This is a genomic window from Serratia microhaemolytica (assembly GCF_004011885.1).
Taxonomy (GTDB): domain Bacteria; phylum Pseudomonadota; class Gammaproteobacteria; order Enterobacterales; family Enterobacteriaceae; genus Serratia_G; species Serratia_G microhaemolytica.
Genome location: NZ_SBEF01000004.1, coordinates 1 through 56,108, shown reverse-complemented (window position 1 = coordinate 56,108; position 56,108 = coordinate 1). Strand labels below are relative to the sequence as shown.

The 56,108-nt window shown below is 48.0% G+C and carries 57 protein-coding genes, 2 tRNA genes, 1 rRNA gene and 2 pseudogenes; 26 read left to right on the top strand and 36 right to left on the bottom strand.

Annotated features, from left to right (window positions below; genetic code table 11):
• Nucleotides 1-198: 198 nt before the first annotated feature.
• The 5 genes from EOJ37_RS04020 to EOJ37_RS04000 are packed head-to-tail and all read right to left on the bottom strand — an operon-like array spanning nucleotide 199 to nucleotide 2,870.
• Nucleotides 199-729, bottom strand: coding sequence for a DUF2514 family protein (locus EOJ37_RS04020; protein WP_127958063.1), 531 nt, complete (start codon nucleotides 727-729; stop codon nucleotides 199-201).
• Nucleotides 726-1,112, bottom strand: coding sequence for a M15 family metallopeptidase (locus tag EOJ37_RS04015; RefSeq protein ID WP_127958061.1), 387 nt, complete (start codon nucleotides 1,110-1,112; stop codon nucleotides 726-728). Before EOJ37_RS04015 ends, EOJ37_RS04020 begins: the two co-directional genes overlap by 4 nt.
• Nucleotide 1,113: 1 nt before the next feature.
• On the bottom strand, nucleotides 1,114-1,389 hold the full coding sequence (locus EOJ37_RS04010) for a phage holin family protein (RefSeq protein WP_127958059.1): 276 nt from the start codon (nucleotides 1,387-1,389) through the stop codon (nucleotides 1,114-1,116).
• Nucleotides 1,379-1,762 carry a putative holin gene (locus tag EOJ37_RS04005; RefSeq protein ID WP_127958057.1) on the bottom strand — a complete coding sequence of 128 codons (384 nt, stop codon included), beginning with the start codon at nucleotides 1,760-1,762 and terminating at the stop codon, nucleotides 1,379-1,381. The genes EOJ37_RS04010 and EOJ37_RS04005 overlap by 11 nt, the downstream gene beginning before the upstream one ends.
• A 31-nt stretch (nucleotides 1,763-1,793) precedes the next feature.
• Complete coding sequence (locus EOJ37_RS04000; protein ID WP_127958055.1) at nucleotides 1,794-2,870, bottom strand: DNA-methyltransferase; 1,077 nt, start codon at nucleotides 2,868-2,870, stop codon at nucleotides 1,794-1,796.
• A 409-nt stretch (nucleotides 2,871-3,279) separates the two neighbouring features.
• Here EOJ37_RS04000 and EOJ37_RS03995 point away from each other — a divergent pair, with 409 nt between their 5' ends.
• Nucleotides 3,280-4,293: a BstA C-terminal domain-containing protein gene (locus EOJ37_RS03995; RefSeq protein ID WP_240651662.1), complete on the top strand. Its 1,014-nt coding sequence runs from the start codon at nucleotides 3,280-3,282 to the stop codon at nucleotides 4,291-4,293.
• 153 nt (nucleotides 4,294-4,446) lie between these two features.
• On the opposite strand, the gene EOJ37_RS03990 is transcribed toward EOJ37_RS03995, so the two are convergent.
• From EOJ37_RS03990 to EOJ37_RS03950, 10 genes and pseudogenes are all read right to left on the bottom strand, one after another.
• Nucleotides 4,447-4,803, bottom strand: a complete 357-nt coding sequence (locus EOJ37_RS03990; RefSeq protein ID WP_127958053.1) for an antiterminator Q family protein — start codon at nucleotides 4,801-4,803, stop codon at nucleotides 4,447-4,449.
• 14 nt (nucleotides 4,804-4,817) lie between these two features.
• Nucleotides 4,818-5,807: a DUF968 domain-containing protein gene (locus EOJ37_RS03985; RefSeq protein WP_127958051.1), complete on the bottom strand. Its 990-nt coding sequence runs from the start codon at nucleotides 5,805-5,807 to the stop codon at nucleotides 4,818-4,820.
• Between the two features lie 22 nt (nucleotides 5,808-5,829).
• Nucleotides 5,830-6,555, bottom strand: a complete 726-nt coding sequence (locus EOJ37_RS03980; protein WP_127958049.1) for a replication protein P — start codon at nucleotides 6,553-6,555, stop codon at nucleotides 5,830-5,832.
• A gap of 2 nt (nucleotides 6,556-6,557) precedes the next feature.
• On the bottom strand, nucleotides 6,558-6,881 hold the full coding sequence (locus tag EOJ37_RS15025; RefSeq protein ID WP_420820614.1) for a conserved phage C-terminal domain-containing protein: 324 nt from the start codon (nucleotides 6,879-6,881) through the stop codon (nucleotides 6,558-6,560).
• A gap of 137 nt (nucleotides 6,882-7,018) precedes the next feature.
• Nucleotides 7,019-7,496, bottom strand: a pseudogene (locus tag EOJ37_RS15020) (conserved phage C-terminal domain-containing protein); the annotation flags it as partial.
• Complete coding sequence (locus tag EOJ37_RS03970) at nucleotides 7,493-8,320, bottom strand: Rha family phage regulatory protein (protein ID WP_127958045.1); 828 nt, start codon at nucleotides 8,318-8,320, stop codon at nucleotides 7,493-7,495. The gene EOJ37_RS03970 and the pseudogene EOJ37_RS15020, both read right to left, overlap by 4 nt.
• Nucleotides 8,317-8,496, bottom strand: coding sequence for a DUF4222 domain-containing protein (locus EOJ37_RS03965; RefSeq protein ID WP_127958043.1), 180 nt, complete (start codon nucleotides 8,494-8,496; stop codon nucleotides 8,317-8,319). Before EOJ37_RS03965 ends, EOJ37_RS03970 begins: the two co-directional genes overlap by 4 nt.
• On the bottom strand, nucleotides 8,496-9,320 hold the full coding sequence (locus EOJ37_RS03960; protein ID WP_127958041.1) for a hypothetical protein: 825 nt from the start codon (nucleotides 9,318-9,320) through the stop codon (nucleotides 8,496-8,498). The genes EOJ37_RS03965 and EOJ37_RS03960 overlap by 1 nt, the downstream gene beginning before the upstream one ends.
• A 250-nt stretch (nucleotides 9,321-9,570) precedes the next feature.
• Nucleotides 9,571-9,894, bottom strand: a complete 324-nt coding sequence (locus EOJ37_RS03955) for a CII family transcriptional regulator (protein WP_127958039.1) — start codon at nucleotides 9,892-9,894, stop codon at nucleotides 9,571-9,573.
• A gap of 37 nt (nucleotides 9,895-9,931) precedes the next feature.
• Nucleotides 9,932-10,156 carry a transcriptional regulator gene (locus EOJ37_RS03950; RefSeq protein ID WP_127958037.1) on the bottom strand — a complete coding sequence of 75 codons (225 nt, stop codon included), beginning with the start codon at nucleotides 10,154-10,156 and terminating at the stop codon, nucleotides 9,932-9,934.
• A gap of 138 nt (nucleotides 10,157-10,294) precedes the next feature.
• Here EOJ37_RS03950 and EOJ37_RS03945 point away from each other — a divergent pair, with 138 nt between their 5' ends.
• Nucleotides 10,295-10,975 (top strand): XRE family transcriptional regulator, encoded by a 681-nt coding sequence (locus EOJ37_RS03945; protein ID WP_127958035.1) that lies wholly within the window; start codon nucleotides 10,295-10,297, stop codon nucleotides 10,973-10,975.
• Here EOJ37_RS03945 and EOJ37_RS03940 read toward each other — a convergent pair.
• A complete protein-coding gene (locus EOJ37_RS03940) occupies nucleotides 10,967-11,845 on the bottom strand; it encodes a BRCT domain-containing protein (RefSeq protein WP_127958033.1) in 879 nt (292 codons plus the stop codon). The genes EOJ37_RS03945 and EOJ37_RS03940 overlap by 9 nt on opposite strands.
• 203 nt (nucleotides 11,846-12,048) lie before the next feature.
• Here EOJ37_RS03940 and EOJ37_RS03935 point away from each other — a divergent pair, with 203 nt between their 5' ends.
• The 8 genes and pseudogenes from EOJ37_RS03935 to EOJ37_RS03900 form a co-directional block, all read left to right on the top strand.
• Nucleotides 12,049-12,237, top strand: a complete 189-nt coding sequence (locus EOJ37_RS03935; RefSeq protein WP_127958031.1) for a hypothetical protein — start codon at nucleotides 12,049-12,051, stop codon at nucleotides 12,235-12,237.
• Between the two features lie 353 nt (nucleotides 12,238-12,590).
• Nucleotides 12,591-12,962, top strand: a complete 372-nt coding sequence (locus EOJ37_RS03930) for a hypothetical protein (protein ID WP_127958029.1) — start codon at nucleotides 12,591-12,593, stop codon at nucleotides 12,960-12,962.
• A gap of 40 nt (nucleotides 12,963-13,002) precedes the next feature.
• Complete coding sequence (locus EOJ37_RS03925; RefSeq protein ID WP_127958027.1) at nucleotides 13,003-13,830, top strand: YfdQ family protein; 828 nt, start codon at nucleotides 13,003-13,005, stop codon at nucleotides 13,828-13,830.
• An 80-nt stretch (nucleotides 13,831-13,910) separates the two neighbouring features.
• Nucleotides 13,911-14,444: an HD family hydrolase gene (locus EOJ37_RS03920; RefSeq protein WP_127958025.1), complete on the top strand. Its 534-nt coding sequence runs from the start codon at nucleotides 13,911-13,913 to the stop codon at nucleotides 14,442-14,444.
• A complete protein-coding gene (locus EOJ37_RS03915; RefSeq protein ID WP_127958022.1) occupies nucleotides 14,444-15,010 on the top strand; it encodes a 3'-5' exonuclease in 567 nt (188 codons plus the stop codon). Before EOJ37_RS03920 ends, EOJ37_RS03915 begins: the two co-directional genes overlap by 1 nt.
• 44 nt (nucleotides 15,011-15,054) lie before the next feature.
• Nucleotides 15,055-15,264 carry a hypothetical protein gene (locus EOJ37_RS03910; protein ID WP_127958020.1) on the top strand — a complete coding sequence of 70 codons (210 nt, stop codon included), beginning with the start codon at nucleotides 15,055-15,057 and terminating at the stop codon, nucleotides 15,262-15,264.
• The gene (locus EOJ37_RS03905) at nucleotides 15,264-16,442 is read left to right on the top strand and encodes a tyrosine-type recombinase/integrase (RefSeq protein ID WP_127958018.1); all 1,179 of its coding nucleotides are present in this window, start codon (nucleotides 15,264-15,266) and stop codon (nucleotides 16,440-16,442) included. Before EOJ37_RS03910 ends, EOJ37_RS03905 begins: the two co-directional genes overlap by 1 nt.
• 409 nt (nucleotides 16,443-16,851) lie before the next feature.
• Nucleotides 16,852-17,012: pseudogene (locus EOJ37_RS03900) on the top strand (IS1 family transposase); the annotation flags it as partial.
• 336 nt (nucleotides 17,013-17,348) lie between these two features.
• Here EOJ37_RS03900 and EOJ37_RS03895 read toward each other — a convergent pair.
• Nucleotides 17,349-17,912: an ISAs1 family transposase gene (locus EOJ37_RS03895; protein ID WP_127958017.1), complete on the bottom strand. Its 564-nt coding sequence runs from the start codon at nucleotides 17,910-17,912 to the stop codon at nucleotides 17,349-17,351.
• 398 nt (nucleotides 17,913-18,310) lie between these two features.
• On the opposite strand from EOJ37_RS03895, the gene EOJ37_RS03890 reads away from it, so the two are divergent.
• On the top strand, nucleotides 18,311-19,468 hold the full coding sequence (locus EOJ37_RS03890; protein ID WP_127958015.1) for a type I restriction endonuclease: 1,158 nt from the start codon (nucleotides 18,311-18,313) through the stop codon (nucleotides 19,466-19,468).
• A gap of 226 nt (nucleotides 19,469-19,694) precedes the next feature.
• Here EOJ37_RS03890 and EOJ37_RS03885 read toward each other — a convergent pair whose 3' ends face one another.
• Complete coding sequence (locus EOJ37_RS03885) at nucleotides 19,695-20,840, bottom strand: isochorismate synthase (RefSeq protein ID WP_240651665.1); 1,146 nt, start codon at nucleotides 20,838-20,840, stop codon at nucleotides 19,695-19,697.
• 435 nt (nucleotides 20,841-21,275) lie between these two features.
• Between EOJ37_RS03885 and hcp the strand changes: the two genes are divergently transcribed.
• Together hcp and ltaE are read left to right on the top strand one after the other, a co-directional pair.
• Entirely contained in the window at nucleotides 21,276-22,925 is a 1,650-nt protein-coding gene (gene hcp, locus EOJ37_RS03880; protein ID WP_127958011.1) for a hydroxylamine reductase, read from the top strand.
• Nucleotides 22,926-23,078: 153 nt separating this feature from the next.
• Complete coding sequence (gene ltaE / locus EOJ37_RS03875; RefSeq protein WP_127958010.1) at nucleotides 23,079-24,104, top strand: low-specificity L-threonine aldolase; 1,026 nt, start codon at nucleotides 23,079-23,081, stop codon at nucleotides 24,102-24,104.
• On the opposite strand, the gene EOJ37_RS03870 is transcribed toward ltaE, so the two are convergent.
• Nucleotides 24,101-24,913 (bottom strand): N-acetylmuramoyl-L-alanine amidase, encoded by an 813-nt coding sequence (locus tag EOJ37_RS03870; RefSeq protein WP_127958230.1) that lies wholly within the window; start codon nucleotides 24,911-24,913, stop codon nucleotides 24,101-24,103. The two genes, ltaE and EOJ37_RS03870, sit on opposite strands and share 4 nt — an antisense overlap.
• Nucleotides 24,914-25,279: 366 nt before the next feature.
• On the opposite strand from EOJ37_RS03870, the gene artP reads away from it, so the two are divergent.
• The 5 genes from artP to EOJ37_RS03845 all read left to right on the top strand — a co-directional run bounded on the left by artP (nucleotide 25,280) and on the right by EOJ37_RS03845 (nucleotide 29,217).
• Entirely contained in the window at nucleotides 25,280-26,008 is a 729-nt protein-coding gene (gene artP / locus EOJ37_RS03865; RefSeq protein WP_127958228.1) for an arginine ABC transporter ATP-binding protein ArtP, read from the top strand.
• 33 nt (nucleotides 26,009-26,041) lie between these two features.
• Nucleotides 26,042-26,770, top strand: a complete 729-nt coding sequence (gene artJ, locus EOJ37_RS03860) for an arginine ABC transporter substrate-binding protein (RefSeq protein WP_127958008.1) — start codon at nucleotides 26,042-26,044, stop codon at nucleotides 26,768-26,770.
• A 9-nt stretch (nucleotides 26,771-26,779) separates the two neighbouring features.
• The gene (gene artQ, locus EOJ37_RS03855; protein WP_127958006.1) at nucleotides 26,780-27,496 is read left to right on the top strand and encodes an arginine ABC transporter permease ArtQ; all 717 of its coding nucleotides are present in this window, start codon (nucleotides 26,780-26,782) and stop codon (nucleotides 27,494-27,496) included.
• Nucleotides 27,496-28,164, top strand: a complete 669-nt coding sequence (gene artM / locus EOJ37_RS03850; RefSeq protein ID WP_127958004.1) for an arginine ABC transporter permease ArtM — start codon at nucleotides 27,496-27,498, stop codon at nucleotides 28,162-28,164. Before artQ ends, artM begins: the two co-directional genes overlap by 1 nt.
• Nucleotides 28,165-28,482: 318 nt before the next feature.
• On the top strand, nucleotides 28,483-29,217 hold the full coding sequence (locus EOJ37_RS03845; protein ID WP_127958002.1) for an arginine ABC transporter substrate-binding protein: 735 nt from the start codon (nucleotides 28,483-28,485) through the stop codon (nucleotides 29,215-29,217).
• A 140-nt stretch (nucleotides 29,218-29,357) separates the two neighbouring features.
• On the opposite strand, the gene EOJ37_RS03840 is transcribed toward EOJ37_RS03845, so the two are convergent.
• From EOJ37_RS03840 to EOJ37_RS03830, 3 genes are all read right to left on the bottom strand, one after another.
• Entirely contained in the window at nucleotides 29,358-29,837 is a 480-nt protein-coding gene (locus EOJ37_RS03840; protein ID WP_127958000.1) for a YbjN domain-containing protein, read from the bottom strand.
• 164 nt (nucleotides 29,838-30,001) lie between these two features.
• Nucleotides 30,002-30,889 (bottom strand): 30S ribosomal protein S6--L-glutamate ligase, encoded by an 888-nt coding sequence (rimK, locus tag EOJ37_RS03835; RefSeq protein WP_127957998.1) that lies wholly within the window; start codon nucleotides 30,887-30,889, stop codon nucleotides 30,002-30,004.
• Between the two features lie 96 nt (nucleotides 30,890-30,985).
• The gene (locus EOJ37_RS03830; RefSeq protein ID WP_127957996.1) at nucleotides 30,986-31,285 is read right to left on the bottom strand and encodes a DUF1418 family protein; all 300 of its coding nucleotides are present in this window, start codon (nucleotides 31,283-31,285) and stop codon (nucleotides 30,986-30,988) included.
• Nucleotides 31,286-31,581: 296 nt separating this feature from the next.
• Between EOJ37_RS03830 and EOJ37_RS03825 the strand changes: the two genes are divergently transcribed.
• Both EOJ37_RS03825 and EOJ37_RS03820 read left to right on the top strand, forming a co-directional pair.
• Nucleotides 31,582-31,845, top strand: a complete 264-nt coding sequence (locus tag EOJ37_RS03825) for a GrxA family glutaredoxin (protein WP_127957994.1) — start codon at nucleotides 31,582-31,584, stop codon at nucleotides 31,843-31,845.
• Between the two features lie 48 nt (nucleotides 31,846-31,893).
• Nucleotides 31,894-32,145 carry a hypothetical protein gene (locus EOJ37_RS03820; RefSeq protein WP_127957991.1) on the top strand — a complete coding sequence of 84 codons (252 nt, stop codon included), beginning with the start codon at nucleotides 31,894-31,896 and terminating at the stop codon, nucleotides 32,143-32,145.
• Here the strand turns inward: EOJ37_RS03820 and EOJ37_RS03815 are convergent.
• Complete coding sequence (locus tag EOJ37_RS03815) at nucleotides 32,138-32,320, bottom strand: hypothetical protein (RefSeq protein WP_127957989.1); 183 nt, start codon at nucleotides 32,318-32,320, stop codon at nucleotides 32,138-32,140. The two genes, EOJ37_RS03820 and EOJ37_RS03815, sit on opposite strands and share 8 nt — an antisense overlap.
• Nucleotides 32,321-32,858: 538 nt before the next feature.
• Between EOJ37_RS03815 and eco the strand changes: the two genes are divergently transcribed.
• On the top strand, nucleotides 32,859-33,371 hold the full coding sequence (gene eco / locus EOJ37_RS03810) for a serine protease inhibitor ecotin (protein ID WP_127957987.1): 513 nt from the start codon (nucleotides 32,859-32,861) through the stop codon (nucleotides 33,369-33,371).
• Between the two features lie 136 nt (nucleotides 33,372-33,507).
• Here eco and mukB read toward each other — a convergent pair whose 3' ends face one another.
• The 8 genes from mukB to msbA form a co-directional block, all read right to left on the bottom strand.
• Entirely contained in the window at nucleotides 33,508-37,968 is a 4,461-nt protein-coding gene (gene mukB, locus EOJ37_RS03805; protein ID WP_127957985.1) for a chromosome partition protein MukB, read from the bottom strand.
• Entirely contained in the window at nucleotides 37,965-38,684 is a 720-nt protein-coding gene (gene mukE, locus EOJ37_RS03800) for a chromosome partition protein MukE (RefSeq protein WP_127957983.1), read from the bottom strand. Before mukE ends, mukB begins: the two co-directional genes overlap by 4 nt.
• A complete protein-coding gene (gene mukF, locus EOJ37_RS03795) occupies nucleotides 38,665-39,987 on the bottom strand; it encodes a chromosome partition protein MukF (protein ID WP_127957981.1) in 1,323 nt (440 codons plus the stop codon). The genes mukE and mukF overlap by 20 nt, the downstream gene beginning before the upstream one ends.
• Complete coding sequence (cmoM, locus tag EOJ37_RS03790; RefSeq protein ID WP_127958226.1) at nucleotides 39,984-40,769, bottom strand: tRNA uridine 5-oxyacetic acid(34) methyltransferase CmoM; 786 nt, start codon at nucleotides 40,767-40,769, stop codon at nucleotides 39,984-39,986. Before cmoM ends, mukF begins: the two co-directional genes overlap by 4 nt.
• A gap of 39 nt (nucleotides 40,770-40,808) precedes the next feature.
• Nucleotides 40,809-41,561 carry a 3-deoxy-manno-octulosonate cytidylyltransferase gene (kdsB, locus tag EOJ37_RS03785; protein ID WP_127957979.1) on the bottom strand — a complete coding sequence of 251 codons (753 nt, stop codon included), beginning with the start codon at nucleotides 41,559-41,561 and terminating at the stop codon, nucleotides 40,809-40,811.
• Nucleotides 41,558-41,740: a Trm112 family protein gene (locus tag EOJ37_RS03780; RefSeq protein ID WP_127957977.1), complete on the bottom strand. Its 183-nt coding sequence runs from the start codon at nucleotides 41,738-41,740 to the stop codon at nucleotides 41,558-41,560. The genes kdsB and EOJ37_RS03780 overlap by 4 nt, the downstream gene beginning before the upstream one ends.
• Before the next feature lie 107 nt (nucleotides 41,741-41,847).
• The gene (gene lpxK / locus EOJ37_RS03775) at nucleotides 41,848-42,825 is read right to left on the bottom strand and encodes a tetraacyldisaccharide 4'-kinase (protein WP_127957974.1); all 978 of its coding nucleotides are present in this window, start codon (nucleotides 42,823-42,825) and stop codon (nucleotides 41,848-41,850) included.
• Nucleotides 42,822-44,573, bottom strand: coding sequence for a lipid A ABC transporter ATP-binding protein/permease MsbA (gene msbA, locus EOJ37_RS03770; protein WP_127957972.1), 1,752 nt, complete (start codon nucleotides 44,571-44,573; stop codon nucleotides 42,822-42,824). Before msbA ends, lpxK begins: the two co-directional genes overlap by 4 nt.
• Before the next feature lie 270 nt (nucleotides 44,574-44,843).
• Here msbA and EOJ37_RS14380 point away from each other — a divergent pair, with 270 nt between their 5' ends.
• Together EOJ37_RS14380 and EOJ37_RS03765 are read left to right on the top strand one after the other, a co-directional pair.
• Complete coding sequence (locus tag EOJ37_RS14380; RefSeq protein ID WP_155522476.1) at nucleotides 44,844-45,020, top strand: hypothetical protein; 177 nt, start codon at nucleotides 44,844-44,846, stop codon at nucleotides 45,018-45,020.
• A gap of 210 nt (nucleotides 45,021-45,230) precedes the next feature.
• Entirely contained in the window at nucleotides 45,231-46,136 is a 906-nt protein-coding gene (locus EOJ37_RS03765) for a DUF7973 family transport facilitator (protein WP_127957970.1), read from the top strand.
• A gap of 744 nt (nucleotides 46,137-46,880) precedes the next feature.
• Here EOJ37_RS03765 and purL read toward each other — a convergent pair.
• Nucleotides 46,881-50,771, bottom strand: a complete 3,891-nt coding sequence (purL, locus tag EOJ37_RS03760; protein ID WP_127958223.1) for a phosphoribosylformylglycinamidine synthase — start codon at nucleotides 50,769-50,771, stop codon at nucleotides 46,881-46,883.
• Between the two features lie 275 nt (nucleotides 50,772-51,046).
• Here purL and mltF point away from each other — a divergent pair, with 275 nt between their 5' ends.
• Nucleotides 51,047-52,489: a membrane-bound lytic murein transglycosylase MltF gene (gene mltF / locus EOJ37_RS03755; RefSeq protein ID WP_127957968.1), complete on the top strand. Its 1,443-nt coding sequence runs from the start codon at nucleotides 51,047-51,049 to the stop codon at nucleotides 52,487-52,489.
• 31 nt (nucleotides 52,490-52,520) lie between these two features.
• Here the strand turns inward: mltF and tadA are convergent, their stop codons facing one another.
• Complete coding sequence (gene tadA / locus EOJ37_RS03750; RefSeq protein WP_127957966.1) at nucleotides 52,521-53,018, bottom strand: tRNA adenosine(34) deaminase TadA; 498 nt, start codon at nucleotides 53,016-53,018, stop codon at nucleotides 52,521-52,523.
• Nucleotides 53,019-53,213: 195 nt separating this feature from the next.
• On the opposite strand from tadA, the gene EOJ37_RS03745 reads away from it, so the two are divergent.
• Nucleotides 53,214-54,275, top strand: a complete 1,062-nt coding sequence (locus EOJ37_RS03745; protein ID WP_127958221.1) for a DUF2157 domain-containing protein — start codon at nucleotides 53,214-53,216, stop codon at nucleotides 54,273-54,275.
• Nucleotides 54,276-54,421: 146 nt separating this feature from the next.
• Nucleotides 54,422-55,573: an L-threonine dehydrogenase gene (yiaY, locus tag EOJ37_RS03740; protein WP_127957964.1), complete on the top strand. Its 1,152-nt coding sequence runs from the start codon at nucleotides 54,422-54,424 to the stop codon at nucleotides 55,571-55,573.
• A 157-nt stretch (nucleotides 55,574-55,730) separates the two neighbouring features.
• On the opposite strand, the gene EOJ37_RS03735 is transcribed toward yiaY, so the two are convergent.
• The 3 genes from EOJ37_RS03735 to rrf all read right to left on the bottom strand — a co-directional run bounded on the left by EOJ37_RS03735 (nucleotide 55,731) and on the right by rrf (nucleotide 56,100).
• Nucleotides 55,731-55,806 (bottom strand) — tRNA-Trp (locus EOJ37_RS03735).
• An 8-nt stretch (nucleotides 55,807-55,814) separates the two neighbouring features.
• Nucleotides 55,815-55,891: transfer RNA gene (locus EOJ37_RS03730), tRNA-Asp, on the bottom strand.
• A gap of 93 nt (nucleotides 55,892-55,984) precedes the next feature.
• Nucleotides 55,985-56,100: ribosomal RNA gene (gene rrf, locus EOJ37_RS03725) — 5S ribosomal RNA — on the bottom strand.
• Nucleotides 56,101-56,108: the final 8 nt, after the last annotated feature.

The window sequence follows — 56,108 nt, the reverse complement described above, 5'->3', positions numbered from 1 at the left end:
ACATTTGGATTTTCATGGTAATGCTTGCGTGATAAATGATCGCCACTTTGTTTATTTTTTTGAGAGCCGCCTCACTAATTTAATAAATCTCAGTAAGAACATGAATAACCATGCTGGTGGCGGTCCCGCCCTGTTTTGTGAATGGTCATTATCGATGGCGCTCATTGAGTGCCATCTGTAATGCCGACTTACCATGAACTACTTTTTTTCACCGGATTTGATAGCGTTGTAGGCTGCTTCACAAGCTAATCCTCGTGCTCGTGCTTCATCAGCTGTTCTTGCCAGCTCTCCCGCTCGTTCATCAGCGCGGCTAAACAGCTCGGCAAGCAGTATGCTGCCGCTTGGTTTTGCCGTGCCTCCGCTGGCAATGTGGGTATTGCAGGTGCGTTCACTTTCTGCCAGTCTTTCGGCAAGCTGAGCTGCCCGTTGGTGCAACCCACGAGCAGTAGCACGGGCACTATCAGCATCAGTTTGCACCGCTGCAATCTGTTGATTAACTTGTTGTCTGATGGCATCGATTTCACCTTGTCGCCGTTGTTCTTCTAGCCTGGTCTCCGCCAGTCGTTGCCCCAATGCAATAGCATCAGCCTCATCACGTTGCGACCATTTCAGTTGCCAAGCGGTTTCACGTTGTTTGGCTCCCATCAGGTAACCCGTGCCAAACAGTGCGCCAATCAACAGTGCTACTGCCAGGCTGCGCCAATGGCTTTTCAGTAATAGCAATATCATGCGGGATACTCAGCGTGCGGCAATTGGAAATGCGGCCCATCTTTCAGTGTTTGCCACTGGCCGCCCCACTCAATGGGGATCGCCAGTTCAGCACCAGCCTGTTTAAATGCTTTGGCAATCTGTTGGTAATATTTCCACTCCCAACTCACTTCTTTCCCTATATAGGCCACCACATCCAATGCATGGCCTGTGATATGGCGGCTATTCATGGTTTGGCTTTTGCCGCTGGCAACCAATTGCCGCTGTCGGGCGACGCTACGCCGCCCTTCTGTGATGGCAAAGTCAATCGGGGAGTATTGCAGTGCTAACCTGGCTACTTTCACCAGATCGGGATGAAGGTCTCGCAGGTTGTTTTCACTGCGTTGGCTAAATTTGTTGGACATCTCATTTCACCTTAAAAAGCTGCACCACATTGCCGCGTGAGCGCAGCACCAAGAAGCACAACACGATATTGATAAAAAGTTCTGCCGGATCTGTTGGCCCCTCGTATGTGCCCATAACAATACGAATCGCCACCGAGCCAGTTGCTAGTGTGAGGCCGTATGCCAGGTAAGCCCCCCAGCGCACATAGCCAGCGCCGCAGCGTCGAAAAGTGAGTAACCGCACCGCTGTCACTGTACAAACAATCGCGTTAAGTAAAGTCTCGATATCAGAGATCATCGCTACCCTCCTTTTTTTTGCTGTTGAGAATCGAGAGATTCCCAGAATTGAACATCATCAGCAGACGTATGATGACGCCAGCAGCAATCAGCGCCCCGGCTGCATCTGCTCCCCGGTTGTATCCCTCAGGAAGAAAGCTGATGATCCAAGCAGCAGCAGGTTTGTACATCGTGATGCCTGCGACAAAACTACCGAGCGCAAGTGCTAGCCTTGCCCTTAGCCGATAATCAGACGCAGACACTACGAAAAGAATTGCCCCAGCGAACGCGCCGAGAACAACATCGGCAGGCAACCCGATAAAAAAGGTCACAACTGCAACCCCTGTTACCGTGCCACCCGCTGCCGCCGTGGCGGTGGTAACAGGTTCTGTCATGGATTTTCCTTAAGTCATAAAAAAACCGGCATTAGCCGGTATGTGATGTTAGTGCTTCGCACTCTTCTACTGTCTGCAAAAACCTCTCTTCTTCAAGCTCAACCCCAATCGCTTCGCGGCCAAGCTTGATTGCTGCTTTGATCGTCGCTCCCGACCCCATGAAAAAGTCAGCAACTACGTCACCTGGTCGGCTGCTAGCACTGATAATATGCTCCATCATTGCGGCTGGTTTTTCGCACGGGTGTTTACCGGGGTAGAACTGCACTGCAGGATAAGTCCACACATCGGTATGGGGCACCTCTTTTGTAACACTAAACGGCCTACGGAGGTTTTCGTATTCAGCCCTTAAGTCGTCATATTGTTTAACCAAGCTGGTATATTCATCCACCAGCCCCATATGCTCACGAACTAATGAGGCATGATCCGCAGTTAAACCAGCAGCACCCCTCTCTTCAGATTTACGCTTAAACAGTACCTGTAGCTCGGCGTACTGTTTTGCGTTTGGCAACTGCCACTGACTGCTACTAAACCAGTGGCTACACATCTGTGTACCTGTTGCAGTGTTGATTTCCCGAGCGGAAACATCCAGGCGTTGACGCGCTGACCGGAAATACTCAATCAATGGGGCAAAGACTTGTTGTTTTAACTCTTGGCACTTTGACGCATAACCGTTATTACCTTTTGCAAATCCTTCAGCACCGTAATGCTCTGCAAAAAGTATGCGTTCAGTAGCTGGGAAGTATTGCCGAAATGACTCTTTACAAGCTGCATTCCAGCGTCCAGATGGTTTAGCCCAGACGACATGATTTAAAACGTTGAACCGGTCACGCATTAACACTTCAGTATCCGTTGCCAGTTTTGGGCTACAGAACACATAAAGCGATCCGTTTGGTTTCAGTACCCGCCAGAACTCGGCAAAGAACTCATCCAGCCACGCCAAGTATTCTGCCTGGGTTTTCCACTGGTTATCCCAACCACACGTTTTTACCTTGTAGTACGGGGGATCCGTAGCTATCAGGTCAATGCAGTTATCAGGCAGGGTTTTGATGTATTGCAGAGAATCAGCGTTGATTAACTCAACACTGTTTAGATTTATCGTATCTTTCATGAGTGATCAAAAGCGCCATTTTTGCTAGGCTCTAACTGCTGTACAGCTGGGCCTTGGTTTGCTTGTGATCTAGAAGCATGAGCAGATGGCGGTGTCAGTGTTCCACCACTTTCACCGCAGCCCATTTCACAACGAGAATTTGAGATTGAGCCCTGGCTGATGCTGGGGCTTTTTATTGGGTTCAGAAAACGCAAAACCCCGCCGTAGCGAGGTTTTTTCAACTGGATAAGCTACCAACTTCGTAGCCACTCTTATCACACTACTATACTTTTTGCGTACGCGTTAATGATTTCCTCTTTCATAAATGGTAATTTTTTCTGATGGAAATGCACTCGACGCTATTCAGTTTATTGATTCAACCGTAACCCACATAAAGAACTGCAGCCTGCACTATACAAGGAGCTGATCAATGCCCAAAAAAACAGATGAAGCTATTGAACCTGTAAATGCACCCCTTCAGGTTGCCACCCATAAAGCAACTAAAAACAATAAATTAGACGGCAGTCTATCGCGGTTGGTTGCCACCTCAAAGCAGATGCCGCTTGACCTTGGAATTGAAGTCGAGCGAGATGTAAATGGCGTAGAGATGGGTGTCCTTGAGAATGGAATCTCTTACCTCACTCAGCGCGGCCTCTCCGAAATTACCGGAATATCTAGACCTGCAATTCAAGGGATTACAAAGGAGTGGGAAGAGCTCTTTGACGAAGATTTTCTAGGAAAAGATAGAATCTCCTTCTTCAAGGACTATTTGTTTAAAAATGGCTACAGAGAACCAAAGCTGTACATTGAAACCACTCAAAACGGTTCGGTGCATTTCGCGTACCCTGATGTCGTTTGCATGGCGTTTCTGGAGTACTATGCGTTCGAGTCAAAGGCAGATAGTACCAAGGCGTTAGCGAACTATCGCCGGTTTGCTGCGTTAGGTCTGCGACGTTTCATCTACGAGGCACTTGAATACACCCCTGGCGATAAATGGAAGTACCACAATGACCGCGTGTCACTCCTAAGGAACAGTGCTCCAACTGGGCACTTCACAATTTTTCACGAAATAACAGGGCTGATAGTTGACCTTATCGAGGCCGATCTAACTATTAACCATAAAACCATTCCAGATATAAGCGTAGGCATAGCATGGGGAAAGTACTGGTCAGAGCAAAACCTTGAAGCACAGTTTGGGTCTCGCATCCCGTATGAACACAACTATCCGAATTACTACCCACAGTCGCTCAGTAACCCTCAAAAGACAAACGCCTATCCAGATGCAGCGCTACCACTCTTTCGCCAATGGTTTAAACAGGAATACCTGCCAACCAAGTTCCCTGCATACATCTTGAAGAAGGCCAGCCTGCTTCCTGGGGGCAGGGATGAGGCGCTACAAATTGGAGGGATGTATCAGAACAAAGCGCTACCATCGACAGAATAGTAACTATGCAACGCCCGATTCATGTATAGCTCTATTTTCCTCCTTCAAACTGCCGGGTGCTGTAATCGAAGTACAACGCGCCCGGCTAGATAAAAATTGTTGAACAACGTAGAAAGGATGGCATAAAAGATGCCTGAATAAGGTTACTTCTTATTAAATATCTAGCCCCGTATCCAACATAGCCAAACACCCCCCAACAAACCCCTCAGCGGTCTGCATTTCCTTTCTGATTGTCCCTTCTGAGCACTTGCGTTTCTTGGCTATGTAACGCAGTGATAACCCGTAAAAATGGTGTAACACAACTAGGTCGTACTCTTCCGGTTTGTACTTTTTCAGCCTGGCGATACAGCCATCAATCAGCAGGCCGTCATCATCAGAGCAGGATAGTTTGCCGCTCGCCCTTGGTGGTAGTAGCCCCTTAAAACCGGCTGCAATTGGTGAATAGTCGATACCGCTATCTTCTCTTGCCCAAACACCCCAGCGGGACAAAACATCGTACATATCTCTCATAGCATTACCCCGCATTAAGCAATTGCGCCAAGCGCAACAGACAAATCAAAAAACGCATACCACAGTTCAACCTGGCTACCGTATTCCTGCTCCCAAGTCACCATATCGAGGTGTAGCTCGTCATGGTGTTGCCGGCACAATGGGATAGTTAACAGGTCGTGGGCTTTGGTACCCATTCCGCCTTGGCCGTGTCCAATAATGTGATGAGGGTCATCCGCCCTGGCGCCACAGCAAACGCATGGGCGAGACTTCACCCATTGCAGGTACTTAGCGTTTTCCCACCTGTGCCGCTTGGGGATCTTCATAAACGCTTGCGGTGGCTCTGGGTCTATCTCCAGCACCTTCACCACGTTGGTGACTTTCTGCAGGACAATTTCCCGCGCTGCTGGCGTGTGTGTAATGTCTGCCTCTTTCTTGGTACCCGCTGGTACCGTGTGCGGTTTAACACGCAGTGAGGCAGCGGCCACCGTTTCTGGCAGCAGATCAAACAGGTCATGGAGTACAGCCCACCAGCACAATTCAGGAAGTGTTAGCTGGTGGCCTTCCGGCAATAGAAAATGACTGCGCACATGATCAAGTATGAACGCGGCTCGATTGGCGTTTGCTATTGCGTCCAACTTTGGCGTGCTATGCTCACGCAGCACATGATCATGATGCCAGCACAACCGGATTGCGCTGGTGCCATAATTTAGTGTCGTCATATTGCTGTCATGATAATCGCCAGCCCACTGGCATGAGGCCATTCGATCAACCCAACAAGTAAGCGCTGCAGTACCACCAGCAGCACACAATACCTTTTCATGCTGATAGAACGGCTGGAAGCGTGGATCGTTGGCTATCAGTTGATCGGTGGCAGGTAATAGTCCCGATGGTAGTTCGTTAAACTCTCTTGGCTCAGTCGATACCAAAACACGGCTACCGAACATCGGCAACAACGCAGCACCAGGCCGTAAAATCACTTGCCCTAGCTCACGCACAATGATCGGCGTTAGTAGTCCTCTCACGGCAGCATCTCCAGGTTGTATTTCATAAGGTGCCACCTTTTTGCTTTGCTCTGATCACCGCCAGCAACTCAGCACCTTTGCGCCGGTAATCTCCGTTCTTATCCAATAGTTCCACAGGTGACGGTTCGCGTCGTTGATCCGTTATTTGCACAACTGGCATTGGCACCACGCCACCAGCAGCCAGTTTTTTACCCCACTTGGTTAGTTGCGTTTGTAGCGCTTTAAGCGTTTCTGCTTCTGTTTGCTTGTAGCGGTACATTGCTTCGCGAACATCCAGCACGATCCAGTACAGTACCGGATGTGACCAAGGGAAAACCTCAGCAGATGGATAACGATCGCGATTGGCGTTATAGCGGTTAAATTCGGCCAACGTTTCATCAAGACTGGGTAAACCTGCTGTACTCGCAATGCCGTCTTTACACCAGGCCACAAACTGCCCGACACTCGGGATAAACGGTATCGCTTGCGAACGTGCAACACGCAAACCAGCACGGATCACGGCCATACTGGTAATGTCGTTTTCAATTAGCCCTTTTGCCCATACCTGCTTGGCACTATTCAGGCTTTCAGCATCAGGGTAGGCCGTGCGCCATGCAGGAAAGGTGATCGCCAGTTCACGAAAAATATCGTTGACGTTCTTGATGGCGTTGGTGTTGATTTGCGCTTGTGAGTAATCAACTACCCCCTGTGGTGCGAGGAACCCAGAACGGTTTATCTGCAAATCAGCAAAGGTTTTCATCGTGTTCATGATCACAACCCCAGCCCGTTATCAGCCCATGATGTGTCATTCAGCGCTTCAGACAGATTGAATGCTGACGTTGAGTTGCGATCCCACGCTTTGCCACTACGAGATGGTCGGCCTGCGTTGTGCCAGTTGTGCGCCTTCACCACTCGATCGTCGAAGTTAGTCGGGCGGAAAATGGTTGTAGGGCACAAGTGCTCCCGCATTTTATCGTCAGCACCCCACGTTTCAGACAGGTAATCCAGAACCAAGCGGCAATCTTGCACGCTGAACCCATCACGTAATCGTGATGCGATCATCTTCGCACCGCCTGTACCTGTACGAAATCCCATGGGGGCTGGTTTGCCAAGCTTTGCGGCCAACGTGCTTAAGTTTTTGTTCAGATGCCCAATCAGATCGGAGACCTGCCCAGCCATTTCCCCCTGGGGGGTTAGGGGGGTGTTTTTTAGATCTTTATGGTTATTGGTAGATTCCGTATCCCGTTTTTGGGTGTCTTTCCCTCCAAAATTGGGTGTCTTTGCCTCGTGAACCTTCCCGTTTTTGGTGGTGTTATTTGAGGTAACACCACCGTTTTTGGTAACGTTACCGTTTTTGGGGGTGTTTACCTTGTTAACCCTCCCGTTTTTGGGTGTCTTATAACATTCCCGTTTTTGGGTGTGTTCAGAATCAGCAAAACTTTCACTAACCCCCACAAGTCGATAAACAATAACTTGTCGAGTGGCTCCACGCCGTTCACCGGAATCCTCAATTAGCCCCTGTTTAGCAAGGCGTTTAAGACAAGCTTGCACTGTTTTTATATTTAGCTCGGTGACATCTGCAAGTGCAGCGATAGAGGGATAGGCGCACAAATCAGCACCACACATATCGGCTAGCCAAGTAAGCACAGCTTTTGATGATGCGTTTCCAGTTTTGATGGTTTTCGCCCATCTCATTGCATCAAGACTCATAGCTTCCTCCCCAAATCATCAGCCACCAGCGTGGCGCCAAAGACGGCGTCATTAACCCTGTCGTACAAACTCACAGCCAAAGGAGAATTTGCCGCCTTGAGCATCGGATAGAGGTTCTCTCTCCACGCCTGGGCAATTACCTGCAAATTACTGAGCACCCCCGCAGCGTTATGGGCTGTATTTGATAACGCAAGCAGCCGACCACCCACCAGCGTCTGTTCCATCTGGTTAAAGGCGGTGATGTAGGCTTCCTTAAATGCTGCCGCTTTCTTGCCTGTGAAGCCCATAGCAAGGAACGCGAAACCATCTCGGGTGATTTGATAACAGGGAAGTTTGCGGCCAGTGGGATCGGTGTATTCACTCACCGCAAAATTGCGGGTAGTAAATTCAGGTGAACATTCTAGAGATCGAATTTTCTTCAATACGTCATCATGACGTTTGCCAAAGTAGTCAGCGATAGCAAGTGATGAGGTGACAGCTTGACCATTGATAAGGACAATTTCAGGTTGAGCAAGGGCAAGGATAGTAGCCATAGTGGCAGCCTCTGACGATAAGTTAGTTAACTCACCACCAGAGGTGCAAATCTCATGGGTGGTGAGACGTACAGGGTTTGCACTACCGGTCGTCAGAGAACCCGGCCAGCCCGAAGGCTGCCCTGCACGCCCCACCATTGAACGATGTGACTGTGCTGCGCACAAAAAAACCGCTTTAGCGCGGTTGTGCGCTCTAACGAATTCCGGGGTGCAAATCCCGGCAACGGATTTTGCCGCTGCTCTGGAACTATAGCTCCCGAAATTCAAGTAATCAACTGTTTGTATGCTCATATATCCACCTTGGTAAAGCGAGAACGGAAGATAATCAGCGGCGCAGCACACTCCCATTCGTAACCTGTGCGTTTGTAAATCACTCTCTGCCCTGCCTGGTCATAACCAATCACATGAACAATTACCCCGTTTCTGTCACGGTAGTAGCGGTCTAGCTTTTTAATGTTCTCTGTCATTATCTTCGCCCCCGTTCTTCGTAAATGCGTTGCAGTAGGCGGGGAAAGCGGCTTTCATAAAAATGTGGCTGAGTTTCACGTGGACTATGTGGATCAGTAAGGTTTTTGCCATAAACCAACCCAGCACTAGTCACACTCCAAAACTGTTTGAGCCCGTAACGACGACTATGACGCTGTTTTCTTTCTAAGATACCTAAGCGCTCAAGTATCACATTCGCAATTGGCGTGCTGAGCTCAGCACCATGGCGTTTAAGAAGTGTGGTCAGTGCTGCAGTAGTTCGGCTTGAACCATCCGTCGCGTCAGAAGGTGCATCAATAGCATAAGCCGGCATTAAAGCAGGCACACCAGCAAACTCTTGCAGGCGTTGTAATGCGACAAGGCGCGATGAATTAGATAAATTCAACAATTTAGCTGCAGATTCAAGAATAAGCAGCCCACATTTGACCTGATCTTCTTTTGTTGGTGGCAGTACCGTGCGTTGTTGCTCTTCCAACGCAGTCATCCGATCAAACACCTTTGCCTGTAATTCATAGCTGTAACTCATTGCCATCAGACAGGCTTCACGCTTTGGGAAACGGTAAATTTTACGAACAGTTTTTGCTCCATTGCCCACAGTGAAAACATCATCTCCTAAAAATTTGGGAGATGCTTCACCCAAGACTTTCGGAACCTTAACCATGAACTGGTCATGCCTTAGCAAAGCATGCCCCTTACTTGGAAAATCGGCTCCTGCTGTTTTCGCTTTTTCTGCCCGTTCAGTATTGATGTAGTCCACCAGTTCTAGGCTGGTCATTGTGATCCCAGTTACTGTTAGCTGATTCACTTTGCACCCCCTCGACGGTTCATTACTTCCACGATCGCCGCAACGCGACTGTAGTGGCAGGGCACCCAGTGCCCGGCTATCTTTCGCTCATAACGCAATGGCGCTTTGCCGCTTACCAAGCAGCGCAGTTGCGGTACTCGTTGATTTGTTGCTAAACTGCCCATGCGATTATTTCTCCACACAGTGATTTAATTGCACCGACGCCCGAAGCTGCATACTTTGGGCGTCAACATTTCTAAAGCCACCAGCATCATTCCCACCCTAACGGCCCTGGTCGGCTTCTCTCGGCACGTAGGCCGATATCTGCCAACGTTTCAACGGATTTCAGATAATCCCGCGATACCAACACCGCCTCTGGCGGCGCGGCCTGAATACCTAGGCAAGCCAGTTCTTTCGCCAAGGCAGCGAAATGCCCCTCAGCTTTACGGCGGCTAGCTGTTGATTCGCTGATGCCCAAAAATTCCGCGTAAGCTTTTTGTCCCAACAACGCAAGCCGGTTGAGTAGTACGCTCTCAATCTCAACGGCATTCACAATAGGTTGTTCTAACTTGCGTGCTATTGCGTCACTTTCCATTGATACTCTCCTTGTTGACTAGTTGGTGTGGCCCTGTTTAATTTCGGAAAACGTCTGGGCGAAGCATCTCTTTGGCAACACCTGTTAATTTTTCGATTGCAGCGGTGTGCTTTGCTGGTGCCTTTTTTTCACGATGTAACCAATTCCACACCTGCTGCTGTTTAATTAGGCCATGAGTACTATGAGAGAGCTTTCTAGCTAACTCGGACTGTCCACCGGCAATCCTTATCGCCTCATGTAGTGCTAGTTGTTCGGGTGTCATCTGTGTCTCCTGCCCTAATAGTAATTAAAGTTGTTTTATCCCTAGAATATACAACTAAAACAACTTTTGCAACAACCTTTAGGTGTTGGAAAGTTAAAACATAAAGTTGTAGTCTCACAACAAAAAGGAGGAAGGGTTGTGTATAATCTCGCTGAACGTTTCAAAATGGCTCGTGAAAAAGCCGGTATTAGCCAGGTGCAGTTAGCTGAAAAGGTTGGTTTAACTCAGCAGGCTATTGCCAAAATAGAAAACGGGGTTACCACACAACCAAGAAAGGTGAACCAATTGGCTTTCGCCTTGGGCGTGACCGCTAATTGGTTATTGTTCGGCGGTGATGAAAATGAGCGTCAGCAACATTTTGTTATGCCCGAGTGGGAACAAACAGAACCTAATCCGGTTATCATTGCAGAAATCCCTATACTTAATATCGAGTTAGATAATGATAAAAAACCACAGCTTGTTGAGCTAGAAAGGGCTGTATTTCCAATCAGAAAGGAAGAGCTGAGAAAAGCGCGTGTTAGCGAGACAAGCGTTAGAGTGGTGAAAGTTTCCGGTAACAGCCTCTATCCGGTTTTAACCAATGGCGATATGGTGGCTATTGACGTAACCGAGAATCAATCCATCAGTGATGGCGACCTATATGCATTGCGTGATGGCGTTCTGTTAAGAGTGAAGATTCTGATTGCCAAACCTGATGGCGGTATCATATTGCGAAGTTTCAACAAAGATGAGTACCCTGACGAAATACTCACCTTTGAAGAGTGTAAAGCAAGAATTCATCTTATCGGTCGTGTTTTTTGGTCATGCCGTTCATGGTAAAGCACCAAACAGCATTTCTTCAGAAATAATTCTAAGCTTACCGCCATTATCACGATAGGTTACTGCTTTTTCGATCTTTCTTCCGTGGCTGGAGAAGCGCCAATCACGAGAAGATAAGGTGCCGACAACAAGATAATCAAGGCGTTTTGTTATGTCTGAGCTCAGTTTTCCACCAGCCTCCTCAACTATTTTTTCAACCTGTGCTCGCTTGCCTGCCATAAACCCCCCTGTCAGACAAAAGATTTTATCTTCAAAGTGAACAACAGCATCAGTATTGAGTGGCAATCTTGTTGCCAGTCCATCCACCACACCGAGCTCTAAATCACAGCCGGTGAAATCCACTAACGTTCTGTAAAGTAATTCACTTTCCTCTGTAGTAATAACTCCATCGCTAAGAATATCCTTCACCAAGGAGTATAATTCTTTCCCTGGATAGTTATTTTTCAATGCGCCGTTTTGTGTCAGCCACCAATCTAGATAGCGAATTTCATCAGCGTTAAGGCTTTTATCTGAGATTAACCCTTTACACAGTCCTGTTAGCAGATGCAGATCCGATTCAGTTGAGTAAAAATCAACGCTAGGAATGTCTAATATATCTCTTTGAATCTTAATGAGATAAGACTTAAGATCCTCTCGTTCCTGCTGAGTAACAACCCCATCAGCAAGAATATCGGATACTCTAGTTCTCAGGATTTTTATTACCCCATTGTTAATCAGTTGGTTTGCTTCAAGAAGCCATGTGTCGAGATAAAGGATTTCTTCATCTCGAACGATACCATCCGTCGTGATTCCATCGATAATGCCAACTAAATTGGTGAAAAGCTTGTCACGGTTTTGTGTGTAGTTAAAAACATACTGTTTATCTTCCATACATCCCTCCTGTTTTTAATCATCCTTACACTCTGTTTTCTGACAATCAAACTACATAAAGTTGTTGACACGAGCAATAATAACAACTAAATTACACCTTAAAGTTGTTTTAGCGAACAGGCAGGACGCCCACGAAGTAGCCGCCCGAGGCGTATGAAGATCGGGATGATTCGCCAGCAAATACACAACATAAGGGTTAAATCATGATCAATCAAACAGTAACAAAAGGCGATCAAGTCGCTTACCACACACAACGCAGCAACGGCCACACTGTCACGCAAGTTCGCCGGATCGGTGTTGTGCAGGGTTGGAGAAACGGTCTGGTCATCGTGGCACACAAAGCCGGATACACAGAGCTGGTTAGTGAGTCCGAACTTTATTTAATCGCTTAACTATCACTTAGGCATCTTCGGGAGGGGTTGTACGGCTTGGAGTGACTACCAAGCCAACTCGCTCACTGGTGAATACGGTTACCGACACAATCCTCGGTCACCAGTAATAAAACACCGTAGGGATTGCTGATTAGTCATCAGCACCCCGCCCGAAGATACCTAGCTTCGAAGTGCCACTTTGGCGGCCATGCTGAGCAATGACCAACACCAGGTAAACACCCGGCTGGCCGTCCTTTTTTTACACATCCGGTGGCGCACTGTGCCATCCCATTTACAGGTATGTTCATAGTCTAAAACTGGTGCGGTGCGCCACCCGATGTGTGGAGAAACTATCAGCTTATAGAGGGCTATTTATGAGTGATGATCGCAAGACAAATGTGCCCGACTTCCTAGGTGAACTGGATGCCGGTGTATTTATGAATAAAATCTCAGCAGCTTTAAACGCTACAGCTCTGGGGGTTATCAACAGTGGTGGTAAAGGCAAAGTAGTGCTTACATTCGACCTTGACCGCCTCAGTAATTCGATCGAAGAAAAACGCGTCAACATTAAGCATCAACTGAAATTCGTCACCCCTACCCCTCGCGGGAAAGTCTCAGAAGAAGACACTACAGAAACGCCTATGTGGGTTGGTAAAGGCGGGAAGTTAAGCATTTTGCAGGAAGAGCAAGGCCAGCTATTTACCATTGGTGGCAAGCCAGACGGAAAATTAACAGTGGCACAGTAATAAGTGTGCTAACTCAATCAACACTAAAAGAGGATGGATTATGTCTCAGTTAGATGGTTCAGCAATTTCACAAATTCAGGCGCTCACACTAGGTGCCTCATTTCTTGAGGCGGTAAAGAAAACCGATTGTCCGGTTTCTGTTTTGCCCAATGATGTTGAGGTTCATAGCCTTGAGCGATTTTATACAAATCGCTTTCGCTTCCGTGGCGCACTGAAAACCACCAGCATTGCTGATTTTGTACGCTACTCAAACGGCTATGCTACTCAAGAAGAGCCAGCACGCTGCTTCATTGATGCAGATAACATGAGCGCCAAATCAGTGTTTAACATTGGTACGCTTACCGCGCCCGGTCACGCCGACAACGTGGCAACTATCAAACTCAAAAAAACCGCCTCATTCAGTGCGCTGTTGGAAATTAACGGTAAACGCCAGCAGCAAAAAAACATGGCTGAATGGCTGGAAGACTGGAGTGATTTCTTAACTGCGTTCGATGTCGATGGAAACAAGATGTCTATTGCACAGGCCGCTAGTGCTGTCCGGCGTATTAGCATCCGGCAGATGCAAGAATCTGATCACGAGGATGGTGATTTTAGCGGTAAAAAATCGCTGATGCAGAGTATTGAAGCCAGTAGCAAAGAGATCATGCCTGCCGCCTTTGAGTTTAAGTGCGTCCCTTATGAAGGATTAGGTGAACGGCGCTTTAGCTTGCGCAATAGCCTATTGAAAAGTGATGAGCCCTGCTTTGTGCTGCGCATCGTCCAGCTTGAAGCCCAAGCCGAAGCCATCGCCACTGAATTTCGTGATCTGCTGATTAGTCATTTCGACGGTCAACCAGTTGAAACCTTTATCGGCGACTTCAACGCCTAATTTTTAATTAAGCAGCCTTAAATACCTCAGCAATGGGGTATTTGGTGAAGTATTGCCTAAAAACTGTGAGGGGAATAACTATGTCATGGATCAACACATTTACTGGCAAGCAGTTCTGCTACGCCAAACCAGCCGTTGAAAACATCTGTATTGAGGATATCGCTCAAGCGCTGTCACATGAATGCCGATTTGCTGGTCACTTACCAGAATTCTATAGCGTTGCTCAGCACTCAGTATTAGTTAGTAAGATTGTACGGCCTGAGCTTGCATTAGAAGCGCTGTTGCATGATGCACACGAGGCTTACTGCAAAGATATCCCATCACCATTGAAGCACATGCTTCCTGATTACCAGTACATCGAAAGCAGCATTGATTCCATCATTCGTTACCGGTTCAACCTACCCGCTAGCTGTAGCCCGGCGATCAAATATGCAGACCTGGTCATACTGGCAACAGAACGCAGGGATCTGGGTATTGATGACGGAACCCCATGGCCAATTCTGGAAGACATTTCGCCATCAGAAGAAGAAATTGTTATCCCCTTAAATCCAGCGCAAGCACGAGGACTGTTTGCTCAGCGCTACTTTGAAATTACTGGGGAGAGAATTGGGTGATGAACAACCTAATGCTTGATCTCGAAACCATGGGCACAGGCCCAACCGCGCCGATTGTCGCCATAGGTGCCGTGTTTTTTGAACCCTCAACAGGTGAACTGGGTAGCCAGTTTTACAATACCGTTGACCTGTCTAGTGACATGGCAAAAGGGGCCATACCAGACGGCGAAACCATCAAGTGGTGGCTAAAACAGAGTGATGAGGCAAGAGCGGCGATAGTGAGTGAGCATGCTATCCCCATCGTCTACGCACTCTTAAACTTGAGTGATTTCATTGAGAACTTTGCAGACAAGAACACGTTAGAGGTTTGGGGCAATGGTGCATCATTTGACAACGTGATCCTACGTTCAGCATACGAGCGTGCTGGCTTAACACCAAAGCTATTCTGGAATTGGTGGAATGACCGCGATGTGCGCACGGTTGTTGCGCTGGGCAAACAGATTGGCTTTGACCCAAAACGGGATCTGCCGTTTGAAGGGGAGCGTCACCACGCACTGGCTGATGCTATTCACCAGGCTAGGTATGTGTCGGCAATTTATCAGCGGCTTATAGGCCAAGAAGAATAAGAAATGTGAGTTAACACGCCGGAGTGGGGTGTATGGAGTAAATTATGGCTAAATTGATGCGTGCTAGCTTGTGGTTAAAGCGTGAATTCGAAGAGGGTTCTATCCCTGATAAACGTACAGTAAAACGTTGGATTGAGAATGGACGCCTGCGCGGAAAAGTCATTGATGGTATGTCATGGGTTTATTCTTCAGAACGTTGGGGGGTTGAATCGGATATATCCCACGTAGTGAATCAGCTAATCAGGGAATCATGATGGCTTCTAGACCTCGCCGAAGAGAAAATAGGCATTTGCCCGATTGTCTTTATTTTGACAGGACACTGCGAATCTACCGCTTCACTTTGGTAACGGGAAAACGTAAGTCACTCGGCAGTGATCGTGCTATGGCAATCGCTATTGCTCGTGAGTATAACAATCGCATGCGACCGGAAAGCACCGTGTCTATCGACTCACTGATCCGTGAGTCGGGTGGAATACAGGGTGAGGCGCTGCCGTTTGGTGAACATGTTGATCATATAATGGAGCGAGCAATAAAGGATGAGCAACCATCAGAAAACACCTTGGCAGATTGGCTCAATGATGCAATTAGGGTTAAGGAGTTTTTTGCTGATATACCCACCTGTGATATCGAGCTGGAGCACGTCAACGCCTACATAAAGGAGTACCACGTCAATTCCTCAGCCAATGTTCAAAATCGCAAGATAAGTTTTCTGAAAAAGCTATTCAGCTATGCCGTTGATGAATCACTGATGCTAGATAATCCCGCAGCACGTAAGAAAATGCGCCGTATTGATGAGAAGCGCAGACAACGTTTATCGTTCGATAACTTCATGTCCATTCGTAACGCTGCTGCACCATGGTTAAAAACAGCTATGGATTTAGCACTACAAACGACACATGCCAGGTTAGAAGTTTCGCGGATTCGGTACTCAATCAAGGAACCAAAGAACGGCGTATGCGGCTGTGTGTGGCTGGAGCAACCAGAAAACGGTATCTATGGCACGTTGTATATTCACCGGCAGAAGGTGCAGAAGAAGGAGGCATCGCACGTGGCGATCCCGATTGGTGAGGAACTAAAGCGGATTATTGATGATAGCCAGGATAACGTGGCCAGCCCGTATGTTGTGCATCGGATCCCGGAGCGAAACGTGAAACGCAGCAAAGAAGTGTCCCATCCGACACAAGTGGCGCCTGATTACCTCAGTCGTGCTTTTTCTGCCTTACGTGATGAGTTGGGGATCACTAATCATTTGCCGCTTGAAGAACGGCCAACATTTCATGAAATCCGCGCACTGGCTGCACATCTATTCAATAACCAGGGCATTGACCCTCAAGCACGAATGGCACACAGCGATGCCAAATCCACCAAGATCTACACCAGCAACCACATTGACTGGGTGATAGTTCCACACGGAGAAATCAAGACAGGATAGTCAAAAATATTATGGTAAAACCCCTACCTAACTTATTGATGTATATATCTCAGTTTATGCGTAAAATGCACTGTTTGTATAACCAGTCAAATAACTCACACCCCAGTATTGGCGCGGCCTGTAGCCGATTTTAAACGGTGTCATGGGGTGTCGGGGGTCGGAGGTTCAAATCCTCTCATGCCGACCAACTTTTTATAGAAAAACCAACCTGTTACGGTTGGTTTTTTTGTTTACATGGTTTTAACATGGTAAAAAAATGGTAAAGCTATGGTAAAACTCCCGACGAAATAGAGTGAGCTAGCGACTTATCGAGGTTAGCATTGGTTAATTGTGTAACGCTAACTTGGTGTTAGCGTACTATTTGCCTTTTGGATGATTGATGGTTCGGATATTACTGGCTTCAGCCAGCCACGTTATCAGCAAAAAGTACACCCAGCAGATAGAACGACATAATCTTAACTTGCGAACCTATCTTAAACGACTTGCCCGCAGAACCATCTGATTCTCAAAGTCAGAAGAAATTCACGATAAGATCATCGGCTGGTATCGACAATCAACCATTACCACTAACTCTGCGTCATGACCCGAACTTCCATGTAATTACAATGATTACTATTATTCCAATAGTGGTAATCCTACCCCATATGTCAGGGAAGTAACCAGCTGAAAATACAGCAACTGCAAGCATTCCTAGTGCAGGGGCGAAAGTCCAGAATAAATCGCAAAAGAAGTAAGAAAGAGTTTTTTTAATTTCTTTTAATAGGTTATTCATCATAAACACTCATAAAAAATTGATTGCAAAAAGATCACCATAACAATCAACCACAGTAGTCCGATAGGCTATTATCACACAATGTGTTGTCTATATAATTTCCAGGGCAACCGCATGAATGATTAAAATTCACTCTATCGCCCAAATCCTGCATTGAGTATGCGTTCTAAAAAATCTGTTTTCATCCACGCTCGTTTGCGTTTCAGTTTTATACTGAGCTTGGTCGGTTCCGCTCTGAGTAAATTAAGTGATATATGCCGCAGAATAGCAATATTTTGCACTGCGTTATCACGGTAAATCTGGCAATTATCTTCCTGCATGGTCGCGTCCAGTATCCAATGCAGACTGTTTTCTATCGACCAGTGTCTGCGGACTGCTTCAGCTAAACTCGCTTCCGTCAGCACCGCAGAACTGATGTAGTAACGGTATTCCAGTGTGGCAGGCTTACCCTTTTCCTGACGATAACCCATTGCAACTCCTACCGTTCTAAGATTTTCCCAGCCAGGAAACTGTTGACTGAGTTCATCGGCATTCATGATAAAGTGTTGTCGGGCCTCTACTCGTCCATGCCCTTGTTCTATCTGTGTTTCTTCCCGCAAAACAGGGGCGCTAATTTTCTCTGCAAGTGCCTTTTTAACCGCTTTATATAAATTGCCTTGATTTCCTTTAACGCTGAGAAGATAGTCGCCACAGGGCAAACGAGCGAACGTTTATTGAACAACAAATGCATACAAAACAGCCTAACCCAGATTGTGAGACACATAGCTTTGATTCTAAACAGGCTACATGTGACTGCATGCCGATCAATATTTTATAAATAAAACAACTTATTAGCGTTTATTTTTATGAAAATGAGCTGTGTGCAGTTATCGTAAAAACCGCCAATAACTACCTATCATCGAGTGTTATATCCCCAGTTTGCTGACGTATTGAAAAATTTATCATTTGATAAGTAAAGAAACTGTTCTATTATGTCTTGAACAGCTTAAGGAAAGTTTATGAATCACCTTCGTTACACACCAAGATTTGTAGTAGCTGGTGTGTAGTAGGTAGTTTAACCGTCGATATTGAATTATCAGCAATGGTGGAAAGGTTAATGGATGCATTTAAACAGAAGTTAAAAATTCATAGTGAGCATGTTAAAAATGTTGGTGTGTACTGCACAACAGAGGAAACAACGAAGCAAGCACTCATACTCCCTTTTTTAGATATTCTCGGTTTTAGCCCATACGATCCCCAAAAGGTCAAAGCAGAATTCCGAGCTGATTTTCCAGGAATCAAAGCTAATGAGCGTGTTGATTATGCTCTTTTCTGCCAAGGTATTCCGGTAATGTTTATCGAAGCTAAAAGCTATAACGAAAAAATAGAGAACCATTGCCCACAGCTTTCTCGATATTTCAATTCAACGCCTGAAGTAACAATATCAGCGATAACAAATGGATTAGAGTGGCGTTTTTTTACCGATTTAAAAAATAAAAACATCATGGATACTACTCCCTTTCTGAAAATAAATGTCGATGGAGTGACGGAGTCCGATGCTGAACAATTATTTAGATTTAGACATGACAAATTTAAACCAGAAGCACTACGGACTCTTGCTGAAGAGAGCGTATTTCTTTCAGCTTTTATTAAGACGATCAGTTCAAGTTTAAGAGATGTTGATCCTGAATTTGTCAGGTATGTTGCTAGTAGATCCAATGTAGAAAGGCAACTTAACCAACGCTTTCTGGAAAGTATAACTCCATTGGTAAAACAAGCTGTTGAACAGTCTGTAAGTGCAATGGTTGTATCTGGATTATCTGGTTCAAGAGATCAAATTACCGATGCCAATCAAGAACAGGATACTGATAAATATGAAAGCAGCCTAGAAATACAAAGCAATATTGTAGACTCAAATAACCCCAACGTCATCACAACAGCCAATGAGCGTGTGCTATTTGATAAAATTGCATCGATTGTTGGTGATGAAGTTGAGATCCACTATAAAGACACTGAGACATATTTTAATGTTCTCTATCAAGGCAAAGCTAATCGGTGGATTGTTAGGTATTTTGATAAAAAAACAAAACCATCAATACAACTACCAATCGAATTAAATGAAATAGCAGTGAATGAAATAGTGAGAGCACGCCTTGAATACGATTCAGCAAGAATATACATCGATAAACCAGAGGATATATTACGTATATCAGGTTTGATTCTCGACTCTCTAGAATATGTCAGGAATGATGAAAACTTCAGGAAAAAGAAGTAATCACATAACAAACTTATATAGTTTTTAGGTATTCATAATGCGGTGTCATCACTTTATTTAGTTTTAACAAAATGACACCACGTTGTGAACACTGGCTCTCGAGCACGTAGATCTGCTTTCAGTGGCTATATGCACAACAGCTCGCTGCAGCGCAGTAGGTACCAATATTTTGATGGCGGATTGTCCAGTGTGTAGCGATACGCAAAACCCCGCTAGAAGTTGCCTGTCAACGCAAACCGAATGCACGTAACATTGTGCTCAGTTTGACGTTGGTTTCATGCCATTCCGCTTGTGGTGAAGAGTCTTGCACAATACCCGCACCAGCAAATAGATCCACTTGCTTGTCCTGTACCGTTGCGCAACGAATGGTTACCGCCCACTCTCCATTACCCTTGGCATCGCACCATCCCACAATGCCGCCAAAAAGGTGTCGATCAAATGATTCCAGTTGTGCAATCAGATCGCGTGCCGCATGTGTTGGTGTACCACATAGCGCTGGGGTGGGATGTAATAAACAAGCCAGTGATAATGCATTTTCAGACGGATCACTAACTTCACCCTCAATCAAGGTCGAGAGGTGCCATAGTGTCGCGGTGCTCAATAGTTGTGGGCTAGTAGGAATATGCAGATAACGACAACGCTCTTTCAATCGTTGGTGCATATCTGCGGTAACAATGCGGTGTTCATAGCGGTCTTTGCCGGAAATAAGCAGTTGCTCGCTGGCCTCTCTATCGCGCACAGGATCACTCTCTCGCCGTGCAGAACCCGCTAATGGATTAGAATGAAACTGATTGCTGCACTTGCGCAGTAACAGCTCCGGGCTGACACCTACCAATCCGCCATGCTCCAGTGGGACATGAAAATGGAAGCCATGTGGGTTCTGGGCAATGATGTGTGCCATCAATGTCCGACAGTCAATCGACTGGCGCGCTTCCATCTTTAGTAAGCGCCCTAATACGACTTTTTCCAACTGGCGATTATTCACCGCCTGTACGGCATTGATTACCATCTGCTCAAAATGTCGCTGTTGTGGAAACTCTTGCTGGGCAACAATGTCAGGTAATGCACCTAATAGCGGTTTGATTGCTGCAGGCAGTGCCGTTCGTTGAAACCACTGCGTCTGTTGCGGGATAAACAGTGCTGAAGGCTGGTGAGTATCAAACGGAATAGCACCACAAACAACCGGATCAGTGATGCCCGCCAACTTAGCCTGAGTGAACGCATTACGCAACACACGCTGAAAGTCACCGTTTAAATCATCACCATCAATAGCGGGTTGGGTCAATCGGGTGAAGCATCCCTCTGTGCTTAAACTGCGGAAAGGCGAGGTAAAGAAAAAACCTGAAGCAGTAGGCAGGGTTACGTGTTGCATTGGGTCGATGGTATAGTGGCGTTCCCTTTGCAAGCTCCCATTAACAACAGCCAGGTTCATAAATACTTCCTCACATTGCATCAATACAGCCTCGGCACCCGAATAAATACCCAATATCTTCAGCCAATATGCCGAGCCAACGGGTGAGATGTTACCTAAGATCGGCGCTAAAGTGGGAGAAAAATCTACTGTATCTAGCAACTATCCGATGCCACAGCGCTAAGTTTACTCTTGATTTGATGTGAAATGGCACTGATTTAATTGAAACTATTAATCCAGTATCCGTTGCTGGCTCAATTGCCGATCTTTGTTCCCAAACAGCAAAACTTGCGTTAAATCAAAATAGCTTAAAGTTGCATTAAAAAAGTCTGTTTTGAGCAGAGCTGTCGATTTATGCTTAAAGTTATATTTAAGATGCAACTTTAAGGAGTGACCATGTTTTGTATACAATGTGAGCAGACAATTCGTACTGAAACCGGCGATGGCTGCCGTTACAGCCGTGGGGTATGTGGTAAAACCGCAGAAACCTCTGATCTGCAAGATTTGCTGGTAGCCGCACTGCAAAGCCTCTCGGCCTGGGCACTACAGGCTCGCGCAATGGGCATCGTTGATACTGCGATTGATAGCTTCTCTCCCCGTGCGCTGTTCTCAACACTCACCAATGTTAATTTTGATCCTGACCGGATTGTCAGCTATCTGCACGATGCCCTGTTGCTACGTGACTCCATCGCTGTACGCTGCCGTGATCTGGATAGTCAAGTGACTGTTGCACATCCATTAGCCGAGTTGCAATTGGCGGGTGATGATAAGGCAAGTTTACTGCAGCAAGCAGTTCAATTCGCACTTGATCGCGATAAAGCAGCTATTGGTGAGGATACTCATGGTCTGCGTATGTTGTGCCTGTATGGGTTAAAAGGTGCCGCAGCCTACATGGAGCACGCTTATGTACTGGGACAATCTGATACTCAGCTTTCTCACGACTATCACACTTATCTCGCTTGGTTGGGTACGCAACCAAGCGACATGGATGCGCTGCTTCATACCGCGTTGGCGATTGGCACGCTCAATTTTAGCGTGATGTCACTGCTGGATGCCGGTGAAACACAACGCTATGGTGATCCACAGCCAAGCACGGTTAATGTACGTCCAGTGGCCGGTAAAGCGATTTTGGTCTCAGGGCATGATCTTAATGATCTGCATCGACTACTGGAACAGAGTGTCGGGCTGGGTATCAATGTTTATACGCATGGTGAAATGCTGCCTGCACACAGTTATCCCGAATTAAAGAAATTCCCTCATCTGGTCGGTAACTATGGCAGTGGCTGGCAGAATCAGCAGCACGAGTTTGCCAATTTTCCTGGTCCGATTGTGATGACGTCGAACTGTATTATCGATCCCGCTGTTGGCAACTACAGCCAGCGAATATGGACACGTAGCATGGTTGGCTGGCCAGGTGTTAATCACTTATCTGAAGAGGATTTCAGCGCAGTGATTGCCCAAGCTCAGCAACTGCCTGGTTTTACACATACCGAGATTGAACAACCGATCACCATTGGATTTGGCCGTAAGGTACTGCTGAATGCTGCGGATGATCTGATTACGCTAATTAAAGAGCAAAAATTACGCCATCTGTTTTTAGTCGGTGGCTGTGATGGTAGCCGTGATGAACGTAGCTATTTCACCGAGTTCGCGCGTGCTGTACCACAGGATTGTTTAATCATTACCCTCGGCTGTGGTAAATACCGTTTTAATAAACTGGAGTTCGGTAGCTTAGCGGGTTTGCCTCGCTTGCTGGATATTGGGCAGTGTAATGATGCTTACTCGGCAATTGTGTTGGCTATCCACTTGGCAGAAAAACTGGGTTGTGGTGTGAATGATTTACCATTGAGTCTGGTGCTCTCTTGGTTTGAGCAGAAAGCAATTGTTATCCTGCTGACGCTGCTCTCTCTTGGGGTAAAAAATATCTTTACTGGCCCGACAGCACCGGCATTTTTAACCAATAACTTACTGGCAATACTGAATGAAAAATTTGGTTTGCGCCTAATTAGCCATGCCGAACAAGATTTACAGCATATTCTTGGCTGATCGCTGATTCAGCAGTAACGGGGTTACATAATTCGCATCAGCACGTGGTGATAACTCAGCAGGAGCCGCTAAACCAACTTCTGCTGTTTATTTTTTGTTTTTTATCGCATTGTGAGTTAGCGTAATGTTCCCCCCTACCAAACGAGAAATAACATGCTGATTGATCTACGTAGCGATACCGTCACACAACCTTGCGCCGCAATGCGGGCTGCGATGGCAAGCGCTGAAGTGGGAGATGATGTCTATGGTGATGATCCCACAGTTAATGCACTACAGGATGTTGCGGTTAAACTGTCTGGCAAAGAAGCGGCGCTGTTTCTGCCAACCGGCACTCAGGCCAATCTGGTGGCGCTGCTCAGTCATTGCCAGCGCGGTGATGAGTACATTGTTGGCCAGCAAGCACATAACTACAAATATGAAGCCGGTGGTGCTGCAGTGTTAGGCAGTATTCAACCACAGCCAATCGAAGTTGCCGCCGATGGCAGTTTGCCGTTAGCACAGGTAGCCGCCGCCATCAAACCCGATGATATCCACTTTGCCAAAACCCGCCTACTTAGCCTCGAGAATACCATCGGTGGCAAAGTGTTACCGTTAAGCTACCTGCAACAAGCGTGGCAGTTCACGCGTGAGCATCAGCTTGCGCTACATATCGATGGCGCTCGCCTGCTTAATGCCTGTGTCGCATTGGGGTTACCACTGCAAAGCTTGGTGCAGTATTGCGATACTTTTACGCTCTGTCTTTCCAAGGGATTAGGTGCTCCGGTTGGCTCGTTACTCTGTGGCAGTCAGGCGTTTATTCAGCGCGCGATACGCTGGCGCAAGATGGTCGGTGGCGGTATGCGTCAAGCAGGTATTTTAGCTGCCGCCGGTCTGTATGCGCTTGAGCATAATGTTGCCAGACTGCAAGAGGATCACGACAATGCACAGTGGCTGGAGCAGCAGTTACGTCAGCTCGGGCTGGAGATAGTCGGTTCAGGCGCACAAACCAATATCCTTTATCTACAGCAATCTGCTGAGACAGCAGCAAAACTGGCCAATTGGATGCAGCAGAATGGCGTGTTAATCAGTGCTGCGCCACTGACTCGGATTATCACCCACCTCAATGTCAGCCGTCAGGATTTACAACATGTGGTCGAACTGTGGCGAACTTTTCTGCAGCATCAGCAACAATCCAATTAACTTGCCGGAGCAGCAGGAAAATACTTGCTAAGCAATGCATCAATGATCGCTTCACTCTCTGCATCTGGCTCACCGCGATAATTAGTTGGGCGGAAATGCATCTGAAATGCCACCAGCAATTTCTTCTGCTGGCTGGCATCCCACTCAGGCTCAATGCGATAACCATAGCGTGCCAGCTTCCCCAGTAAGCGCGCTATCGGCACTTCAGCAGTGCGATCACGTCCAGCCAGATAGTGCTCAACAGTTGCTGCATCTGGCCAGGCACCAATCCCAGCTTCTGCCAACTGTTGCCATGGGAACAATGGCCCGGGATCTTGCTTGCGTTGTGGGGAAATATCGCTATGGGCAACCACATCAACGGCTTTAATATCATAACGTTGTACAATATCACGACTGAGCGCAATCAATAGTGCAATTTGCTGCTGCGAATAGGGATGCCAGCGGGTGTTAAACCAGCTTTGTTTCGGGCCTTGATTAACAATTTCAATGCCAATCGAGGTGTCATTAAGATGGCTACGACCACGCCAATAACTCTCTCCTGCGTGCCAAGCTCGCTGCTGTTCTGGAACAAGTTGGTAGACAGATAACTGACTGGCATCATTTTTCGAGAATGCGGGTAGCAGATAGTGTGAACTGACTTGCTCTTCGGTCAGTTTACGCAATGAAGTAGCGACATCTTCTGCGGTATAGTGCATCACCAAGAAACGAATACGTTGATCAGCCCCTTGTGAAGCATATTTATCGATGATCTGATAGTCATTTCCCCTGTTCGTTACTGGGAAATGGCAACCAGCCAATGCACTCAGCATCAATATCAACCCGGTAAATTTCACCGTTGTCTCCTCTCTGTTTTACTGTTAACCCCGTTCACCACTAGGCAACTCGCATCGGCTTTATCGCATCGGCTTTATCACATAGGCCGCAGCATAGTCAGCGCACTACCCAATTGCAGAGCTAAAAAATGAAACACACCAAAAAAACAAAAATCAACAATTGATTAATATCAACCGCACAGATAATGAACAAAATCAACTTACACTGGCTGATTTTTAATGATTTTATCTAGTTTGCTCACACTATTGTGTGCCAGAAGCAAATTTTACCTAGCGAAAGATTGCATAAATATGCTGCGAAAGATAACATTCGCGCCATCAATGTCTATTCAATTTCAGCGCATGAGTATTCAACTAAAAGATATCAACTGCTTCTACGGCGCACACCAGGCGCTGTTTGACATCAGCCTAGAGTGCCCAGCCGGGGAGACTTTGGTTCTGCTCGGGCCAAGCGGTGCAGGTAAAAGCTCTCTGCTGCGAGTACTCAATCTGCTGGAGATGCCGCGTTCAGGCAAACTGCATATTGCAGGTAATCAGTTTGATTTTCAACAGCCTCCAGGCGAGAAGGCGATTCGTGATCTGCGTCAGAATGTGGGTATGGTGTTTCAGCAATATCACCTCTGGCCACATCTGACCGTGCTGCAAAACTTGATCGAAGCACCTTGCCGTGTGCTAGGTTTAAACAGAGCACAAGCGGTGGAACGCGCTGATAATCTGTTAACTCGATTGAGGTTAAATGACTTTGCCGATCGTTTTCCGCTGCACCTTTCCGGTGGACAGCAACAGCGTGTTGCGATTGCCCGTGCGCTGATGATGGAGCCGCAGGTGTTGCTGTTTGATGAACCCACTGCAGCGCTAGATCCGGAAATTACCGCTCAAATCGTTAATATCATCAATGAGCTGGCAAGCACCGGCATTACTCAGGTGATTGTTACTCATGAAGTGGAGGTTGCTCGTAAGACTGCCAGTCGTGTGGTTTATATGGAAAATGGCCGTATCATTGAACAGGGATCAGCATTGCATTTTACGCAACCGGAAACGGCTGAATTTGCCAATTATTTATCACACTAATCATCCAAATTTGCTGCTGTTAGGGGAATTTTAATGAAAAAACTGTTTATCTCCGCTCTATTGGTTAGCCTGTCTCTCTCTGCAACTGCAGAGACAATTCGTTTTGCTACCGAAGCTTCTTACCCTCCATTTGAATTTGTCGGTCAGGATAATAAAATTCAGGGGTTTGATATTGATCTGGCTAACGCACTCTGTAAACAACTTGATGCCACCTGCACGTTTACTAACCAAGCGTTTGACAGCCTGATCCCAAGCCTCAGATTTAAGCGCTTTGATGCCGTAATTTCTGGTATGGACATTACCCCTGAGCGCCAAAAACAGGTGTTGTTTACCCAGCCCTACTACGACAATTCCGCCACTTTTGTCGCTCAAAAACCCAGTATTAACGATATCGCAGCATTAGCAGGAAAGCGTGTCGGTAGCCAGAATGGCACCACGCACCAGAAGTTCTTGGCGGACAAATACCCGCAAATCAACAGTGTTCCTTACGATAGCTACCAGAATGCACTGCTCGATCTAAAAAATGGGCGTATCGACGCCATCTTTGGTGACAGTGCTGTGGTGAATGAATGGCTGGAGCAAAACAACGAGTTATTTACCGTCGGCAACAAAATCACTGACAAGGAGTATTTTGGTACCGGTCTCGGTATTGCTGTGCGCTTGCAGGATAAAAAGTTGGCAGAACGCTTTAACCTCGCGTTAGACAAAATCAAGCAGGATGGCACTTATGAAACCATCCATAACAAATGGTTTAAGAAATAATCACCACCCATGAATGAAATTCAATCGCTTGCCAGCGCGGCTGGGATGACCATCGCGTTGGCTCTTTCTGCGCTGATGCTCGGTTTGCTGCTGGCCATGCTGTTTGCTGTCTGGGAGTCTTCGCGTTGGCGTAGCATCAGTTGGCTGGCCACTGTTTGGGTAACCCTACTACGCGGTTTGCCGGAAATTCTGGTGGTACTGTTTATCTATTTTGGTTCTTCTCAGTTGCTGTTACTGCTTTCAGAGGGTTTTACCCTCAATCTCGGACTGTTTCAGTTCAATGTGCAGTTACCGATTGACAGTTTTGAGGTCAGCCCGTTCCTCTGTGGTGTGATTGCGCTCGCTCTGCTCTATGCAGCTTATGCTTCGCAAACACTGCGCGGCGCGTTGAAAGCCGTGCCACAGGGGCAGCGCGAATCGGGACAAGCTTTAGGGCTAACTAAAACGGTGATCTTTTTTCGTCTGATCATGCCGCAGATGTGGCGACACGCACTCCCGGGGCTTGGCAACCAGTGGTTGGTGTTGCTCAAAGATACTGCGTTGGTGTCATTAATCAGCGTTAACGATCTGATGCTACAGACTAAAAGTATTGCAACACGCACCCAAGAACCGTTTACTTGGTACATGATTGCTGCGCTGATTTATCTGCTGGTTACCCTACTCAGCCAGTACATCTTGAAGCGGATCGAACTGCATACCACCCGTTTTGAACGGAGAGCTTGTTAATGCTTGCGTTCTTGCCTGAGATCCTGAAAGGGTTACATACCAGCCTGTCGCTGACCATTGCAGCATTGATTGTTGCTTTACTGCTCTCGTTGCTGCTCACCGTGGTTCTGACGTTGAAAACAGCGATAATCAGCCCGTTGGTCAAGGGCTACATTACGCTGTTTACTGGCACTCCGCTGCTGGTGCAGATCTTCCTGATTTACTATGGTCCTGGGCAGTTCCCAGCAATTCGTGCCTATCCGTGGTTATGGGAGTTACTGTCACAGCCTTGGCTCTGTGCGATGATTGCATTGGCGTTGAACAGCGCTGCCTATACCACCTTGTTATTTCACGGTGCAGTACGTGCTATTCCTACTGGGCAGTGGCAAGCCTGTGAAGCATTAGGTTTGTCACGCCAGCAGACGCTGCGTATTCTGCTGCCTTTTGCTTTCAAACGCGCGCTCTCCTCTTACTCTAACGAAGTGGTGTTGGTGTTTAAAAGTACCTCGCTGGCTTATACCATCACGCTGATGGAAGTGATGGGTTATAGCCAGTTGATGTATGGTCGAACCTACGATGTGATGGTGTTTGGTGCCGCTGGCATCGTCTACCTGACCGTTAATGGTCTGCTTACTCTGTTGATGCGCTGGGTTGAGCAGCGTGCGCTAGTGTTTGAACAGCGTAATTAGCCACTATTAGGTGACCGCCTTCAGCAGCAATGTTCTGGTGTGGGCGGTTGGCTGCCGCCCAGTTGCCCCATTTGCTCACTGTTGTTCACCAAATAACGTTATGCTCCCCCTATCTATGACACATGCAATAATAACTTAAAATAACAGTATGTTATTTTAGTATTGGTTACATGCCCTCGCTTTATCACTGCTTAATGTGAATTTTAAGTCATTAATGTTGCATATCCATTCAACCAATGGCATAGTGCTCTACCAATAGCCCGCGCTCTGTTCGCGTGGGTTCATAGACTTAACACCGTTGCCAGGAAAAAATCCGTTATGAAAAAAGTACTAATTGCTACCCTTCTCGCCGGGATTACCATGAATACGCTTGCTGCAGAGCAGATCCGTTTTGCCTCTTCTGCAACCTATCCGCCCTTCGAGTTTCTCGATGCAAATAACCAGTTAGCTGGTTTTGATATCGATTTAGCTAAAGCGCTCTGCAAACAGATGAAGGCCAACTGTACCTTTACTAATCAGGCATTTGACAGTCTGATTGCAGCACTAAAATTTAAAAGATATGACGCTGTCATCTCTGGAATGGATATCACTCCAGAGCGTAGTAAGCAGGTAGCTTTCACCCAGCCCTATTACGCCAACTCGGCGGTGGTGGTGGCATATAAGGGTAAATTTAACTCATTAGCTGATCTGCAAGGTAAAAAGGTCGGTATGGAGAATGGCACTACTCATCAGAAATACCTGCAAGATAAATATCCTGACATTAAAGCTGTCTCTTATGACAGCTACCAAAATGCGCTCCTGGAGCTGAGTAATGGGCGTATCGAGGGCGTTTTTGGAGATACTGCAGCGGTAAACGAATGGCTCAAAGTCCATCCACAGTTGACGATGGTGGGTGAACCAGTAGCCGATGCACAATATTTTGGCAGTGGTTTGGGTATTGCCGTCCGGTTGGATAATAAAGCATTACTGAAAAAGCTCAACACCGCACTGGCAGCGATCAAGGCCGATGGCACTTATGACGCCATCAATAACAAGTGGTTTCCCAAACAGTAATAACCACGCGACCAAAGCTTCAGTGCACGCCACTTACTGCCAGCAGGCGATCGCTCCTTTGAGTCTTTCGCCTTGCTAGGCTCACCAACACGACGCCACTGTGCGGCATTTTGCATTCACCACTGAACTTGGCCACGATCTCAATGCAGCATGGTTTGGCGGATATTGGTTGTGCCGCTCTCTTCTTCCTCACCGAGAAACAGCAGATCATTAGCTCGAGCCTCAAGGATCACCATTGAGATCTGCTCTTCTCCTTGCTGCATGAAGTGGGCAAATTGGCGATAGGTAATACCAACGATACCGCTCAGTGACTGGCAGACGATTAATTTTGGTAAATTATCATCTTGGATATCAATAAATGCCTTTATCGTCAAAGAACTGGCATTGATCTGACTCAAATCAGTGAACAGTGGCAACAGTGCGGTGGGTTTAACCTCCGCCAGTGCAGAAAAGATCACTACACCATCAACGATATCAAGCTTTGCATCAAATACCCCATCAAAATTTTGCATGTGTGGTAGGTGCAAAGCTTGGCAAGAGTCGCACTCAAAGAAGGAGATACCGAGCTGATCCAACCAAGAGCGCAATAACGCCAAATCAGGGACGATAAGCGGATCCATAAATAAACTGCCTCGCGAGGTCAAATAGATCGAAAGGCGCATAGCTTACGGAATATTCGCCTAAGATGCCACGATCAAAAATGCTAAATTCACTGCGTAGCTACCGCCATTGCCGGTTTTCAACAACACACAGTACAGGTTGCATGCTATAAAATAGCAAAAACTCAGCGAGAACTTAGCATAACCTGCTGTTCTATGTGCATTATCATCAAACCAGCAACATCAACACCTGTTGTCGTTTCGATCCCTTCTAACCCCGGAGAAGCGTTGACTTCCATCACTAGCGGTCCCTGAGCGGCACGTAACAGATCAACACCCGCCACCGACAACCCGAGTGCCGCCGTCGCATTAATCGCCACACTACGTTCTTGTTCACTGAGTTCAGCTTGGCGAGCACGACCACCCCGGTGCAGGTTAGAGCGGAATTCACCTGGTTTGGCTTGGCGTTCAATCGCAGCAACCACTTGATCACCAATCACTAAGCAACGGATGTCACACCCGTTTGCCTCTCGAATGTACTGTTGCACCAAGATATCGGCGTTAACACTATGAAAAGCATCAATGGTACTTGCCGCTGCTGATGGCGTATCCGCCAGCGCAACACCTATGCCTTGCGTTCCTTCCAGCACTTTCACCACGACCGGTGCTCCACCCACCAGTTTGATCAGGTTGGTGGTATCCTCCAGTGCGTAACCAAAGCTCGTGATGGGTACGCTGATGCCAGCACTGGCGAGTAGCTGTAAGGCGTGTAGTTTGTCACGTGCTCGACTAATCGCCTCAGCACGGTTTAAGGCATAACTGCCAAGTAGCTCAAATTGCCGTAACACTGCAATACCATAAAGCGCAATCATAGCGCCAATACGAGGGATCACGGCATCGTAATGAGGTAGCAGATCCGCCCGATGATATAACTGCAAGCCACGGGTATTGATATTCAGGCTGCAACGTGAGGGATCAAGCACTTCAATGTGATGCCCTCGCAGCTCTGCAGCATGGATCAGGCTTTTGCAGGAATATAACCCACTGTCGCGTGAAATAAGTGCTAATTTCACCCTTGACTCCTTAACAGAAGAGTTCTGGTTTAACCTGGCTAATGACGTCTCTATACCAGCACGCTTTAACCTTCATCATTATGATTAATAAAAATATTACTTTTTACGCGGCACCTGTTGCTGTTGCTGATGAGCACGGTGCTTATCGTGCGATGGCGGGCGGTGTGCTTGTAACCATTCGCCACTGCCTTGTACTGTTCGCCAGACTAGCACCGTCGCCGCAGGTAGCATTAATGCAATGGCAAAAAAGATCATCACAATTGCCGCCAACGGCGTAGCCAATATTCCAGGCAGTACTATCAGTTCTCGGCTGTTTAAGTAGGCTAGCATTAACAACAACAATCCCAGCGCTTCCAGCCATAACAATAAGCGCGGTAACTGACTCAATGAACGCATTTTCTTCTCCCCCACTTGCTGCCGTCAGTGTAATCAATAAATTTGATTGGTAACAGTCTAGGCGGCAATCAACGATTGGCTAAAGATATCAAAGCAACAGGTAACACCTGCTTTTATTCATCACACACACTAGGCATAGTAGCGGGTAACAGAGTGGTGACTTGGAGCAGTCACCTGTTAGTCGCTACAGTACAAAGCGCTTAGCCCGATAATTTATGATTAATGCAGCTTTTTATTACGCAACGGATCTCGTTACAATGGCAGCTAGTCATCTAATAACCCTTTAGGAGTATCGTATGTTTGCTGTTATCTTCGGCCGTCCTGGCTGTCCATTCTGTGTACGTGCCAAAGAGTTGGCCGAGAAACTGACACAAGATCGTGATGATTTTTCTTTCCGCTATGTTGATATTCACGCAGAAGGCATCAGTAAGGCTGATCTGGAAAAAACTGTCGGTAAACCTGTTGAAACTGTGCCACAGGTGTTTGTCGATCAAAAGCATATCGGTGGTTTTAACGATTTTGAGAACTATGCCAAAGAACATCTTGGTCTATTTAGTTAATCAGCACGGCTTAGCACAACATGATCTGGAAGGTGCCAGTGCGCCTTCTTGTTTATCTCGCTGATGATTGACCGTTCTGTTAGCGTTGTGTGCTTTTTTATCGTCAGTCTGCTGTTTGCTCCGATCATCGTGCAGCAACCAAGCCGTGCTCCAGTGATGCCAATCATTAGTGATGCTGCTTGTAGTAACATTCCTGCGCCAGTCTATGACAGAATTGATGTCATTTCTAACGTATTGTTAACATTGCCAGGTTGGTTAATTGCAGTGTTCGAAGCTGCCAATGAGACACTTTCTAGATGATTGCATCGTCGCTGCGGCGGAAAATATTTATTATTTTTTGCTGTGCGACAGAACTTTTCACCAGCTCCAGAGTCTGAGTAAGTGCCACTGCTTTTCTTTGAAATCCCCATTTTTTTGTGGAGCCCGCTAGCCACGCCTGTTTAGGTTCAAGGTTAGCGGGTTTTTTGTTTTTCATTGACTACCACTCAGGCAGCACTCCGTTGCTTTCCCCCATTGTGCCGTGACAGGCTCAGCAAATCACTTGAGTCAAGCATCTGCCAACGCTCTGGCAATGCGAGAGATTGCGCATCCATACATAACGTCGACATTTAGCGCACAGCCCGGAGACAACATAGCAAATAACATAGCCATAATCGGGTAAGCGTTGAGTCATGCTACCAATAACTGCCTTCTCTGATGTTGGAAAAACATTCAACTAACATGACAATATCCTATCAAGCCCGCTCAAACTGAGCGTGATAATGATAGGCTATCGATAAATTTTCTTACCAAATACCTTTGCTTTTTGTAGTATTAAACCGGCAACACTTGACTATAATTCAGCAGTATAGATTGTGTTAACGTATATACCTGAGTGACTTCAACATGCAAAGCTATCACCTCACCGGTCGGTAACGCTCCGCGACAGCCGTTGTAACCTGCATAGCTTGTTCTGTCCGCATGTTGAAAGGCAATAGGTATACTGCCTACATTGTAACTTGCAAGGATCACCGATGAAAATTACCTCCTTGGCATCAATCAGCCTATTAGTATTTGCCTCGATCAACTCAGTAGCAACGGCAGCGGTTAGCGCAGACGATTTGAGCCTGAAACCTCTGGAAAAAATTGCGCCTTTCCCCAAAGCTGAGAAAGGGATGAGTCGACAGGTGATCTATCTACCCAAGCAGGAAAATGAAGAGAATTTTAAAGTTGAGCTGTTGATTGGCAAGACATTAGAGGTCGATTGCAACCGCCATATGATGGGTGGACAGCTTGAAAGCAATATGTTGACAGGTTGGGGGTATGAGTATCTGGTACTGACCAGTATTTCCGTGCCTGCCAGCACCATGATGGCTTGTATTGATGATACCAGACGGCCTAAATTTGTCGTCGCTCACTTAGGACATGAGGCGATCCGTCGCTACAACAGCCGATTGCCGATTGTGGTTTATGTCCCTAATGGCGTTGAAGTGCGTTACCGTATTTGGGAAGCCAGTAGCACCATAAATAAAGCGATTGCAAAATAATCGCCGTAGTTAAAAATCACCTCAAGATACTTCGAAAAGTCGCTTTGCTGTTCGAAGTATCTCCAGTTGTGGCAACTAACCATAACCGCGAGACGGCAGCACTCGCCACACAGTGGCAAGTGTAAGCCGCTGTCGATCACGCTCCTGAAGTCGGTTCCTGCTGCTGTTCTGGCTGGCTGGCTGGTTGTTCAGTGGCAAAACCACGCAGCCCAACCACGTGCACATGCTCATGATCTTGGAATACTTTACGCACTAGCTTATAAGTGGTGCCTTTCTCAGGACTAATATTCTCTGGCGCCGCGATGATCAACTGCATTTCCAGACGATCGCACAATTCAAACAGCGTAGCGATCGACTTAGCATCCAGACGCGCTGCTTCATCCAAAAACAGCAGTCGGCACGGTGAGATATCTTTACCACGTAAGCGACGCGACTCTTCTTCCCAACTCTGTACCACCATTACCAGGATCGACATACCAGTACCAATCGCTTCACCCGTGGAAAGTGCGCCACTCTCAGCACGTAACCAACCATCGGCACCACGGAAAACTTCCACTTCCAGTTCCAGGTAGTTGCGATAATCGAGCAACTCTTCACCCATCGTCTGAGCAGTACGCTGCCCAACATCAACGTGTGGATTCAGTCGCTGATAAAGTTTAGCCAACGCTTCAGAGAAGGTGAGATGTTTGCTGTTAAACAGATCCTGATGCTGTTCCTGCTGTTCGGACAACACGGTCAGCAGAGTCGCATGAGCTTCACGCACATTGACATTCAGTCGCACACTCTTCACTTGACCAAATGAGACTGCCTGCAACCCCTGGTTGAGCATTCGGATGCGATTCTGCTCACGCTGGATCGTTTTGCGGATAATGTTGGCGACACTCTTGGCACTGATCGCCAACTTCTGCTCTCGCGCTGTCAGCTCTTCGGTCAAACGGCCAAGCTCAATCTCCATCTGTTCAATTGCTTCCAGTGGATCATCAGTGCGAATAATATCCTGACGAATACGTTCACGCAGATGCTGGTAAACCGCAACATAGAACTGTACTTTGCGTTCTGGTCGTTTCGGATCTTCTGATAAGCGCAGTGCGTCACGCAGGTGTTCATTATCTGCGACAGCTAACCGTAGCGCACCCAATGCTTTATCTGACATCGAACGCAGTTCATCGGCACTGGTGTAGGCCAATTCGCGCCGATGTAAACGGCGCTCCATGCCATGATCTTTCACCAGGCGCATTACCATGCACCAACCCGCTTTCGCCGTGACCACTTGTTCGCGCAGTTGGTAATACTCCCGCTCCAGTTTGCCCAGTTTCTTCCGTAAGCTCTCCATCTCTGCTTCACAGAAAGTGATCTGCTTCTCCAACTGGTTATGACGCGCACGATTGGCGCTCAATGCCTGGTGCAGTTCATCACGGCGCGTGCGTGCACGCTGTTCTGCTTGCGCATCTGCGGCAACGCCGATATCCGCTAACTCTTGGCTAAGCTCTTTTAGCATGTCACGCTTAGCATCGTAGGAACTTTTTAGTGAAGCCAAAGTTTGATTATATTGACCAAACTGACTTTGTGCCTGGCGCAACTGCTCGCGAGCTCGGCTGCGCTGTGCCTCTGCTTGTACCAGTTGCTGACGCAATTTGTCGTTCAGATCATTGTCGGCATTCTGTATCCCTGCCGCTTCTTCATAATTAAAGTGTGCTCGGCGCTGAACCACTTCGCTCAGAGCAAACACCTGCTGTTTACTCTGCCGCTGAATTTCTTCTGCTTGTTGATATTGTTGTTGTAATTGCTGGTGTTGCTGTGGATCACTCTGTAACACCGCCAACAGCGGTTCCAGTTCACTTAATGAACGGCCATGCTGCTGGATGTAGTGTGCGGCCTCCTGTGCCTCCTCCATTTCAGCCTGGATCTCTTCATAGCGATCTGGCAGTGTGTCATCACATAACAACGGCACTAGTGGGATCAATCGGTTAAGTGCAGCAATCCCTTCTTTGGCTCGTTCATATTGCTGTTGCTGCTGCTGGTTCTGCAATTCGTGGTTATTCAGCGCTCGCTCGATTTCACTGCGCTGCTGGTTGAGCTGGCGGATCTGCTGTTCCGGGTCATCCTCAAACGCAACCGCTAAATGGCTACCAATAAAGCGGCTGAATGCCTGATGTGCTCGCTGAATTTTTTGTACATCAAACGATAAAGTGGCATAACGTTCAGCCAAGGCATCACGTTCCGCATTGAGGACTTCCAGTCGGCTTTCACGTGCCGCACGGCCAAACAGTGGCACTTCGGGATAGCGTGAATAGCGCCACTGGCGATCGGCTATTTTCACTACCACTGCGTTGGTTTGTTCTTCGACACTGAATACGCTGTCATCAAATGATTGCGGATCACCTTCAATCAGATAGAGGTCTTCAGGGCACTCTTCCAATCCGTTGAGCATTTCACGGATCAGTGACAAATCCGGCACGACAATGGCGTGACGTGAGGGGCCATACAACGCAGAGAAGTAAGGCGCATCGTCGAGGGTGACGTCATCATAAATCTCCGATAACAGCACACCTCCAAAACGTTCAGCCAGGTTAACTAGACGTGGATCTTCTGCACCGCCCGGTTGTGCCAACCGCTCAATTTCCGCTTCAATCGCACGCTTACGGTTACCTACCTCGTCACGCTCGACACTGGCTTCGCGTTCGCGTTCAAGCAGTTGCTGCATATATTCAGTGACTTGCTGGCTATCTTCGAAGCTTTCGCCACTCTGTTCACTCAGTTGTTGCAATGGCTCTTGCGCTGCCAACCATATTGGCGCTCGCGCAGTAAGCTCTTTGATCCGCTGCTGAAGTTGCGCAAGCTGTTGGCGCATTTCCATCTTGCGCTCGCCTGCTTCGCTAACGCTGTCAGAGAGTAGCGCTAAATGCTGCTCCAACTGTTGTTGCACCGCTTCCAGTTCTTCTGCCTGGTGACTCTCACCATGACGCTTACAAAACTCTTGCAGTAGTCGTTCTGCCTCTTGTTGGGCACGCAAACGCTGCTCTAATTCCGATAGGCGTAACGCTAGCGGTTGTACCCGAGCAGCCTGATGTTGCTGCGATGGCCATTCACGCAGTCGTTCACGTGCAGTTTGCCAAGCCTCGCTGCGGCTCACTTCACCGGCTATTTTGCTGACCAGTTGGTAAGCTTGTTCAAATTGGTTATAGGCTGCATCCGCCACACTGAGGCGCTGTTCCAGTTGCAATAGCGTCTGTGTCGCCTGCTGTTCACGTTGTGAAAACTGTTCTAGCCAGTGTGCTGAATTTTCAGCATTTAACTCAGGCAACTGGCACAGGGCGCGCGCACGCTCCAGTGCCTGTAATGCTTGTTGATACTGGATCGCGCGTGTTTGCTGCACATCCAGTGCTTGCTGATAATCAGCAAGCTGGCTTTTCAATTCGTCGACTTCCAGTTCTGCGGCTTCAGCCAAGGCTTCATGCTCGGCCTGCTGTTCAGCCGCTTCCGCTACCACCTCATTCTGCTCTTCTAAGCGGTAGGTCAACTCTTCCAGATCGTTTTGATAACGTTCGATCTTCTCCTGTTGACGCATCGCAGTTTGCACTAAATTGAGGTGATCACTGGCTGCCTGATAATCGGTTTCCAGATCAGACTCTGCATGGTTCTGTTCGTCCAGCTCACGCGCCATTTCGACATGGCGCAACTGTTCATTAGCCAGTTGGCGTCGGCTGCCAAGCAGATCGTTGCGCAGTAGCAATGCACTTTCCAAATGAACGCGCCGTTCGTTAGCATGGCGCATGTAATCGGCAGCAACATAGCTTGTGGCTTCAGAGATCAGGTGTTTGAACAGATCACGATCCGACTGGGTAACGCGTATCGCTTCCAGGGTCATGCGATTTTCACGCAGCGCGGCTTCCATATCCTGAAACGCTTTTCGCACGCCACTGTTTTCTGGTAGCAGGTAGTCACGCAGTGAACGCGTGATCGCACTGGAGATGCCGCCATACAATGAGGCTTCAATCAAACGGTAAAATTTGCTGCGATCGGCAGAAGAGCGCAGGCGTTTCGGGATCACGCCGAGATCAAACATCAAGGAGTGGTAATCGGTGATCGAGTTGAACTGTTTAAACTGGCAGCCTTCGATCGCTTCCACCCGCTCTTTCAACTCAAGCAGCGACAGCACTCGTGCCTGGCGTTCCGCCACTTGCTGGGTTAATAGTTCCGTCGGTTTTACTGCCACCGGTAATCCGTGAATAGTAAACGGTTTAATATCGACTTTACGATCACGCCCAGCAACTTGCTGTAGCCGTACGCCAACCAGAACACGCTGATGACGTGAGTTGACTACATCCAGTAACGAATAACAGACGCCAGCACGCAATTTACCGTGTAGCCCTTTGTCGCGTGAGCCACTGGTGGCACCGGCTTCGGTGGTGTTACGAAAATGCAGCAGCGTGAGATCGGGGATCAGCGCGGTGACAAACGCTGCCATTGTGGTTGATTTACCGGCCCCGTTGCCGCCAGAGAGTGTGGTGACCAACTCATCAAGATCAAAGGTGCGGGCAAAAAAACCGTTCCAGTTAACCAGTGTCAATGAGCGAAATTTACCGCGTTCAATCATTCCTGTTCATCCTCTGCGCTCTCTGTGGAGGCTTCTCGTTGCCCTTCGTTAACATCACTGAGTGATAGGCTGCTGTCAATCGGCATCGCTTCACCATCACGGATCATGCGTAATTGTGCTTCGCGTGGATCATCGCCGCTGCGTACATCTGCACCAAAACGGAACACCGATTCGGTGATACGGAATTTGTTGTTGTCGTTGGCCATAAAATAGACCATGCCCAAACGGCGTAAGCGGTTCAATGAAGCGCGCACTTTTTCCTGCAATTTCTGCCGATCCAGATCCGAACCGGTAGAACGTTGATTGACTAGTTTCAGTAACCGACTTTCATCCGCCAGTGCCAGCAGCTCTTCATAGAGATCCTGTTGACTGAAAATGCCTTCATGTGCCAAACGCTCTGGGCTAAGGTAGAGGTAGCAGAGAATTTTGCCGACCATCATATCCAGCTCCGACAGCACCGAGCGCGAGATCAATGTCGTTGAACGTGGTCGCAGATAGAAAAACCCCTCCGGCGCTCGGATTAGTTCAACATTGTAGCGGGCATAAAACAGCTCCAGTTCATCCTGAAAGTCCATCAAAAAAGCATGGTTGTCCAGTTCATCAATCCCGATGTGACGTCCAGCCCGCAATTGACTATCTAGCGCTGGAAATAGTGCGTTAGCTAACGCTTTGGCCAATTTGATTGGCATTATTTGTTCAATATTTGTCGATGACATGGGCCTGCACCTTGGCTCCGTAATCATTGATTGCCTGCCATTCGGCCGACAATCCGGAAAAATCAGCTTCAGCCACACCAAGGCGCACCGCCTGGTCGACCACGATGCGAGCAATATCAAAATGACGTGCTCGCGGATATTGTGCCAAATATTCACGCATCACTGCGGCTAAATTTAGCGGGATCTGCTGTTGTTGATAACGCTGTAATGCCAGTTCGATCATCTGAGCCAACTGTTCATGGATTTCACTGAACTCTTCATACTCCAAGTCAGCGGGTAATTCACCCGTGACTTCTTCGCTACGCAACATCAGTTCTTCATCACGCATATCGAGTAGGCGATCTGCATTGGCGTAAGTCAGCGCCCACGGGTTTTCAAAATAATTTTGTACCGATTGGCGTAGCCGTTGTGCAAAGACGCGATTTTTATCCATATCAATTGCAGTACGGATAAATTTGTGTACATGACGATCATAGCCGATCCACAAATCAATCGCCTGTTGTCCCCAACTAATAATCCGATCCAGCTTATTTTGCAGATCGAGTACCAATTTATCGACCTGCGCTAATTCGAGTGTGCCCTGCGTTGCATCCTGAATACGTAATAGATGTGCCTGTAATTTATCGCCTGCCGCCTCAAGGGTATCTTGCAGTTCACGTAGCGTCACCGAGGTCTCTGATAGCAGCTGTTCACAACTGGCAATCGCTGCGCGCCAATCCTGATTAAGCAGGGCAGCAATATCTTCTTTTACACTCTGCTGCTGTTGATCCATCAGCCGTTGGGTCAGATCAATACTGTCAAAAATTTCTGCTACTGAATATTTTAGTGGAGCAAATACATTTCGGTGCCAATGAAACTCATCGCCGCCTTCATCAGCTGCATCGGCGGCCTGTTTTAATTCCTGTGCCACCATCGATAGCTGCATCGACAAGCGCAAGGTAGAAAATTCACGCTGCCGAATGTAGTAATCGGTGATGCCAATCGCCAATGGTGTTAAACGATAAATAGCATGGCCTTCTGCCATTTCGCTGGTAAAACGGTTTAATAAGCGCTGCCGTACCAGATCATTAATCGCATTATTGGCACGGATGGCTATCGTTTCATCGGTCTGTGCAAACTCTTTGCTGACATGACGAAATGCATCAATCAGCTCACCTTCGCTCATCTCCCCCTCTAGCCGTTCGCTATTTAGCGTGGCAATCGCCAGTAGGAAAGCAAGACGTTCGGCAGGAAGCGAGATCGAAAAGTCATTTTTCCGAGCCCAGGCAACCAGATCAGGGAGTGTCTGGGAAAATTCACTCATAACTTTTCCTTCCGGTTGGGTTTATGCGCCATCACATGAATATAGCGCCCCAAACTTATATAAGGTTCTTGGCGGCAATACTGCTGTTCTAATGCCAGTAAATCGGCAAACTTTTCCGTCTGCAATTCTCTGTTCTGCAGATAGTCGTGAAACACGCGCACACCGGTTTTGCCTGAGATCTCCATTCCTAGCTGTGTCAGCCACTGGTAAACTTGCTCGGGCTGCCGTGGATAGAGTGGCGACAATGAGCGTTCGCGTCGTCTTCTCTGTTCACCCGCCACCAAATGAAAATTTCCCAGTACCACGTTGCGCATTAGCAACCCGTTGGCATTGAAAAACATCAGCGATAGCGCGCCGCCCGGTAACAGGCAGTTAAATAGCGTCTGTAATGCAGACTCAGGCTCCGCTATCCACTCTAGCACGGCATGGAACAATATCAGATCTACCGGTTGCGCTAAATGTTGCGGGATCTGTTGCACCGAGCTATGAACAAACTGCATGTTGTTGCTGACACCTTGGCGCTGTGCCAATAACACCGCACGCTGCAACATTTCTGCAGAGAGATCACAGAGCAACACCTGGTGCCCCAATGCAGCCAGTTGACAAGCAATCTGTCCCTCGCCTCCACCTGCATCCAAAATACGCAGTGGTCTGGCTGGCAGTTGTGTCAATAACGTGCTCAGATCCTGCCATAATACCGCTTGACGGATCTGCCCTTTACTGGTGCCGTAGATATTACGGGCAAATTTTTCTGCCATGTCATCAAAATTGCGATCCTGCATCAGTGCTTGCTCCGCTGCGTGGTTGGCTATCATTGGTGCTCAGTTTGACGATAGGCTGTTGCGTACACGCTGTAAATCTTCTGCGGTATCGACGCCGGCAGTCGGCGTCTCTGCAGCAACTGCAACATGAATTTTCTCGCCGTACCACAGCACACGCAGTTGCTCCAGTAACTCAATTTGCTCCAGTTGACTGGGCTGCCAACTGACGTAACGGCGCACAAACCCAGCACGATAAGCATAGATGCCAATGTGACGCAGTAGGCTGTTGCCGATTTGTACTTCTGCCTGTGCAAAACGTTCACGATCCCAAGGGATCGTGGCACGTGAGAAGTAGAGCGCATAGCCTTGCGCATCAGTAACCACTTTCACCACATTAGGGTTAAATGCCTCTTCGTATGTTTCGATCGGTACTGCCAGCGTCGCCATGCCGGCACAACTGTTGGCTAAATTTTCCGCTACCTGGCGCACAATCACCGGTGGGATCAGCGGTTCATCACCCTGCACATTGACGATGATTTGATCATCACTAAAACCACACCGCGTGATCACTTCAGCCAGCCGTTCAGTGCCAGATTGATGATCAGCACGCGTCATGCAGACCTCGCCCCCTGCAGCAGTCACGGCAGTAGCGACTTCAGCATGATCAGTCGCCACAATCACACGCTCTGCACCCGATTGCTTAGCTCGCTCCATGACATGCACTACCATCGGTTTACCGCCAATATCCGCCAGCGGTTTACCCGGTAGACGGCTAGAGGCGTAACGTGCCGGAATAATCGCAATAAAACTCATAACGCCAACTCGCTTGCTGATAATTGACGCGCTTCATTTTCCAGCAGCACCGGAATGCCATCACGCACCGGATAAGCCAATGCATCAATTTTGCAAATCAGTTCCTGCTGCTGTTTATTAAACGTGAGTGGAGCATGACAAACTGGGCAGACAACAATTTCCAGCAGACGGTGATCCATATTTTCTCCTCATAACTGGGCAACGCTGCATCTATTCTGCAGGGTGTCACAGTAAATTTATTATATTATTGACCAACCGTTGGCATATCGCGACCAACGCACTCAATTTACTTGATTAATGCAATAATTCGCTGCACCAGTCGCTCCCCTTGTGCGACTGGGAGCTGCGCATCGACCGGCAAATACCACCAGTTAGCTTGGGCAAAGGTGCGGCATTTAACGGCATCCTTTTCTGTCATTAATAACACTTGCTCATCACCAGCCAATGTCGATAACTGTGCCAGTGTGTAAGCCTGGTGATCGGCGAACGGAACTTGCTGCTCGACGTTGACCGCCAACTGTGCCAGTGTGGTAAAAAAACGTGCTGGGTGTCCAATTCCCGCCATCGCCACAACCCGCTGCAACTCCACCACTGGCCGCCGCTCACCCGTTAACAGATTGACCGCTGACTGTGGCAACAACTGCATCGCAATCTCACCCGGTTGGGCCGTCCCACCGTTGGTGACGCAGGCATCGACCTGTTGCAGTCGTGAAGCCCGTTCACGCATTGGGCCAGCAGGTAACCACCAGCCGTTGCCGAAACGGCGCACGCCGTCGATTACCACCAGTTCAAAATCACGTTGTAATGCATAGTGCTGCAATCCATCATCAGTGATAACGATATCAACTTGGTGCCTCTCTAGCAGTGCCTGAACAGCAGCAACACGTTGTGGCGCGATCGACATCGCTGCCGCAGTACGCTGATAGATCAACACTGGCTCATCACCGGCCTGTTCGCTAGTGGTTTCTGGGCCTACCAGCAGCGGATAGTGTTCGGCTTTGCCGCCATAACCACGTGATACCACGCCGACGCGGTAACCCTGCTGCTGTAACTGTTGCACCAGCCATATCACCAGCGGTGTTTTGCCATTTCCACCAGCAGTCAGATTGCCGACCACCACCACCGGTACCGGTGCGCGCCAGCTTGCACGCCAGCCGTAGCGGTAACTCAGGCGGATCAGTGTGCTTACCAAGCCATAAAGCCAACTGAGTGGCAATAACAGTAGATAGAGCGGCGAACGTCCCGACCAGATACGCTCAATCATGGTTGACCAAACTGTATACGGTGCAGTTGTGCATAAGCGCCGTTTTGCTCAATCAGCGCCAGATGTTGGCCGCGTTCAATAATTTGTCCATCTTCTATTACCAAAATTTCATCGGCCTTTTCGATGGTTGACAATCGGTGGGCGATCACCAGTGAGGTACGGTTTTTTTGCAGCTCATCCAGTGCTGCCTGGATCGCACGTTCAGATTCGGTATCCAGCGCCGATGTTGCTTCATCCAGGATCAGGATCGGGCAATCACGCAGTAACGCACGTGCAATCGCGATGCGTTGCCGCTGCCCACCAGAAAGCAGTACACCATTTTCGCCAATCACCGTGTCCAAGCCGTGTTCCATCTTTTCGATAAAATCCATCGCGTGTGCCATTCGAGCAGCTTGTTCAATTTGCTCTCGGCTGTAGCACTGCTCACGCGCGTAAGCAATATTGTTGGCAATGGTGTCATTAAACAGATGGACATTTTGTGACACTAACGCCACCTGATTACGTAATGAGGAGAGGGTGTATTCACGCAACTCATGGCCATCAAGCAGAATTTCTCCCTGCTGGATATCATAAAAACGTGTCAGTAAATTAGCGATGGTCGATTTACCAGAGCCTGATCGCCCAACTAACGCTACCGTCTTGCCCGCAGCAATTTTCAGGCTGATGTCACGCAGTGCCGGGGTATCCCGTCCAGGATAAGTGAAGCTGACATTGCGCAGTTCGATATCCCCGGTGGCGCGTGTTAGTTGGCGTGTTCCAATGTCTTTTTCCTGCTCCATATCAAGAATGGCAAACAGGGTCTGGCAAGCCGCCATACCGCGTTGAAACTGAGCGTTAACATTGGTTAATGATTTCAAAGGCCGCATTAATGCCAGCATTGAAGAGAAAACCACCATGATGGTGCCCGGTGTTAAGGTGTCCATCACGATAGGGAAACTGGCGGCAAACAGGATAAATGCTAGTGCTAATGAAGCGATAAGTTGAATGATGGGGTCTGCGATTGATGAAGCTGAGATCAGTTTCATCCCTTGTTGACGCATACGGTTACTGACCTGATTGAAGCGTTCAGTTTCCACCGCTTGGCCGCCAAAAATTAGCACCTCTTTATGCCCTTTCAGCATCTGTTCCGCACTGGTGGTCACCTGCCCCATCGCATTCTGCATATTTTTGCTGATGTTACGGAAGCGCTTCGAAACCAGACGGATAGTAAAGGAGACTATCGGTGCCAGTAGGATCAGGATCAGCGACAGTTGCCAACTGTTATAAAACATCATCACAAACAGCCCGATGATCGAGGCCCCCTCGCGCACCACAGTCACCAGTGTGCTAGAAGAAGAAGCGGCTACCTGTTCCGAATCATAGGTGATACGTGACAGTAAGGTACCACTCGACTGCTGGTCAAAAAAAGCAACCGGCATTCCCATCATGTGGCCAAATAGGCGGCGGCGCATTTTCATCACCACCATGCCAGAGACCCAAGAGAGACAGTAACTGGAGATAAAGCTGCTTACTCCACGCATAATCATTAATGCGATGATCACCAGTGGCATCCACATCAGCACTCGGCTGTCGGCTTTGCCAAATCCATCGTCCAACAGTGGTTTGATCAGGTAGATCATAAAAGTGTCGCCAGCGGCATTCAAAATCAATGCAATACTCGCTACCAGCAAGCCAATTTTAAATGGTGCAATCATTGGCCAAAGGCGACGGAACGTCTGCCAAGTGGAGAGATCTTTATCATTCATCATGCAGATACCAGCATCGGAAAAAACAGCGGCCTATTCTACCCATTATCGCCCGTTACGCCAAACTTGCGCAGTGGATGGTGGGAAAAAGCTGGCTGCATCGATCTGCACTCTGGGCTGTTCTTCGCTGTGCCGAGTCTATTGCAACATGTTTTCCCTCTGGTTAACCAGAGAGAATCTTTAGATTAACTTATTGTTTATTTGTGATTTATTTCATGATTTTACTGAGCAAACTGGCGTATGGTATTCCCCTCGCTTCTGTGAGTAACTATCATGAATAACAGATACCAGTCTGACCATGCGGTTAATGCTACTGCCGTGCGAATCCCGCACTACTGTGCCGTTGCACTGGATGCGCCTCTGCTTTCACCAACAACCGACATCATGATTTCAGCGACACGCTGGTTGATCGCCTGTGATCAAGGCCCACCAGGTTGTTCTCGTCACTAAGCATCGTTAATACCGTCATTTTCACCACCTGAGTTAACCATTGAGGTGCGGTTTGCTGCTGCCGGAAAACCTATCCGGCAACAGTTGCCATGAGAGCAATACGCTAGATAACCGATACAGTTTGATCTAGAAAGTTGCAGGAAAAACCACACGCATCTTGGTTGTTATCTCAGCGCATCACTTCACCGTTCTAGTAAAGGAGTCTCTGTGATGAATAGCGTTAATCTCCTGATTGCATTTGGTGGTGGTATTTTTGGTTCCGCCATCGGATCACTCGCGGCATTTGAGTTTGTCGGGCTACTGGTGATTGTTATGACAGTGACACAAATTGTCAGTGGCAATGCTTCCGACTTTATCAACTTTCCATTCGGTATGTTTGGCCCGCATAGCGGTGGTTTTGCCGCCGGCGTAGCAGCAACAGCCTGGGCTGCAAAGCGGGGTAAACTGGTTTCTGGGCGGGAAATTGGGGTTGGGCTGAGTGGCCTCGGCGCATACGATGTGTTATTGATCGGTGGAGTATTTGGTGCGCTCGGCTATGGTATTGTTTCGTTGCTGAATCAACTGCCTGCCCTACCTTCCGGTGGAGCATGGACTGATACTGTTGCCCTTACTGTGGTGATTTCTGGCGTCATTGCCCGCTTGGCGTTTGGCAAAACCGGGCTATTTGGTCGGCCGCAAACCGGGGTGAATCGCTACCATCCGCCGCAGGAGAAGTGTTGGGTACCCTATCATAGCCGCTTGCCGCAATTGGCCGTGCTTGGGCTGGGTATCGGGTTGATAGCAGGCTATCTCGGCCTACAATTTGGCGCTGATGGCGCGCTACTGGCATTCGGTATTTCTGCCTTTTCACTCATTTTGCTCCATTTGAAAACTCAGATCCCGGTTTCACACCATATTGCTTTGCCTGCCGCATTAGCTGCGATTGCTTCGCAGAGTCTGATGTGGGCTGCGCTTGTCGGTATCGTTTGTGCCTTTGTCGGTGAACTCGCTTCGCGTCTGTTTTTGATCCACGGTGATACCCATATTGATCCACCAGCGGTAACCATTGCTCTGATGACCAGTATCATTAATCTACTCGCGATGTTCGGCTTGTTTAGCGTGCTGCCGTTGCTGTAATTGCTGGCGGTGAGGAATTGTCGTGTCACCAGCACTACGCTAATACTGCGCGGTGCTGACTTGGTGCAGCACAATATCTATTCAGTTAGATCTATTCAGTTAGGATGGTTGTCGGCAGTTGCGGTGCAGCTTAGACCCGCCATCGTCGGCCAACTGTGGTGCCGATCAACAGTAACAGCAAGAAGATGGCTGAAAACCGTTACCGCGCGGCAGGTAGGCATCGTTCCAGTAAAGGCGGTGCCTCACTCAACGTGTCGCCCGAGGTTTGATAAGGTCGTTGTACGACGATTATCGGTCTGTTTGGACGGTAGGCACCTTTTCTTTGGCGTCATTCGGTCGCTTATGAGGCTCAACTGTTGAGAAACAGGAGCCGTTCATGGCCAATTGAATGAGCAACTGGGCAGTTAATAGCAAACACCATGCCAATATTTTAATTTAATTTTAATTCAATGTTTTTTATATAAAAAATATAGAGCATGAATTTAACAGCAAAAATCAGCTCACGATTATCAAGAAGTCATTAAGCCTATCTGTCGCCAAAAGAAGACGTTTTAAATTAGTTTGGTTTAATTTGTTTAATATCATGCTAATAAATGTCTCCTTTTGGAGACACTGCTAACTAGAAATGTCTCCAAAAACCGACAGGTTAATCTCTTGCCTGATGTATTGAGCGCGGTGGTGCCGCGCTGAAAATGCTGAAGGGCGCAAACCAGCGCCCTTCAGGATGGCATGAAAACAGTGAAACTAGCCTAGCTGTTTACGTGCATTACGGAACAGGCGCATCCACGGGCCATCCTCGCCCCACTCTTCTGGATGCCAGGAGTTACTGACTGTACGGAAAACCCGCTCTGGGTGCGGCATCATCACCGTAGCACGACCATCAACGCTGGTCACGGCGGTGATGCCATTCGGTGAACCATTCGGGTTGGCGGGATAGTGCTGTGCCACGCGTCCATAGTTATCAACAAAGCGTAGTGCCACCAGTTTTTGTTGTTCCAGCGTAGCCAGATGCTGCGCATCTCGCACTTCAACATGCCCTTCTCCATGTGAAACAACAATCGGCATTGTTGATCCCACCATGCCCTGCAACAACAGTGAGGGGCTTGCTGCCACTTCTACCAAGCTAAAACGTGCTTCAAAACGCTCAGAGAGGTTGCGTACGAAGCGTGGCCAGTGCTCAGCACCCGGAATTAATTCACGTAGATTAGACATCATCTGGCAGCCGTTACAGACACCAAGCGTCAACGTTTCTGGGCGGTGGAAGAAGGCAGTGAATTGATCTCGCACACGCGGATTAAACAAAATCGATTTTGCCCATCCTTCGCCCGCACCAAGCACATCACCGTAAGAGAAGCCGCCACAAGCAACCAGTGTGTGAAACTCCTGCAACTCTCGACGCCCAGCCAGTAGATCGCTCATATGCACATCAAATGCATCAAAACCAGCACGGTGGAAAGCGGCTGCCATTTCAACATGTGAATTGACACCCTGTTCACGCAATACCGCGACTTTCGGGCGAATCCCCCTCACAATGTAGGGTGCTGCAATATCTTCATCAGTGGCAAAGGTTAATTTGGCATGTAAACCGGGATCGCTTTCATCCTGTTTTGCCTGATGCTCCTGATCAGCGCAGAGTGGATTGTCGCGCAAGCGCTGCATCTGCCATGTCGTTTCAGCCCACCATGTTCTTAATGTGCTGCGTTTCTGCTGGTAAATGATCGCGCCTGATTGGCTGATAACAAAAGTATCACCCGGCAATACACTGCCCAGTTGATGCAGGTTGTCGCTTAATCCATGCGCAGCAAAACACTGTTTCACTGCGGCAACATCAGCAGCAGCGACCTGCACCACCGCACCCAACTCTTCACTGAACAGCGCTGCCAATGGTTCACTGCCTAGTGTGCCAATGTCTGCACTGATGCCACAGTGTCCGGCAAATGCCATCTCTGCCAGCGTGACCAGCAATCCGCCATCTGAGCGATCATGGTAGGCCAGTAATTTGCCTTCAGCGATCAATTGCTGCATGGCGTTAAAGAAGCCCGCCAGTTGGTTTACATTACGTACATCAGCGGGTTTATCACCCAGTTGACGATAGACCTGTGCCAGTGCAGAACCACCGAGCGCATTTTCACCATTGCCAAGATCAATCAGCAGTAAAGCCGTTTCACCTTTGTCAGTGCGTAATTGCGGTGTGACAGTACGGCGTACATCTTCAACGCGTGCAAACGCACTGATCACCAGTGATAACGGGGATGCCATCTCTTGCATTTGCCCCTGCTGCTGCCAGCGGGTTTTCATCGACATCGAGTCTTTGCCGACCGGAATGGTGATCCCCAGTGCAGGGCAGAGTTCTTCTCCCACTGCTTTTACCGCTTCATACAATCCGGCATCTTCGCCTGGGTGCCCTGCAGCAGCCATCCAGTTTGCCGACAGTTTCACACGTTTCAGTGAACCAATCTGTGTTGCAGCAATATTGGTTAATGCTTCAGCCACAGCCAAGCGTGCCGAGGCGGCAAAATTCAACAGCGCGACAGGTGTCCGTTCGCCGATAGCCATCGCTTCACCATAGTAGCTATCCAGACTGGCGGTAGTGACAGCACAGTCAGCAACCGGGACTTGCCACGGGCCAACCATCTGATCACGGGCAACCATGCCGGTCACGCTACGATCACCAATGGTGATCAGGAAGGTTTTCTCTGCAATCGCCGGCAAATGCAACACGCGCTCGACCGCCTCTGCCAAGTTGATCTGCGCTGTGTCGAGAGCAACAGGTTTAGCCGTTAATCGCTGCACGTCGCAGGTCATTTTGGGCGTTTTGCCAAGCAATACCTCAAGCGGCATGTCGATAGGTTTGTTGCCAAAATGACGGTCATTGAGGGTTAGGTTGCGCTGTTCAGTAGCTTCACCAATCACCGCATAAGGTGCGCGTTCGCGACGACAGATATCATCAAAACGGGCCAATTGCTCCGGGGCAACCGCCAGTACATAGCGTTCTTGTGATTCGTTACACCAGACTTCCAGTGGACTCATGCCCGGTTCATCGTTGAGGATATCACGCAGTTCGAAACATCCCCCGCGACCACCGTCACTCACCAGTTCTGGCATCGCATTCGATAGCCCGCCAGCGCCGACGTCATGGATAAACAGGATCGGGTTCTCTGCTCCCAGTTGCCAGCAACGATCAATCACTTCTTGGCAACGCCGCTCCATTTCTGCATTGTCGCGTTGTACCGAAGCAAAATCGAGATCAACATTCGATTGCCCTGCCACCATTGACGAAGCTGCTCCTCCCCCCAAGCCGATGTTCATCGCTGGGCCACCTAATACGATCAATTTGGCGCCAACGCTGATTTCACCTTTTTGTACATGTGCGGCACGAATGTTGCCAATTCCTCCGGCAAGCATGATCGGTTTATGGTAGCCGCGCAGTTCAACCCCGTTGTAGCTGTTGACGCGCTCTTCATACGTACGGAAATAACCAAGCAGTGCTGGACGCCCAAACTCATTGTTAAATGCGGCACCCCCTAGCGGCCCTTCAGTCATGATCTCCAGTGCCGTTACCATGTGTGCCGGTTTGCCAAAATCCTCTTCCCAAGGCTGCTCAAAGCCTGGGATGCGCAAATTGGAAACCGAGAATCCCACCAGCCCAGCCTTTGGCTTTGCGCCGCGTCCGGTAGCACCTTCATCGCGGATTTCACCACCAGAACCGGTTGCTGCACCTGGCCACGGTGAAATAGCCGTTGGGTGATTATGGGTCTCTACTTTCATTAGGATGTGTGTCGCTTCCTGATGGTAGCCATACTGTGCGTTGTCTGCACTGGCAAAAAAGCGCCCGACCTCCGAACCTTCCATCACCGCTGCGTTGTCTTTATACGCTGAAAGCACATAGTCTGGTGTCTGTTCAAAGGTGTTTTTAATCATTTTAAACAGCGACTTTGGCTGCTTTTCACCATCGATAACCCAGTCCGCATTGAAAATTTTATGGCGGCAATGTTCCGAGTTGGCTTGAGCGAACATGTATAATTCGATGTCGGTCGGATTGCGGGCCAGTTGATTAAAAGCATCTAGCAGGTAGTCGATCTCATCCGGTGCAAGCGCCAAGCCAAGTTTACTATTGGCCTGTTCCAACGCCTTACGACCATGAGTTATAATATCAACCACTTGGTAAGGTGCAGGCTGTTGCTGAGCAAACAGCTGCTCTGCCTGTTGCAGATCATCAAACACCGTTTCCATCATGCGGTCATGCAGTAAATTGGCCAGTGTATGCCAATCTGTCGCTGCCAACGCTGGTGCAGTGATATAAAATGCCACCCCGCGCTCTAGGCGCTTAATCTGTGAAAGGCCGCAGTTATGAGCAATATCTGTCGCTTTAGAAGACCACGGTGAGATGGTGCCTGGACGAGGTGTCACCAGTAAGAGACGTCCTTCCGGAGTGTGCTTGGCTAAAGAGGGACCATACTTGAGCAATAGCTGTAGCTTGATCTGCTGTTCCGCCGTGAGCGGTGCTCTAAGATCAACAAAATGAACATATTCAGCATACAGGTTACTGACTGGTAACTGGGCATCCTGGAAACGGGATAGCAGTTTGGTAATGCGAAAAGCCGATAAAGCAGGCGAACCACGAAGTATTTCCATCATTAACGCTCTCTCGAGTTTGAAGTCACTCACTGCAGTACTTCAATTGGGGACAACAGGGGGGATGTGCGCGCCATTATAGAGAATCGACACTAGGGACGAAACCGTTTGCGTAGTAATTATTGGTAAAATCTGCTACCGGTACCGTTATCGGCATCAATCAATAAGGTTGCACACTGCGCTTTTGTTGCGCAAAATGCCCTTGGCGATGCGTTAAAGGTAGCAATACGCATGATTCAATGAACGAAGAATGTGCTTTTAATTGAGATAATCACTTGAAACAAATAAAAATAAATTACATCTTAATCAGTGTTATTGCCTTCCTGCTGGCAGTAGCGCTATGGCCAAATATTTCTTGGCACACAAGGGAAGTCGTTGCTACACAGCTTGACATGATTAGATCGCGCGGTGAACTGCGTGTTAGCACTCTGGATTCCCCCCTGACATACTCAATGTCACCCAAAGGTGCTACCGGTATCGACTACGAGCTGGCAAAGAATTTCGCCAACTACCTCGGTGTCAAATTGGTGATGATCCCCCATCAAAATATTAATGAACTGTTTGATGATCTTGAACGTGGAGATGCCGATCTGCTCGCAGCCGGTCTGATCTATAACCCTGAGCGCCTCACTAATGCCAGCAGTGGCCCTGCTTATTATTCGGTTTCACAACAATTGGTTTACCGTATGGGCAAGGTGCGCCCAAAGAGTTTGAATCATCTAAAGGGAACGTTGATGGTCGCGTCAGGTTCCGCACACGCCAGTACACTAAAGCAGCTCAAGCAAGAGCGGTATCCCAACTTAAACTGGCAAGCATCTCATCATCTCACCACGAAACAATTGCTCGAACAGGTGGCGGATGGTCAATTGGATTACACCATCGGTGACTCAATGACGATTGCACTGCTACAGCGCATTTATCCTCAGTTGTCAGTCGCTTTCGATATCACCGATGAAGCACCCGTGATGTGGTATCTAAAACGCAGCCAAGACAGTAGTTTATATGCTGCGCTGCTCGATTTTTACAATCGTCGTCTAGAGGATGGCACTATCGCGCGTGTCGAGGAGAAATATCTCGGTCACATGGGAAGCTTTGACTATCTCGATACCCGAACTTTTTTGTCAGCGATCGACACGGTACTACCCAATTTCCGTCCGTTGTTTGAAAAACATGCCAATGGCATCGATTGGAAGCTGTTAGCCGCAATTGCGTATCAGGAGTCGCACTGGAATCCACAGGCTACTTCACCAACCGGAGTGCGCGGTATGATGATGTTAACACGCGCAACTGCTGGCAGTTTGGGGGTCACCGATAGATTAAATGCTGAACAGAGCATTCGTGGTGGCGCGGTCTACCTGCAAAAGCTGATGGCAAAAGTACCAGAAACAGTCTCTGAACATGAGCGGATCTGGTTTGCTCTCGCGGCCTATAACATGGGCTGGGGCCACATGTTGGATGCCCGTAAACTGACTAAAATGCAGCGCGGTAATCCGGATAGTTGGGTCGATGTGAAGCAGCGTTTGCCCTTACTGAGTGAAAAACGCTACTACTCATCACTCACCTATGGCTATGCGCGTGGCCATGAAGCTTATACCTATGTCGAAAATGTACGCCGCTACCACATGAGCCTGGTAGGCTATCTACGCGAGAAGGAGAAGAAGGCGGAACGACAACAATCGGTACAGAAAGCTGAACAGAAAAAACATAACCGCAATTAAAAACTGATCGTTAGCTGTTTATCTATTGTATTCAAGTTTGCCCACCAGCAGCCTGCTTCAGTGCTTTTTTCTGTTCACGTCGCAAACGGAAAAAATCACTGAGCCTAGCAGAACACTCAGTGGCTAGCACTCCGGCGCAGATTTCCACTTGATGGTTCATTGCTGGATGTCGAAAAACATCCAGCAATGAGCCTGCGGCTCCCGTTTTTTTATCTGTCGCACCAAAAACCAAACGCCGGATACGGCTGTGAACTATCGCTCCGGCACACATCACACAAGGCTCTAAGGTGACGTATAGCACCGCATTCAACAAACGATAGTTCTGCTGGGTCAATCCAGCCTGGCGTAGTGCGATAACCTCGGCATGAGCAGTGGGATCATGTAAGCCAATTGATTGATTCCATCCCTCACCGATCACCTGATTATCCAGCACCAGCAATGCACCAACCGGCACTTCCCCCTCATCCTGTGCTCGCTGTGCCAAAACCAGCGCTCGCCGCATCCAGTACTCGTCGTTATAGTCATTCATGCTCTAAATTCTCATCAACAATCGCTCGCCATTATATACCTAACCAATTTGACATTGCAGTTCTGCAGAAAACTGCAACCGCAGGCGAGTAATCAGGCAACTTTTACTGTGCTCGTTTTCCATTAAAGTGTTAACGTGAGCGGCTGTGCCACAGTAAGTGAGTGCTAGTAGGAATTGGAGCAGAAAAAGATGAAGCTGAGCATAAGTAAAAAAAATGCCAATGTTGTTCGTAATGCCCTTCAGCATTGGGTCAGTGAAGGGAGTATCAGTGAGCAACAGCGGCAACTGTTATTGCAACAGATACAAGTTCAAACCTTTGATTGGCGACGTTTAGCTCGCTACGCTTTTCTGACAGCTTTAGCATCATTGCTGATCGCTATCACTAGCCTGTTTGCTGATCATGACCTGATGCGAAAGTTAGATAAATTATTCCACCTTGGTGCGCCCGGTCGTACTATCACGCTTTCCATATCTGCTATCGCTATCTACCTGTGGGCGCTACGTAGGCGCACGCGTAAACCAGCGAAACGTTATAGTAATGAGGCTCTGCTATTTATTGCAGTACTGCTCACCGCTTGTGCATTTTTGCAATTGGCCATTTGGTGGCAGGAAAATAGCGCAGAGCTAATCCCGATACATCTGCTATTGATATTGTCAGCATTAGTCTATGGCGTGATTGGTTGGTTCACTGCTTCCTCTCTGGTGTGGTGGTTCTCATTACTGGTTTTGGGCGTTGCTTTCGGCGTCTCCACCGGTTACATCTCTGGTTATGGTTCCTACTGGTTAGGCATGAACTATCCGGTACGTTTTATTGCTTTTGCCAGCCTACTGATTGCTAGCTGGCAACTATTACGAACCGCACTGGTTCAACGTCAGTTAGAACGTGTCACACTAGCAATGGGGCTGCTCTATTTGTTTATCGCATTATGGTTGCTGTCAATCTTTGGTAACTATGGCGAGTTGTCTCACTGGTATCAGATACGTCAATTCGAATTGCTTCAGTGGAGTCTGCTATTCGGTGTCGCGGCAGTAATGGCTATTTGGCTTGGGTTAAAACATGACGATAAGATGTTACGTGGCTTTGGACTGACCTTTCTGGCAATCAATCTCTATACTCGTTTTTTTGAGTTTTTCTGGCTTCCGCTCTCTAAGAGTCTGTTCTTTCTGCTGTTGGGTTTAAGTTTGTGGCTATTAGGCCACTATGCTGAAAAGATTTGGCAGTTAACAGCTAAAAAACCGTATCTGGATGAAGAATAATACGTTTTTCATTTTATTGATAAATACGCAAGCGAGTGCCGAGTAATTATCTTTTTTATCAACATATTGTATGTGGATCACACTTCTTATTTGACTAACAGGGTAATGTTTATGAGCGGCAAAAACCCTAATCAAGGAGTTAACTAATGACATCCGCAACATTTTTCATCCCTGCGGTAAACATGCTTGGCTACGGTTCATTATCTGAAGCAGTAACCAGCCTCAAGACACAAAATTTTCGTCGAGCCTTGATCGTCACCGATAACGTGTTAAATAGCTTGGGGGTTGTAGCACAGCTACAGCAGTTACTGAGCAAAGAGGGCATTAATAGTTGTGTCTATGATGCTACCCTTCCTAATCCAACCACAGAAAATGTAAAACAGGGATTGCAGCTATTAAGAGAGCATCAGTGTGACCTGATTATCTCTCTTGGTGGCGGTTCACCACATGATTGTGCGAAGGGGATTGCACTGGTCGCAACAAATGGCGGTGAAATCAACGATTATGAAGGTGTTGATCGCTCAGAAAAACCACAATTACCGATGGTGGCTATCAATACCACCGCAGGAACCGCTTCCGAAATGACGCGCTTCTGTATTATTACTGACGAAGCGCGTCATATTAAAATGGCAATTGTCGACAAGCATGTGACACCAATACTCTCGGTCAATGATCCTGCGCTAATGATCGCTATGCCAAAAGGGCTAACAGCTGCTACCGGTATGGATGCTTTGACACATGCGGTAGAGGCTTATGTATCAAGTGCCGCAAACCCAATTACTGATGCCTGCGCATTAAAAGCCATCACTATGATTGCCCAGTCACTACGTGATGCTGTGAATGATGGTAATGATAAGCAGGCGCGTGAAAATATGGCTTATGCCCAATTTCTCGCCGGTATGGCATTCAATAATGCCTCGCTGGGCTATGTACATGCTATGGCACACCAACTCGGTGGTTTTTACAATTTGCCTCATGGTGTCTGTAATGCCGTACTGCTGCCTCATGTGCAGGAGTTTAATGCTCAGGTGGCAGCGCATCGGTTAAAGGATATCGCCGCAGCAATGGGGGCTAATGTTAATGGACTAAGTGATCAGCAAGGTGCAGAACTTTGCATTACCACCATTCGTCAGTTATCAAACGACGTCGGTATTCCATCTGGCTTAAATGAGTTAAAAGTGAAACTCGCCGATTTAGATATACTTGCTGCCAATGCACTGAAAGATGCATGTGGCTTTACTAATCCGATCCAAGCGACTCATCAGCAAATTGTCGCTATTTTTAACGCTGCAATGTAATGCAACGCATTTATCGAGATAAAAATCCAATTCGATATCTTTAGTGAAAAAGATATCGTGGAGATTCATGCTAAGAATGTAAGATCACTAGTGATCTTCTCAATATCCTTAAGACAAATAAAAAACCCTTTGCTTGCGCAAAGGGTTTTTTATTTCTTGGCAGGGGCGGAGAGACTCGAACTCCCAACACCCGGTTTTGGAGACCGGTGCTCTACCAATTGAACTACGCCCCTAAATAAGGTGGCGGAACGGACGGGGCTCGAACCCGCGACCCCCTGCGTGACAGGCAGGTATTCTAACCAACTGAACTACCGCTCCACCGATTTTGTTACGTCACATCTCGCGATGTTAGCAGAACTTCTCTCTACGTTCCACTCATTATTAGGCGTCACCCCAACAACGTTTATAGGTGCCTGGCAGTGTCCTACTCTCGCATGGGGAGACCCCACACTACCATCGGCGCTACGGCGTTTCACTTCTGAGTTCGGCATGGGGTCAGGTGGGACCACCGCGCTATCGCCGCCAGGCATGTTCG

What these genes read in the sequence shown, in the direction of transcription:
- EOJ37_RS04020 (WP_127958063.1), bottom strand. Translation starts at nt 729, where the DNA reads ATGATATTGCTATTACTGAAAAGCCATTGGCGCAGCCTGGCAGTAGCA.
- EOJ37_RS04015 (WP_127958061.1), bottom strand. Translation starts at nt 1,112, where the DNA reads ATGTCCAACAAATTTAGCCAACGCAGTGAAAACAACCTGCGAGACCTT.
- EOJ37_RS04010 (WP_127958059.1), bottom strand. Translation starts at nt 1,389, where the DNA reads ATGATCTCTGATATCGAGACTTTACTTAACGCGATTGTTTGTACAGTG.
- EOJ37_RS04005 (WP_127958057.1), bottom strand. Translation starts at nt 1,762, where the DNA reads ATGACAGAACCTGTTACCACCGCCACGGCGGCAGCGGGTGGCACGGTA.
- EOJ37_RS04000 (WP_127958055.1), bottom strand. Translation starts at nt 2,870, where the DNA reads ATGAAAGATACGATAAATCTAAACAGTGTTGAGTTAATCAACGCTGAT.
- EOJ37_RS03995 (WP_240651662.1), top strand. Translation starts at nt 3,280, where the DNA reads ATGCCCAAAAAAACAGATGAAGCTATTGAACCTGTAAATGCACCCCTT.
- EOJ37_RS03990 (WP_127958053.1), bottom strand. Translation starts at nt 4,803, where the DNA reads ATGAGAGATATGTACGATGTTTTGTCCCGCTGGGGTGTTTGGGCAAGA.
- EOJ37_RS03980 (WP_127958049.1), bottom strand. Translation starts at nt 6,555, where the DNA reads ATGAACACGATGAAAACCTTTGCTGATTTGCAGATAAACCGTTCTGGG.
- EOJ37_RS15025 (WP_420820614.1), bottom strand. Translation starts at nt 6,881, where the DNA reads ATGGGATTTCGTACAGGTACAGGCGGTGCGAAGATGATCGCATCACGA.
- EOJ37_RS03970 (WP_127958045.1), bottom strand. Translation starts at nt 8,320, where the DNA reads ATGAGCATACAAACAGTTGATTACTTGAATTTCGGGAGCTATAGTTCC.
- EOJ37_RS03965 (WP_127958043.1), bottom strand. Translation starts at nt 8,496, where the DNA reads ATGACAGAGAACATTAAAAAGCTAGACCGCTACTACCGTGACAGAAAC.
- EOJ37_RS03955 (WP_127958039.1), bottom strand. Translation starts at nt 9,894, where the DNA reads ATGGAAAGTGACGCAATAGCACGCAAGTTAGAACAACCTATTGTGAAT.
- EOJ37_RS03950 (WP_127958037.1), bottom strand. Translation starts at nt 10,156, where the DNA reads ATGACACCCGAACAACTAGCACTACATGAGGCGATAAGGATTGCCGGT.
- EOJ37_RS03940 (WP_127958033.1), bottom strand. Translation starts at nt 11,845, where the DNA reads ATGGAAGATAAACAGTATGTTTTTAACTACACACAAAACCGTGACAAG.
- EOJ37_RS03935 (WP_127958031.1), top strand. Translation starts at nt 12,049, where the DNA reads ATGATCAATCAAACAGTAACAAAAGGCGATCAAGTCGCTTACCACACA.
- EOJ37_RS03930 (WP_127958029.1), top strand. Translation starts at nt 12,591, where the DNA reads ATGAGTGATGATCGCAAGACAAATGTGCCCGACTTCCTAGGTGAACTG.
- EOJ37_RS03925 (WP_127958027.1), top strand. Translation starts at nt 13,003, where the DNA reads ATGTCTCAGTTAGATGGTTCAGCAATTTCACAAATTCAGGCGCTCACA.
- EOJ37_RS03920 (WP_127958025.1), top strand. Translation starts at nt 13,911, where the DNA reads ATGTCATGGATCAACACATTTACTGGCAAGCAGTTCTGCTACGCCAAA.
- EOJ37_RS03915 (WP_127958022.1), top strand. Translation starts at nt 14,444, where the DNA reads ATGAACAACCTAATGCTTGATCTCGAAACCATGGGCACAGGCCCAACC.
- EOJ37_RS03910 (WP_127958020.1), top strand. Translation starts at nt 15,055, where the DNA reads ATGGCTAAATTGATGCGTGCTAGCTTGTGGTTAAAGCGTGAATTCGAA.
- EOJ37_RS03905 (WP_127958018.1), top strand. Translation starts at nt 15,264, where the DNA reads ATGGCTTCTAGACCTCGCCGAAGAGAAAATAGGCATTTGCCCGATTGT.
- EOJ37_RS03890 (WP_127958015.1), top strand. Translation starts at nt 18,311, where the DNA reads ATGGATGCATTTAAACAGAAGTTAAAAATTCATAGTGAGCATGTTAAA.
- EOJ37_RS03885 (WP_240651665.1), bottom strand. Translation starts at nt 20,840, where the DNA reads ATGCAACACGTAACCCTGCCTACTGCTTCAGGTTTTTTCTTTACCTCG.
- hcp (WP_127958011.1), top strand. Translation starts at nt 21,276, where the DNA reads ATGTTTTGTATACAATGTGAGCAGACAATTCGTACTGAAACCGGCGAT.
- ltaE (WP_127958010.1), top strand. Translation starts at nt 23,079, where the DNA reads ATGCTGATTGATCTACGTAGCGATACCGTCACACAACCTTGCGCCGCA.
- EOJ37_RS03870 (WP_127958230.1), bottom strand. Translation starts at nt 24,913, where the DNA reads ATGCTGAGTGCATTGGCTGGTTGCCATTTCCCAGTAACGAACAGGGGA.
- artP (WP_127958228.1), top strand. Translation starts at nt 25,280, where the DNA reads ATGAGTATTCAACTAAAAGATATCAACTGCTTCTACGGCGCACACCAG.
- artJ (WP_127958008.1), top strand. Translation starts at nt 26,042, where the DNA reads ATGAAAAAACTGTTTATCTCCGCTCTATTGGTTAGCCTGTCTCTCTCT.
- artQ (WP_127958006.1), top strand. Translation starts at nt 26,780, where the DNA reads ATGAATGAAATTCAATCGCTTGCCAGCGCGGCTGGGATGACCATCGCG.
- artM (WP_127958004.1), top strand. Translation starts at nt 27,496, where the DNA reads ATGCTTGCGTTCTTGCCTGAGATCCTGAAAGGGTTACATACCAGCCTG.
- EOJ37_RS03845 (WP_127958002.1), top strand. Translation starts at nt 28,483, where the DNA reads ATGAAAAAAGTACTAATTGCTACCCTTCTCGCCGGGATTACCATGAAT.
- EOJ37_RS03840 (WP_127958000.1), bottom strand. Translation starts at nt 29,837, where the DNA reads ATGGATCCGCTTATCGTCCCTGATTTGGCGTTATTGCGCTCTTGGTTG.
- EOJ37_RS03830 (WP_127957996.1), bottom strand. Translation starts at nt 31,285, where the DNA reads ATGCGTTCATTGAGTCAGTTACCGCGCTTATTGTTATGGCTGGAAGCG.
- EOJ37_RS03825 (WP_127957994.1), top strand. Translation starts at nt 31,582, where the DNA reads ATGTTTGCTGTTATCTTCGGCCGTCCTGGCTGTCCATTCTGTGTACGT.
- EOJ37_RS03815 (WP_127957989.1), bottom strand. Translation starts at nt 32,320, where the DNA reads ATGAAAAACAAAAAACCCGCTAACCTTGAACCTAAACAGGCGTGGCTA.
- eco (WP_127957987.1), top strand. Translation starts at nt 32,859, where the DNA reads ATGAAAATTACCTCCTTGGCATCAATCAGCCTATTAGTATTTGCCTCG.
- mukB (WP_127957985.1), bottom strand. Translation starts at nt 37,968, where the DNA reads ATGATTGAACGCGGTAAATTTCGCTCATTGACACTGGTTAACTGGAAC.
- mukE (WP_127957983.1), bottom strand. Translation starts at nt 38,684, where the DNA reads ATGTCATCGACAAATATTGAACAAATAATGCCAATCAAATTGGCCAAA.
- mukF (WP_127957981.1), bottom strand. Translation starts at nt 39,987, where the DNA reads ATGAGTGAATTTTCCCAGACACTCCCTGATCTGGTTGCCTGGGCTCGG.
- cmoM (WP_127958226.1), bottom strand. Translation starts at nt 40,769, where the DNA reads ATGCAGGATCGCAATTTTGATGACATGGCAGAAAAATTTGCCCGTAAT.
- kdsB (WP_127957979.1), bottom strand. Translation starts at nt 41,561, where the DNA reads ATGAGTTTTATTGCGATTATTCCGGCACGTTACGCCTCTAGCCGTCTA.
- EOJ37_RS03780 (WP_127957977.1), bottom strand. Translation starts at nt 41,740, where the DNA reads ATGGATCACCGTCTGCTGGAAATTGTTGTCTGCCCAGTTTGTCATGCT.
- lpxK (WP_127957974.1), bottom strand. Translation starts at nt 42,825, where the DNA reads ATGATTGAGCGTATCTGGTCGGGACGTTCGCCGCTCTATCTACTGTTA.
- msbA (WP_127957972.1), bottom strand. Translation starts at nt 44,573, where the DNA reads ATGATGAATGATAAAGATCTCTCCACTTGGCAGACGTTCCGTCGCCTT.
- EOJ37_RS14380 (WP_155522476.1), top strand. Translation starts at nt 44,844, where the DNA reads ATGAATAACAGATACCAGTCTGACCATGCGGTTAATGCTACTGCCGTG.
- EOJ37_RS03765 (WP_127957970.1), top strand. Translation starts at nt 45,231, where the DNA reads ATGAATAGCGTTAATCTCCTGATTGCATTTGGTGGTGGTATTTTTGGT.
- purL (WP_127958223.1), bottom strand. Translation starts at nt 50,771, where the DNA reads ATGGAAATACTTCGTGGTTCGCCTGCTTTATCGGCTTTTCGCATTACC.
- tadA (WP_127957966.1), bottom strand. Translation starts at nt 53,018, where the DNA reads ATGAATGACTATAACGACGAGTACTGGATGCGGCGAGCGCTGGTTTTG.
- yiaY (WP_127957964.1), top strand. Translation starts at nt 54,422, where the DNA reads ATGACATCCGCAACATTTTTCATCCCTGCGGTAAACATGCTTGGCTAC.